The 56259-nt window shown below is 71.6% G+C and carries 52 protein-coding genes and 2 pseudogenes; 32 read left to right on the top strand and 22 right to left on the bottom strand.

The annotated features are described in order from the left end of the window. Positions 1 to 144: 144 nt before the first annotated feature. A complete protein-coding gene (locus AB0D85_RS48205; RefSeq protein ID WP_362336618.1) occupies positions 145 to 369 on the bottom strand; it encodes a hypothetical protein in 225 nt (74 codons plus the stop codon). A 198-nt stretch (positions 370 to 567) separates the two neighbouring features. Here AB0D85_RS48205 and AB0D85_RS48200 point away from each other — a divergent pair, with 198 nt between their 5' ends. Continuing rightward, the gene (locus tag AB0D85_RS48200; RefSeq protein ID WP_362336615.1) at positions 568 to 1245 is read left to right on the top strand and encodes a GAP family protein; all 678 of its coding nucleotides are present in this window, start codon (positions 568 to 570) and stop codon (positions 1243 to 1245) included. Between the two features lie 9 nt (positions 1246 to 1254). Here AB0D85_RS48200 and AB0D85_RS48195 read toward each other — a convergent pair whose 3' ends face one another. From AB0D85_RS48195 to AB0D85_RS48170, 6 genes are all read right to left on the bottom strand, one after another. Continuing rightward, positions 1255 to 2475 (bottom strand): cytochrome P450, encoded by a 1221-nt coding sequence (locus AB0D85_RS48195; protein ID WP_362336612.1) that lies wholly within the window; start codon positions 2473 to 2475, stop codon positions 1255 to 1257. 13 nt (positions 2476 to 2488) lie between these two features. Next, positions 2489 to 3883 (bottom strand): FAD/NAD(P)-binding oxidoreductase, encoded by a 1395-nt coding sequence (locus tag AB0D85_RS48190; RefSeq protein WP_362336609.1) that lies wholly within the window; start codon positions 3881 to 3883, stop codon positions 2489 to 2491. After that, on the bottom strand, positions 3880 to 4119 hold the full coding sequence (locus AB0D85_RS48185; RefSeq protein ID WP_362336606.1) for a ferredoxin: 240 nt from the start codon (positions 4117 to 4119) through the stop codon (positions 3880 to 3882). Before AB0D85_RS48185 ends, AB0D85_RS48190 begins: the two co-directional genes overlap by 4 nt. A 227-nt stretch (positions 4120 to 4346) precedes the next feature. Continuing rightward, on the bottom strand, positions 4347 to 5204 hold the full coding sequence (locus AB0D85_RS48180) for a sugar phosphate isomerase/epimerase (protein WP_362336603.1): 858 nt from the start codon (positions 5202 to 5204) through the stop codon (positions 4347 to 4349). A gap of 40 nt (positions 5205 to 5244) precedes the next feature. Beyond that, positions 5245 to 6258, bottom strand: coding sequence for a sugar phosphate isomerase/epimerase (locus AB0D85_RS48175; RefSeq protein ID WP_362336600.1), 1014 nt, complete (start codon positions 6256 to 6258; stop codon positions 5245 to 5247). 53 nt (positions 6259 to 6311) lie between these two features. Next, complete coding sequence (locus tag AB0D85_RS48170; RefSeq protein ID WP_362336596.1) at positions 6312 to 7493, bottom strand: Gfo/Idh/MocA family oxidoreductase; 1182 nt, start codon at positions 7491 to 7493, stop codon at positions 6312 to 6314. 214 nt (positions 7494 to 7707) lie between these two features. On the opposite strand from AB0D85_RS48170, the gene AB0D85_RS48165 reads away from it, so the two are divergent. The 4 genes from AB0D85_RS48165 (at position 7708) to AB0D85_RS48150 (ending at position 12201) form a co-directional block, all read left to right on the top strand. Next, the gene (locus tag AB0D85_RS48165) at positions 7708 to 8745 is read left to right on the top strand and encodes a LacI family DNA-binding transcriptional regulator (RefSeq protein ID WP_362336593.1); all 1038 of its coding nucleotides are present in this window, start codon (positions 7708 to 7710) and stop codon (positions 8743 to 8745) included. A gap of 398 nt (positions 8746 to 9143) precedes the next feature. After that, on the top strand, positions 9144 to 10232 hold the full coding sequence (locus tag AB0D85_RS48160) for a sugar ABC transporter substrate-binding protein (RefSeq protein WP_362336590.1): 1089 nt from the start codon (positions 9144 to 9146) through the stop codon (positions 10230 to 10232). A gap of 95 nt (positions 10233 to 10327) precedes the next feature. Next, entirely contained in the window at positions 10328 to 11395 is a 1068-nt protein-coding gene (locus AB0D85_RS48155) for an ABC transporter permease (RefSeq protein WP_362336587.1), read from the top strand. A gap of 2 nt (positions 11396 to 11397) precedes the next feature. Beyond that, on the top strand, positions 11398 to 12201 hold the full coding sequence (locus AB0D85_RS48150; RefSeq protein ID WP_362336585.1) for an ATP-binding cassette domain-containing protein: 804 nt from the start codon (positions 11398 to 11400) through the stop codon (positions 12199 to 12201). Between the two features lie 69 nt (positions 12202 to 12270). Here the strand turns inward: AB0D85_RS48150 and AB0D85_RS48145 are convergent, their stop codons facing one another. The 4 genes from AB0D85_RS48145 to AB0D85_RS48130 all read right to left on the bottom strand — a co-directional run bounded on the left by AB0D85_RS48145 (position 12271) and on the right by AB0D85_RS48130 (position 14939). Further along, positions 12271 to 12435, bottom strand: coding sequence for a hypothetical protein (locus AB0D85_RS48145; protein ID WP_362336582.1), 165 nt, complete (start codon positions 12433 to 12435; stop codon positions 12271 to 12273). Between the two features lie 43 nt (positions 12436 to 12478). Continuing rightward, complete coding sequence (locus AB0D85_RS48140) at positions 12479 to 12661, bottom strand: hypothetical protein (RefSeq protein WP_362336579.1); 183 nt, start codon at positions 12659 to 12661, stop codon at positions 12479 to 12481. An 85-nt stretch (positions 12662 to 12746) separates the two neighbouring features. Continuing rightward, the gene (locus tag AB0D85_RS48135) at positions 12747 to 13337 is read right to left on the bottom strand and encodes a hypothetical protein (protein ID WP_362336576.1); all 591 of its coding nucleotides are present in this window, start codon (positions 13335 to 13337) and stop codon (positions 12747 to 12749) included. 39 nt (positions 13338 to 13376) lie between these two features. Further along, complete coding sequence (locus AB0D85_RS48130) at positions 13377 to 14939, bottom strand: MFS transporter (protein ID WP_362336573.1); 1563 nt, start codon at positions 14937 to 14939, stop codon at positions 13377 to 13379. A 167-nt stretch (positions 14940 to 15106) separates the two neighbouring features. Between AB0D85_RS48130 and AB0D85_RS48125 the strand changes: the two genes are divergently transcribed. The 10 genes from AB0D85_RS48125 to AB0D85_RS48080 all read left to right on the top strand — a co-directional run bounded on the left by AB0D85_RS48125 (position 15107) and on the right by AB0D85_RS48080 (position 28482). Then, the gene (locus AB0D85_RS48125; protein WP_362336570.1) at positions 15107 to 15712 is read left to right on the top strand and encodes a helix-turn-helix domain-containing protein; all 606 of its coding nucleotides are present in this window, start codon (positions 15107 to 15109) and stop codon (positions 15710 to 15712) included. Positions 15713 to 15854: 142 nt separating this feature from the next. Next, positions 15855 to 16820: an FUSC family protein gene (locus tag AB0D85_RS48120; RefSeq protein ID WP_362336567.1), complete on the top strand. Its 966-nt coding sequence runs from the start codon at positions 15855 to 15857 to the stop codon at positions 16818 to 16820. A 259-nt stretch (positions 16821 to 17079) separates the two neighbouring features. Beyond that, a complete protein-coding gene (dacB, locus tag AB0D85_RS48115; protein WP_362336564.1) occupies positions 17080 to 18357 on the top strand; it encodes a D-alanyl-D-alanine carboxypeptidase/D-alanyl-D-alanine-endopeptidase in 1278 nt (425 codons plus the stop codon). A 225-nt stretch (positions 18358 to 18582) separates the two neighbouring features. Continuing rightward, a complete protein-coding gene (locus AB0D85_RS48110; protein ID WP_362336561.1) occupies positions 18583 to 19155 on the top strand; it encodes a DUF6230 family protein in 573 nt (190 codons plus the stop codon). Between the two features lie 36 nt (positions 19156 to 19191). Beyond that, positions 19192 to 19692, top strand: a complete 501-nt coding sequence (locus AB0D85_RS48105; RefSeq protein ID WP_362336658.1) for a DUF6114 domain-containing protein — start codon at positions 19192 to 19194, stop codon at positions 19690 to 19692. A gap of 404 nt (positions 19693 to 20096) precedes the next feature. Beyond that, complete coding sequence (locus AB0D85_RS48100; protein WP_362336558.1) at positions 20097 to 20234, top strand: hypothetical protein; 138 nt, start codon at positions 20097 to 20099, stop codon at positions 20232 to 20234. Continuing rightward, positions 20231 to 20485 carry a hypothetical protein gene (locus AB0D85_RS48095; RefSeq protein WP_362336555.1) on the top strand — a complete coding sequence of 85 codons (255 nt, stop codon included), beginning with the start codon at positions 20231 to 20233 and terminating at the stop codon, positions 20483 to 20485. Before AB0D85_RS48100 ends, AB0D85_RS48095 begins: the two co-directional genes overlap by 4 nt. Before the next feature lie 662 nt (positions 20486 to 21147). Continuing rightward, complete coding sequence (locus AB0D85_RS48090) at positions 21148 to 21597, top strand: hypothetical protein (protein ID WP_362336552.1); 450 nt, start codon at positions 21148 to 21150, stop codon at positions 21595 to 21597. A gap of 62 nt (positions 21598 to 21659) precedes the next feature. Continuing rightward, positions 21660 to 23660, top strand: coding sequence for an SPFH domain-containing protein (locus tag AB0D85_RS48085; RefSeq protein WP_362336549.1), 2001 nt, complete (start codon positions 21660 to 21662; stop codon positions 23658 to 23660). A gap of 109 nt (positions 23661 to 23769) precedes the next feature. Then, positions 23770 to 28482, top strand: a complete 4713-nt coding sequence (locus tag AB0D85_RS48080; protein WP_362336546.1) for a DNA repair ATPase — start codon at positions 23770 to 23772, stop codon at positions 28480 to 28482. On the opposite strand, the gene AB0D85_RS48075 is transcribed toward AB0D85_RS48080, so the two are convergent. Continuing rightward, on the bottom strand, positions 28458 to 29504 hold the full coding sequence (locus tag AB0D85_RS48075; protein ID WP_362336543.1) for a helix-turn-helix domain-containing protein: 1047 nt from the start codon (positions 29502 to 29504) through the stop codon (positions 28458 to 28460). The genes AB0D85_RS48080 and AB0D85_RS48075 overlap by 25 nt on opposite strands. Positions 29505 to 29818: 314 nt before the next feature. Between AB0D85_RS48075 and AB0D85_RS48070 the strand changes: the two genes are divergently transcribed. Further along, a complete protein-coding gene (locus AB0D85_RS48070) occupies positions 29819 to 30220 on the top strand; it encodes a hypothetical protein (protein ID WP_362336540.1) in 402 nt (133 codons plus the stop codon). Between the two features lie 61 nt (positions 30221 to 30281). Here the strand turns inward: AB0D85_RS48070 and AB0D85_RS48065 are convergent, their stop codons facing one another. Further along, the gene (locus tag AB0D85_RS48065; protein WP_362336537.1) at positions 30282 to 33038 is read right to left on the bottom strand and encodes a pectinesterase family protein; all 2757 of its coding nucleotides are present in this window, start codon (positions 33036 to 33038) and stop codon (positions 30282 to 30284) included. A gap of 179 nt (positions 33039 to 33217) precedes the next feature. Between AB0D85_RS48065 and AB0D85_RS48060 the strand changes: the two genes are divergently transcribed. Beyond that, positions 33218 to 35401 carry a sigma-70 family RNA polymerase sigma factor gene (locus AB0D85_RS48060; RefSeq protein ID WP_362336535.1) on the top strand — a complete coding sequence of 728 codons (2184 nt, stop codon included), beginning with the start codon at positions 33218 to 33220 and terminating at the stop codon, positions 35399 to 35401. 10 nt (positions 35402 to 35411) lie between these two features. On the opposite strand, the gene AB0D85_RS48055 is transcribed toward AB0D85_RS48060, so the two are convergent. Continuing rightward, a complete protein-coding gene (locus AB0D85_RS48055; RefSeq protein WP_362336532.1) occupies positions 35412 to 36470 on the bottom strand; it encodes a zinc-dependent alcohol dehydrogenase family protein in 1059 nt (352 codons plus the stop codon). Positions 36471 to 36507: 37 nt separating this feature from the next. Further along, the gene (locus AB0D85_RS48050) at positions 36508 to 37299 is read right to left on the bottom strand and encodes a DUF4239 domain-containing protein (RefSeq protein ID WP_362336529.1); all 792 of its coding nucleotides are present in this window, start codon (positions 37297 to 37299) and stop codon (positions 36508 to 36510) included. Between the two features lie 235 nt (positions 37300 to 37534). Between AB0D85_RS48050 and AB0D85_RS48045 the strand changes: the two genes are divergently transcribed. Further along, positions 37535 to 39106: a hypothetical protein gene (locus tag AB0D85_RS48045; RefSeq protein WP_362336526.1), complete on the top strand. Its 1572-nt coding sequence runs from the start codon at positions 37535 to 37537 to the stop codon at positions 39104 to 39106. 28 nt (positions 39107 to 39134) lie between these two features. Here AB0D85_RS48045 and AB0D85_RS48040 read toward each other — a convergent pair whose 3' ends face one another. Together AB0D85_RS48040 and AB0D85_RS48035 are read right to left on the bottom strand one after the other, a co-directional pair. Then, complete coding sequence (locus AB0D85_RS48040) at positions 39135 to 39647, bottom strand: class II aldolase/adducin family protein (protein WP_362336523.1); 513 nt, start codon at positions 39645 to 39647, stop codon at positions 39135 to 39137. Continuing rightward, positions 39538 to 40704 (bottom strand): annotated as a pseudogene (locus AB0D85_RS48035) (transposase); the annotation flags it as partial. The gene AB0D85_RS48040 and the pseudogene AB0D85_RS48035, both read right to left, overlap by 110 nt. Before the next feature lie 49 nt (positions 40705 to 40753). Between AB0D85_RS48035 and tnpA the strand changes: the two are divergent. After that, on the top strand, positions 40754 to 41182 hold the full coding sequence (gene tnpA / locus AB0D85_RS48030; protein ID WP_362336520.1) for an IS200/IS605 family transposase: 429 nt from the start codon (positions 40754 to 40756) through the stop codon (positions 41180 to 41182). A gap of 208 nt (positions 41183 to 41390) precedes the next feature. On the opposite strand, the gene AB0D85_RS48025 is transcribed toward tnpA, so the two are convergent. Continuing rightward, the gene (locus tag AB0D85_RS48025) at positions 41391 to 43616 is read right to left on the bottom strand and encodes a serine/threonine-protein kinase (RefSeq protein WP_362336517.1); all 2226 of its coding nucleotides are present in this window, start codon (positions 43614 to 43616) and stop codon (positions 41391 to 41393) included. 294 nt (positions 43617 to 43910) lie between these two features. Between AB0D85_RS48025 and AB0D85_RS48020 the strand changes: the two genes are divergently transcribed. The 3 genes from AB0D85_RS48020 (at position 43911) to AB0D85_RS48010 (ending at position 45909) form a co-directional block, all read left to right on the top strand. After that, entirely contained in the window at positions 43911 to 44465 is a 555-nt protein-coding gene (locus tag AB0D85_RS48020; protein WP_362336514.1) for a DUF4232 domain-containing protein, read from the top strand. 98 nt (positions 44466 to 44563) lie between these two features. Further along, positions 44564 to 44821, top strand: coding sequence for a Smr/MutS family protein (locus AB0D85_RS48015; RefSeq protein ID WP_362336511.1), 258 nt, complete (start codon positions 44564 to 44566; stop codon positions 44819 to 44821). 425 nt (positions 44822 to 45246) lie between these two features. Beyond that, positions 45247 to 45909: a hypothetical protein gene (locus tag AB0D85_RS48010; protein ID WP_362336508.1), complete on the top strand. Its 663-nt coding sequence runs from the start codon at positions 45247 to 45249 to the stop codon at positions 45907 to 45909. Positions 45910 to 45920: 11 nt separating this feature from the next. Here AB0D85_RS48010 and AB0D85_RS48005 read toward each other — a convergent pair whose 3' ends face one another. Beyond that, complete coding sequence (locus AB0D85_RS48005) at positions 45921 to 46241, bottom strand: GYD domain-containing protein (protein WP_362336505.1); 321 nt, start codon at positions 46239 to 46241, stop codon at positions 45921 to 45923. 502 nt (positions 46242 to 46743) lie between these two features. Between AB0D85_RS48005 and AB0D85_RS48000 the strand changes: the two genes are divergently transcribed. After that, positions 46744 to 47535 carry a CAP domain-containing protein gene (locus tag AB0D85_RS48000; RefSeq protein WP_362336502.1) on the top strand — a complete coding sequence of 264 codons (792 nt, stop codon included), beginning with the start codon at positions 46744 to 46746 and terminating at the stop codon, positions 47533 to 47535. 6 nt (positions 47536 to 47541) lie between these two features. Here AB0D85_RS48000 and AB0D85_RS47995 read toward each other — a convergent pair whose 3' ends face one another. Beyond that, positions 47542 to 48336: a polysaccharide deacetylase family protein gene (locus AB0D85_RS47995; protein WP_362336499.1), complete on the bottom strand. Its 795-nt coding sequence runs from the start codon at positions 48334 to 48336 to the stop codon at positions 47542 to 47544. A 313-nt stretch (positions 48337 to 48649) separates the two neighbouring features. On the opposite strand from AB0D85_RS47995, the gene AB0D85_RS47990 reads away from it, so the two are divergent. Next, positions 48650 to 49852: a hypothetical protein gene (locus AB0D85_RS47990; protein WP_362336496.1), complete on the top strand. Its 1203-nt coding sequence runs from the start codon at positions 48650 to 48652 to the stop codon at positions 49850 to 49852. On the opposite strand, the gene AB0D85_RS47985 is transcribed toward AB0D85_RS47990, so the two are convergent. Together AB0D85_RS47985 and AB0D85_RS47980 are read right to left on the bottom strand one after the other, a co-directional pair. Beyond that, positions 49849 to 50652 (bottom strand): SDR family oxidoreductase, encoded by an 804-nt coding sequence (locus AB0D85_RS47985; RefSeq protein ID WP_362336493.1) that lies wholly within the window; start codon positions 50650 to 50652, stop codon positions 49849 to 49851. The two genes, AB0D85_RS47990 and AB0D85_RS47985, sit on opposite strands and share 4 nt — an antisense overlap. Before the next feature lie 45 nt (positions 50653 to 50697). After that, complete coding sequence (locus tag AB0D85_RS47980) at positions 50698 to 50934, bottom strand: hypothetical protein (protein WP_362336661.1); 237 nt, start codon at positions 50932 to 50934, stop codon at positions 50698 to 50700. Here AB0D85_RS47980 and AB0D85_RS47975 point away from each other — a divergent pair. From AB0D85_RS47975 to AB0D85_RS47940, 8 genes and pseudogenes are all read left to right on the top strand, one after another. Further along, positions 50842 to 51522 (top strand): RNA polymerase sigma factor, encoded by a 681-nt coding sequence (locus AB0D85_RS47975; RefSeq protein WP_362336655.1) that lies wholly within the window; start codon positions 50842 to 50844, stop codon positions 51520 to 51522. The genes AB0D85_RS47980 and AB0D85_RS47975 overlap by 93 nt on opposite strands. Further along, complete coding sequence (locus tag AB0D85_RS47970) at positions 51519 to 52472, top strand: CU044_5270 family protein (RefSeq protein ID WP_362336490.1); 954 nt, start codon at positions 51519 to 51521, stop codon at positions 52470 to 52472. Before AB0D85_RS47975 ends, AB0D85_RS47970 begins: the two co-directional genes overlap by 4 nt. A 190-nt stretch (positions 52473 to 52662) precedes the next feature. Then, a complete protein-coding gene (locus tag AB0D85_RS47965) occupies positions 52663 to 53454 on the top strand; it encodes a DUF4232 domain-containing protein (RefSeq protein ID WP_362336487.1) in 792 nt (263 codons plus the stop codon). 20 nt (positions 53455 to 53474) lie between these two features. Further along, positions 53475 to 53639 carry a hypothetical protein gene (locus AB0D85_RS47960; RefSeq protein WP_362336484.1) on the top strand — a complete coding sequence of 55 codons (165 nt, stop codon included), beginning with the start codon at positions 53475 to 53477 and terminating at the stop codon, positions 53637 to 53639. Between the two features lie 80 nt (positions 53640 to 53719). Then, positions 53720 to 54658, top strand: a complete 939-nt coding sequence (locus tag AB0D85_RS47955; RefSeq protein ID WP_362336481.1) for an SGNH/GDSL hydrolase family protein — start codon at positions 53720 to 53722, stop codon at positions 54656 to 54658. Positions 54659 to 54739: 81 nt separating this feature from the next. Beyond that, positions 54740 to 55600, top strand: coding sequence for a DUF1963 domain-containing protein (locus AB0D85_RS47950; RefSeq protein ID WP_362336478.1), 861 nt, complete (start codon positions 54740 to 54742; stop codon positions 55598 to 55600). A 122-nt stretch (positions 55601 to 55722) separates the two neighbouring features. Beyond that, positions 55723 to 55947, top strand: coding sequence for a hypothetical protein (locus AB0D85_RS47945; RefSeq protein WP_362336475.1), 225 nt, complete (start codon positions 55723 to 55725; stop codon positions 55945 to 55947). A 133-nt stretch (positions 55948 to 56080) separates the two neighbouring features. Next, a pseudogene (locus tag AB0D85_RS47940) lies at positions 56081 to 56170 on the top strand (helix-turn-helix domain-containing protein); the annotation flags it as partial. Between the last annotated feature and the right edge of the window lie 89 nt (positions 56171 to 56259).

The following is a 56259-nucleotide window of genomic DNA, read 5'->3' as shown; positions in this document are numbered from 1 at the left end:
GAGGTGGCACGGGCGGGTCGCCCGGGCGGCGCAACGGAACACCTCGGACAGCCGAGCGGGGCCGCGCAGCCGTGCTGACCGATCGGGCTACAAGAAGACCGCGGGCGCCGGGGACCTCACCGGCGCCGGCAGGACGGACACCCCCTAGTCCGTCTGGTCCGTCTCCCCCTCCAGGACACGGCGGGCCGCCTCCTCCTCGGCTGCCGGCGGCGACAGTTCGTCGAGGGTGTCGAGTTCGTCGTCCGTCTCCAGTTCCCGTTCCCAGGCCGCCGCGAGGCGCTCCTGCTCCTGCCGGGGCCTGGCACCGACGGCCTCCCGGTGCTCCGGGTCCAGGGCTGCCAGGAATCGTCCGACCGGGTCCGTCGGCATACGGTGCTCCTCGTCGCGTGAAGGGGCTGCTTCTCGGCTGTCTCTCTGCCCAGCCTGACCGAATTCCCCCGGGGCCGGCGGGTCGGGCCACCCGTTCGCCAGCGGCCGGTGGCCGACGGACGAGGAGACCCCCACGATGGCGGAGAGGGGTGCGCCCGTACCGACAGGATCATCCGACTCTCTCCCCCGGAGGCCGCAGTGGGACACGCTGTCGGTGATGTGCTGGGGCTGGCCGCGGGCGTCGCGGTCAGCCCCCTCCCGATCGTGGCGATCATCCTGATCCTGGCCACCCCGCGAGGGCGCCTCAACGGACCGCTGTTCGCGCTCGGCTGGGTGCTGGGGCTCGCGGCGCTCGGCGCGATCATGCTGGCCGTGGGCGGTTCGGGCGGCGCCTCCGAGCACAAGCATCCGGCGACCTGGGTCGGGGCCCTGAAACTAGCCCTGGGCGCGCTCCTCGCCCTCTTCGGCGCCGTTCAGTGGCGGCGCCGCCCCAAGGACCCCGCCCAGGCACAGCTTCCGAAGTGGATGGCGGCGATCGACCGCTTCACCCCCGTCAAGATCCTCGGCCTGGGGCTGCTGCTCTCGGCGGGCAATCTCAAGAACGCGCCCCTGACCATCGCGGCGGCCGCCTCGATCAGCTCCGCCGGGATCTCCGTGCCCCGGCAGATCGGCACACTCGCGATCTTCGTGGTGATCGCGTCCCTCGGAGTGCTCGCGCCCCTCGCCGTCTACCTGCTCATGGGCGACCGCGCCAAGACCATCCTCGGCAGCTGGCGGGACTGGGCCGCGCAGCACAACGCCGCCGTCATGGCCGTCCTGTTCTTCGTGCTCGGCCTCAAACTCCTCGGCGACGGCATCAGCGTCCTCGCCGGCTGAGCGGCCCCGCTAACCGCCGTTCTGCTCGACCTGCAGATGGATCGGCCCGCGCAGCACGGGGCTGCGCCGGTACGGCGGCGGGTCGGCGACCAGGCTGGGGTGGTCGAGCCGACGGGCCAGCTCGGTCAGCGCGATCTGGGCCTCCCGCCGTGCCAGCGGGCCGCCGAAGCACAGGTGGATGCCGCTGCCGAAGCCGAGGTGCTGGTTGTCGGTCCGGTCGGGGTCGAAGCGGTCGGGGTCGTGGAAGCGGTCCGGATCGCGGCTGCCCGAGGCCAGCATCAGCATGATCTGCGAGCCCTGGGGGATGACCGTGTCGCCGACGGTGATCTCGCTGTACGCCGCCCGCCAGGGAATGATGTGCACGGGTGGCTCGTAGCGCAGCAGTTCCTCGACCAGCGGCACCGCCAGATCCGCGTCGTCGCGCAGCCGTTGCAGCACCTGCGGATAACGCAGCATCGTCAGCATGCCGTTGGTGATGAGGTTGACGGTGGTCTCATGACCGGCGATCAACAGCAGGTTGGCGGTGCTGATGATCTCCTCGTCGGTCATCCGCCCGTCCGGCCCGTCGTCGTTGGCCAGCCGTGACAACAGGTCGTCGCCCGGCCGGCCGTGCCGCTCGGCCACCAGCCCGCCGAGGTACTCGCGCAGGTCGGCGCGGGCCTGCACCCCCTTGTCGAGTTTCTCCTTCGGGTCGGTCCTGGCGTCGTAGTCGATCGAGTCGATGATGTCGTTCACCCACAGGCTGAACCTCGGCTCGTCCTCGCGCGGCACGCCGAGCAGCCGGCAGATCACCGTGACGGGGAACGGGTAGGCGAGGTCGTCGACGATGTCGATCCGCTCCTTGCCCGCGAAGTCGTCGATCAGACCGCCGACGGTGGCGGACAGGGCGGGTTCCATACCGGTCACCAGCCCCGGGGTGTGCGGGGGGCCGAAGTGGCGCATCGCCATGCGCCGCAGGCGGTCGTGTTCGGGCGGGTCGATGTTGATGAACGACGGGGTGGCCTCGCCCTCGTGCGAGGGCATCGGATGCGACAGATTGCGGACGTCGGAACTCAGGTGCGGGTTGTGCAGGATGTCCGCCAGCTCGCGATACGTGCTGATGACATAACTGCCGTCCTCCTGCCGGGCCACCGGTGTCCTGCGCAGCTCCGCGTAGAGGGGGTACGGGTCGGCCCGGGAGGAGTAGTCGAGGATCCGGTGCAGGGTGTCGGGCATCTCGGTCGTGGTCATCTGACGCTCCCTCCTACCGGTGGTGCTGGTACGCGGCCGTGACGCGTCGCTCGCTCGGGTTGTGTCCGGTGACGACCACGGTGGCGCCCTGCGCGAGCAGCACCGGGCCGGGGAAGTCGACGGGCACCGGTTTCGAGTCGACGGGCTGGTCGGGCGTGGGGCAGGACGGCGGGAAGTGCGCGGCCGTCTCGATGAGCCGCCGGTAGTGGTCCAGCCACTTGGCGTTGTTGAAGCTCACCGCGGCGGTGACCCGGCCCTGGTAGCCGTAGGCGGCGACGAAGCGGTGCTCGGACACCGACCCCTGGGTGACGACCACCTCGTCGGCGAAGGTCGGCACGCCGACGGACTTGATGTTGACGCCGAACTGGATCGACCAGAACGTCGGGACGGTCAGATGGGGCCAGCGGTCCGCCTGGCCGTGGAGCATGTTGTGGGCCGCGACCTCGGCCTGTTCCACGGCGTTGGCCCAGTGCTCCAGCGAGATGAGCCGGTACTCGTAGACCGGGTTCGGGCAGCGTGCCACGTCCCCGGCGACGAAGATGTCGTCGGTGATCGTGCCGTTGAGGTCCATGGCACGGCAGCCCGTGTCGCAGGCGATGCCCCAGACACCCGCCGCCAGTCCGGAGCCCTGCAGCCACTCGGTGTTGCGGATGCCGCCGAGCGCGACCACCGCCACGTCGACGTCGAGCGTGCTGCCGTCGTCGAAGTGGGCCCTGCGGAGCTTCCCCTGCCCGTCGCCCTCCAGCCGGGTGACCTTGACACCGCACCGCAGGTCGACGCCGTGCGCGCGCTGCAGGTCCGACGCCACCTCGCCGATCATGGCGCCGAGCGCCCCGACCAGCGGGGCCGGCGCGAGTTCGGCGACGGTCACCGGGATGTCCCGCTCACGGCAGATGGAGGCGATCTCGGAGCCGGTGAACCCCGCTCCGATGACCAGGACGCGGGAGGGTCCCGCGGTGAGGGCCCGCTGCAGGCCTTCGGCGTGCTCGCGGGTGCGGACGACGAACACGCCGTCCAGCGCCGCCTCGCTCTCCACGAACCAGGGCCGGGCCCGTACCCCGGTGGCGATCAGCAGCCGGTCGAAGGGGACCTCGCGTCCGTCGGCGAGCCGCACCTGGTTGGCGGCCAGGTCCAGCCCGCTCGCGGGCACGCCCAGCAGCCACTCCGCGTCGATCTCACGCCGTCGCGGCAGCGTGGTGCCGTCGGCGGGCACCCATCCGGTCAGGACCTGCTTGGACAAGGGGGGACGGTCGTAGGGCTCGCCCAGCTCGTCGCCGATCATCGTCAGCGAGCCGGTGAACCCCTCGTCGCGCAGGGACTCCGCGGCGCGCAGCCCCGCCAGTGACGCGCCGACGATCACGATTCGGCCGTCGCGCCGGAACGCCCGCAGGCTGTCGGCGCTGGTCATGACCCCGCCGCCGCCACCGGTACGTCCCGGCCCGCCGGCCGCTCCTCCAGCCGGTCGACGAGAATCGCCTGGACCGGGCAGGCCGCCGCCGCGCGCAGCACCCGGTCACGCTGGGCGTCGTCGGGCGTCGGGTCGTACATCAGCGCTTCCTCGCCGTGCATCCGGAACGCGTCCGGAGCCAGGAACGCGCACTGCGCGTACCCCTCGCATCGGGAAAGATCCACGACAACTCGCATCCCGGCCTCCACAGTGACTGGGGGACGGACTGCAGACCGCGAACCGCGAGGCGTCGCACCGCGCTTGGCTGGTGTCCGCGGCGGGAACCGGTCGTCGCCGGCGAGGCGACCGGGGTCCGTGAGACCGCCCGGGGAACCTGACATTCCTCCCGGTCAGCCTATGCCGCGCACCCATCGGCCGCACGCCGGGCGACCGCACGCTCCGACCACGCGGTCACTTCCGGTGGTCACTTCCAGGTGGCCAGGTACGCGTCGATCTTCTCCCGCATGAACACGGAGGACTCCTTCGCCTTCTCCTCCCAGGCGAACACGCAGGCGGTGAGGGTGCCGTCGAAGCCGCTCTCCCCCAGCTCGCGGAAGAGCTCGTCGAAGTCGACCTCGCCCTCCCCCATGTTCAGGTGCTGGTGGATACGGGCCTGGGTGCCGGGCGGGTTGAGGATGTAGCGGTTGCCGGAGGACGCGGTGTGGTCGAAGGCGTCGGCCAGGTGGACGTGGGTGAGGAGGTCGCCCGCGTACGTGATGATGCCGGGGGCGTCGTTGCCGATGTGGAAGGTGTGCGGGGCGCAGTAGAGGAAGGTGACGTTGGGGTGGTTGATGCCCCGGATGAGGTTGACCGCGTCGTAGCCGTTCTCGATGAAGTCGTCGGGGTGCGGCTCCAGGGTGAGCTTGATGCCCTCGCGTTCGAAGAGCGGCAGCAGTTCGTCCATCGACTTCCAGAACTGGGCCTCGCTGCGGTCGGATTCCTCCGGGCGCCCGTTGAACTCGGAGATCATGCTGGTGACTCCGAGGTCCGCGGCGATCTGGATGGCGCGCTTCCAGTACCGTACGGCGGCCTGCCGGGCGTCCTCGTCCGGGCCGGACCAGCGGAACAGGGGAAGCAGCGAGGAGATGCCCACACCCGCGCCGTCCAGCGCCTTGCGGAACCTGCGGACCGTCGCGTCGTCCACGCGCGGGTGGCGGAAGAACGGGATGAAGTCCTCGCGCGGCGACAGCTCGATCCACTCGTAGCCCAACTCGGCGACCACCGAGGGGAGTTCGAGGAGGGGGACATGGCGGATCATGTACGGGTCGAGGGCGATCCTCATGGTGGGGTTCCTTGCTGTTGTGGAGGACGAGGTGAGGCGGTCACGGCCGCAGGGAGTCCTGGAGTGCCGCGTCGGCGGCCTTGAGCACCCCGGCGGCGACGGCGACGCCCTCGACGCGGCCGAGTTCGGTGTCCTCGTGCTCGATGTTGACGAGCATGTCCGGGTCGACCTCGTGCAGGGCGCGCAGGAACTCGGTCCAGTAGGCGACGTCGTGGCCCTTGCCGAGGGCGACGAAGTCCCAGGCCGAGTTCCTGGGCCACTCGTTGGCCCACTCGTCGCCGCCGAGGTTGGTGCGCGGCTCGTCGGGAGAGAGGCGGCGGAAGCTGTTGTCGAGGACGCCGTTGAGGGCCGCGTGCTCGGGGTTGATGCGGACGTCCTTGGCGGCGGCGTGGAAGACGAGCTCACCGAGGTGGCGGACGACCGCGACCGGGTCCATCTGCTGCCAGAACAGGTGTGAGGCGTCCAGCTCGACGCCCACGTGGGTGGCGCCGGTGAGCTCGATGAGCCTGTGCACGTCGGCGGAGTTGAAGATCAGGTTCTGCGGGTGCAGTTCGAGTGCGACCTTGACGTCGTGGTCACGGGCGAGCCGGTCGGTCTCGCGCCAGAAGTCCGCGGCGATCTTCCACTGGTGGTCCAGGACGTCCAGGGCGGCGGAGTTCCAGGCGTTGACGATCCAGTTGGGGCGGGTGGCGCCGGGCTCGCCGCCGGGCAGGCCGGACATGGTCACCAGGCGGTACTGGCCGAGGCGTTCGGCGAGGCGGATGGAGCGGCGGACGTCCTCGGCGTGCTTCTCGCCGATGACCGGGTTGGGGTGCAGCGGGTTGCCGTTGGCGTTGAGGCCGGCGATGGACACGCCGGTGCCCTCGAAGAGACCGAGGAAGTCGTCCCGGGCGGTGTCGCTGACGAGGATGTCGTCGAAGGCCGGCACGTGCACCGGCGGCAGGAAGCCACCGGTGTTGATCTCGATGCCGGTCAGGCCGAGATCGGCGATCACCTTGATCGCCTCGGGCAGCGGCCGGTCGTGCAGGATCGCGTTGTAGAGGCCCAGCTTCATCGTGTTGTTCCTCGGTCCTTCTCAGGGGGTGGCGGTGGGGCGAGGGGCGCGGTTCACCGGACGCCGACCGCCGTGCCGCCGGCCTCGGCGGAGGCGACGACGGCGTCGATGACGCGCAGGTTGTGCAGTCCGTCGGCGAGCGTGGGGCAGGCAGGCAGCCGGTCGAGGCCCGCGATCTGCTCCAGGAAGGCCCGGGCCTGCCAGACGAAGAACTCGTGCTGGCCGTGGCCGACGCTGGGGAAGTCCATCGGCAGGCCGCCCGCGATGTAGGGGTGGCCGGGGCCGACCACCACCCGCCGGTAGCCGTCCACCGGGTCGGCGGCCGCCGAGTCGGCGATGGTGAACTCGGCGGCACGCGACAGCTCGAAGGTCGCCGCGCCGCCCTTCGTGAACACCTCGAAGCCCAGCGAGTTGGCGAGGCCCCGGGCGATGCGCGAGACGGAGAAGGTGCCGACGGCGCCGGAGGCGAAGGTCGCGGTGAACGTGGCGATGTCGTCGTTCTCGACCCGCTCGCGCTCCTGGCCCACCGCCACGTCGGCCGAGTGCCCGACCGCGGTGCCGAGCGGTACCGGGCGTTCGGGCACCTGGGTGGAGAGCACGGCGCCCTGCACGCTCCGCACCGGGCCGCAGAAGTACTCGCCGAGGTCGATGAGGTGGCTGCCGATGTCGGACAGCGCACCGGAGCCGAGCGGTCCGCGGTAGCGCCAGCTGATGGGGGCGTCCGGGTTGTGCCCGTAGTCGCACCAGTAGTGCCCGTTGAAGTGCTGGACCGGCCCGAGCGAGCCCTCCAGCACCTGCTGCCGTACGGCGTTGATCGCGGGCGAGCGGCGGAAGGTGAAGCCGGTCGCGGCCACCAGGCCGGTGCCCTCGGCGGCCTTCACCATGGCCTCGGCGTCGGCGACGGTCGGCGCCAGCGGCTTCTCGCACAGCACGTGCTTGCCGGCCGCCAGCAGGGCCTCGACGATCTCGCGGTGCAGATGGTTGGCGACCACCACGCTGACCGCGTCGATGTCGTCGGCCTCGACGACCGCCCGCCAGTCGGTCTCGGCCCGCTCGAAGCCGTAGCGGCGGGCGGCGTCCAGCGCGAAGGGCTCGTGGGCGTCGGCGACGGCGACCAGCCGCACCTCGGGCAGCCCGGCGCCGTACAGCGTCGCGGCCTGCCGGTAGCCGTTGAGGTGGGCCCGGCCCGCCATGCCGGCGCCGATGACGGCGACCCCGATCGGCCGTGTGCTCATCGTGATTCCTCTCGGGCGCGACGGTGCGCCATGACGGGGACGTGGGGATGTGGAAGCCGGGCGTCGTGGGGACCGGGCACCGTGGGATTCCGATTCCGTTCCGGGCCGGGCCGTCCAGGAGCTTGAGCTCATTTAAAGCGTTTTAAGTCCTGGTACTATCAGCGGCGTCACAGGCAGATGTCAAGGGTGTCGCCGGAAAACCGCGGGAGATCGCGTGGACGAGCTCGGCTCCGCAGCCCCCGAGGGCGGCAACGGCGCGGTCCAGCGCCCCCGGCTGGAGGACGTCGCCGCGCGTGTCGGCCTGTCCACGGCGTCGGTGTCCCTGGTGCTCCGCGGCGTGCCGGGGCCCAGCCGGAACACCCGGCAGCGGGTCCTGAAGGCGGCCGCCGAACTCGGCTACCGCCCGGACCGCACCGCCAGCGCCCTGGCCAGCAAGCGCAGCAGGCTGCTCGGGGTCATGATCGACATCCACAACGCCTTCCAGGGCGAGCTGGTCGAACACCTGCACACGGCGGCCGAGCAGGTCGGCTACGACCTCGTCCTGAGCACCCAGACCCGGACCCGCGACGAGAACACGGCGATCGACACGCTCCTGGCCTACCGCTGCGAGGCCCTGATCCTCATCGGCCCGGTGGCCCCCGTCCCGTTCCTGGCCGACCTCGACCGCAAGGCCCCCGTGATCTCGGTGGGCCGCCGTGTCGTCGGAGCCGGTCTCGACGTCGTACGCAGCGCCGACGACGACGGCGTCGGCCAGATCGTCGACCACCTGGCGGGCCTCGGCCACCGCGCGATCGTCTACGTCGACGGCGGCAAGGGCGCCATCGCCACGGACCGCCGCCGCGGGTACCGGAGCGCCATGCGCCAGCACGGTCTCGACGAGCGGATCAGGATCCTCCACGGGGACCTCACCGAGGAGGCGGGCGACAAGGCCGGCCGGCAGCTGCTCGACGGCGGCGAGCTGCCGACCGCCGTGGTGACGTTCAACGACCGCAGCGCCATCGGCATGCTCACCGCCCTCTGGCGGGCGGGGGTCGATGTCCCCGGCGAGGTCTCCGTCGTGGGCTACGACGACAGCCCGCTGTCCCGGCTGACCTGCTTCGATCTGACCACGGTCAGCCAGAACGCCGAGGAGCAGGCACGTCAGGCCGTCCTGGCCGCCGTCGAACGCCTCGACCACGGCCGCACCGAGCCCCGCGAGATCGTCCTCGCCCCCTCCCTGGTCGTCCGCGGGACCACGGCACAGCCGCGCTGACCCCGCCGAACCCCCCGCCGTCCCGCCCGGAAAACACGTGGCAAATACAGCCTTTCCCGGGCGGATAACGGGACGGTGTGCATTCCCGGGCAGAGCCTTGACACGTATCCGAAACACAAGCATGCTCTGGCCACCGCTTAAAGCGATTTAAAACATCGCGGATCCGTCACCCACCACCCCGTCCGGCGCTGCCGTGACCGGTGCCGGGACACCCCGCGACGAGCCGTTCCACTCATCGCCGACCTCCCTGTGCCCGACCAGGCGAAACCCCCGGTACCGCGAACGTGCCGGCCTCCCCCGGGCCTGCGTGCGACCCGTTTCGCACCCCCGCACATCCCGAGCCATGCCCGGCCCCGCTCACGCACCGCCCGGCATCACACGAAGGAGCACCCCAGCACATGGAACGCACGCAGACCCGGCGGCCCCTGGGCCGCCGTCTCTCCAGAAGTGGCCTGACCACGGTGAGCCTGCTCGCCCTGGCGACCACCGCGCTGACCGGGTGCGCCAGCGGCAAGGCCACCGGCGGCGACACGGGCACGGCGACGGCCTCGGCCGGCGGCGGCACGACCTCCACCGCGAAGACCGGCAAGGTGTCCCTCGTCGTCATCGGCGGCAAGTCCGACGACCCGTTCTGGTCCACGGTCAAGCGCGGTGTCGACGACGCGGCGAAGCTGGTCAAGGCCGGTGGCGGCACGGTCACCTACCTCGGCCCGGCCAACTACGACAACCTCGGCCCGGACGTCGCCAAGCTGACGCAGACCGCCATCTCGCAGAACCCGTCGGCGATCCTGGTGCCGGACTGGGTGCCCGAGAACCAGGACTCCGCCATCAAGGAGGCCATCGCCAAGGGCATCACGGTCTTCACCTACAACTCCGGCGGCATCACCGCGGCCGACAAGGTCGGCGCCCTCAAGTACATCGGCTCGGACGACTACCAGGCCGGCAAGGCGGGCGGTGTCGCGTTCGCCGAGGCGGGCGCCAAGAACGTGCTCTGCGTCAACACCGTTCCGGGCGCGGCCAATTCGGAGGCCCGCTGCAAGGGCATCAAGGACGGCGCCACCAGCAAGGGTTCCTCCTCCAAGCAACTCCCGCTTCCCTCCAGCAACTTCGGCAACCCCTCCGCGGTCAGCCAGGCGATCAAGGCCGCGCTGCTGAAGGACAGCAGCATCGACGCCGTCGTGACCATCGGCGTCGGTGACGCGGACAGCGCGGCCGCGGCCATCAAGCAGGCGGGCGTCGACAGCAAGGTCAAGCTGGGCACCTTCGACCTCTCGCAGAGCCAGCTCGACCGCATCAAGGCCGGCAACGAACTCTTCGCGATCGACCAGCAGCCGTACCTCCAGGGCTTCTACGTCGTCTCGATGGCCAGCCAGTACCTGTCCTACGGCGTGCTCCCGCCGCAGAACCCGATCCTGACCGGCCCGCTGCTGGTCACCAAGGACAACGTCGACAAGGCCATCGCGGGCACCAAGGCCGGCGTGCGCTGACCCACCCACCGGCGCCGGGCCTCTCCCCGGGCCCGGCGCCCCTCCCCCGTACCCGCCTCGCGGCACAACCGGATTCCCGAAGGTGACTTCTTCCGATGACAACCTCAGTTCCTGACACCACGGCCGAGAAAGAGACCTCCGCCGCCCCGCCGCAGCAGCAGGCCGAGAGCCGGCTGAGTCAGCTCCGGCACCGTCCCGAGGCGGGCGCGCTCATCGGAACGCTCACCGTCTTCGTGTTCTTCGCGATCTTCGGCGGGACCAAGTTCCTGGCCCCCGCGGGCGCGGCGAGCTGGCTGAACATCGCCGCCGAACTCGGCATCATCGCCATCCCCGTCGGCCTGCTGATGATCGCCGGCGAGCTGGACGTGTCGGTGGGCTCCGTCCTGGCGGGCAGCTCGATGACCCTGGCCATCGTCTCCGGCCACTGGGGCGCCCCGATGATCGTCGGGATCCTGCTGGCCCTCGGGCTGGGCCTGCTGGTCGGGCTGCTCAACGGCGTCCTCGTCACCCGCACCAACGTCCCCTCCCTGGTCATCACCCTGGCCACCCTCTCCGGCATGGCCGGCCTCACCCTGGGCCTGTCCCGGATCGCCACCGGCACCACCAGCGTCCCGGTCAGCCCCGACCCGCTGTCCAAGGCATTGTTCGGCACCCTCGTCGCCGGCCAGTTCGAGGTCGCGATCTTCTGGTGGCTGGGCCTGGCCGCCGTGGTCACCGTCCTGCTGCAGCTCATGAAGTACGGCAACTGGATCTTCGCGATCGGCGGCGACAAGGAGAGCGCGCGGGCCACCGGCATCCCCGTCGACAAGGTCAAGATCGCCCTCTACATGGCGTCCGGCTTCGGCGCCGCCCTGGTCGGCGTGATCCAGACCATCCTCTACAACGGCGCCCAGGTCGCCAACGGCCAGTCCTTCGTCTTCAACTCCATCATCGCCGTCGTCGTCGGCGGCGTCCTGCTCACCGGCGGCTACGGCTCCGTCTTCGGCGTCGTCCTGGGCACCCTGACCTTCGCGATCGTCAACCAGGGCATCTACTACACCGGCTGGAACTCCGACTGGGCCAGCCTCATCCTCGGCATCCTCATCCTCGCCGCGGTCCTGATGAACAACACCTTCCGCCGCCTGGCCCTGTCCTACACGCCCCGCACCGCGAAGAAGGCCTGACCATGACCCCACCCCTGCTGCGCCTCGACGGCATCGGCAAATCCTTCCTCGGCACCCACGCGCTCACCGACATCTCCCTCGAAGTCGACGCGGGCAAGGTGCTGTGCCTGCTCGGCGACAACGGCGCCGGCAAGTCCACCCTGATCAAGATCCTCTCCGGGTTCCACAAGCCGACCTCCGGCACCATCGAGGTCAACGGCCGGCCCGTCGAGTTCGACAGCCCGCGCGACGCGAGCGCCCAGGGCATCGCCACCGTCCACCAGTTCGGCGGCACGTTTCCCCTGATGGGGGTCGGCCGCTGCTTCTTCGTCGGCGCCGAACCCACCAAGGGCTTGGGCCCGTTCAGGCTGTTCGACAAGAAACTCGCCGGTGAGATCGCGGTCCGCGAGATGCAGTCCCTGGGCATCACCCGCGTCACCGACGGCAACCGGCTGGTCGGCAGCCTCTCCGGCGGCGAACGCCAGGCCCTGGCCATCGCCCGGGCCGTCTACTTCGGCGCGAACGTCCTCATCCTGGACGAGCCCACCGCCGCGCTCGGCGTCAAGGAAGCCGCACACGTCCTGCGGATCGTCATGCAGGCCCGGGCCAAGGGCGTCGCGGTCATCCTCGTCACGCACAACGTCCGCCACGCGATGATGGTCGGCGACCACTTCGCCGTCCTGATCCGCGGCCAGAAGGCGGACGACTTCCACAAGGGCGAACGCACCCGCGAGGAGATCACCGACCTCATGGCCGGCGGCGAGGCCATGGCCCACCTCGAAGCGGAACTGGCACAACTCCAGGCCGACGCGGGCACCGACGCCTGAGCGACGAAGGGGGCGGGGACGGGGGGCGGGTCCGTCGCCGCGAGGTTTCCCGGGTCGCCCGGGGCCGGTTCAGGGACGCTCGGGCTTCGCCGGGGCGAAGAGCAGGGCCAGGCCCTGCCAGAGGGGCATGACGGTCGCGGCGGTGCTCGGGCGGGGCCATGTCGGGGTGCCGGCGCCGGGTGCCGAACGGCCGGTGCGGGGCTTGGCGGTTGCCGAGGCGGTGGTGTGCGGCATGGGAACAGCTCCTGTTCGTTGTCGTGGGGTGGGGGAGACCGGCTCAGGCCCGCTGCGCGTGGCCCCGGAGGAGGCTGACGCCCGCGCCGAGCGAGACGGCGCCCATGCCGACGCTGGTCAGCAGGCCCTGCGTGCCGTCGACGGCGAACGGCGCGAGCGCCGCGACGACGAGGTTGAACAGGAACAGGAACCACAGGACGGGACGGGAGGAGAGCAGCGCGTTCATGGGGGTCTTCCGTTCGGGGGGGGAGCCGGAAGTCTCGGGCCTTCCCGGGCGGGGTGCCGTTGACCTTGCGCTATCAACGATCCCGTCATCGGCCCGCCGCCACGAGGGATCCCACCCCCCGACCGGAGGTGTAGCCCGCTCCACCAGAGGCCACGGGTCCGAGGCCCGCGACCCGTCCAGGGACCGCGACCCGTCCGAGGACCGCGACCCGTCCGAGGACCACCACCCGTCCGAGGACCACCACCCGTCCGAGAGCCGCCACCGATCCGAAGTCCGCCACCACTCCGAGGCCCGCGACCAGTCCGACGACCGCCACCGATCCGAGGCCCGCTACCAGTCCGACGACCGCAACCAGTCCGAAGGCCGCCACCGATCCGAGGCCCGCCACCGCTCCGAAGTCCGCCACCGATCCGAGGCCCGCCACCACTCCGACGACCGCCACCGATCCGAGGCCCGCCACCACTCCGACGACCGCAACCACTCCGACGACCGCCACCGATCCGAGGCCCGCCACCACTCCGACGACCGCAACCGATCCGAGGCCCGCCACCGATCCGAGGCCCGCCACCACTCCAACGACCGCCACCGATCCGAGGCCCGCCACCGATCCGAGGCCCGCCACCACTCCAACGACCGCCACCGATCCGAGGCCCGCCACCACTCCGACGACCGCCACCGATCCGACGACCGCCCTCGGCCCCCGTGCGCGGTCCCCCTACTTCCGGTCGCCGGCCGTGCCCCGTTCCGGCAGGTCGAGGCTGCTGCGCAGTCGGACCGACGGCAGCAGGACCGCCGCGACGACGGCGAGGACGGCCGCGCCGGCCGAGAGCAGGAAGACCTGCGCCGTCGCGTCTCCGTAGGCGATCCGTACGACCGCCCGCATCGCCGGGGACTGTGCGATGCCGTCCGCGGTGCCGCCGGCGGCACCGTCCTTACCGGCGGCGGCGAGCCCCTTGCTCACCTCGCTGTGGACATGGCGGGCCAGTACCGCACCGAGGACCGAGACGCCGATCGTGCCGCCGAGCGAGCGGAAGAAGGACACCGTGGAGCTGGCCGCGCCGACGTCCTTCAACTGGACGGTGTTCTGCACGACGAGCACCAGGTTCTGCAGGGTCATGCCGACGCCCATCCCGACGCACAGCATCGACACGCTCAGGAAGAGGATGGGCGTCCGGTAGTCGATGGTGCCCAGGCCCGCACAGCCCGCCGTGAGGAGGACGGCGCCGGTGACGACGTACGGCTTGATCCGTCCGGTCCGGCTGATCAGCCGGCCGGCGACCGTGGAGGCGATCAGGATGCCGGCCATCATCGGGATCGTCAGCAGGCCGGCCTCGGTCGGGGTGTGGCCGCGGCTGATCTGGAAGTACTGGCTGAGGAACACCGACGCGCCGAACATGGCCGTGCCGACGGCGAGACTGCCGACGATCGCCAGCGCGGTGGTGCGCTGCCTGACGATGGCGAGCGGGACCACGGGCTCGGCGGCCCGCGTCTCCACCCACAGGGCCAGCAGGATCAGGGCCAGTCCGCCGCCCACCATCGCGGCGGTCTGCCAGGAGCCCCAGGCGAAGGAGTTGTCCACGAACGACACCCAGATCAGCAGCACGCTGACGCCCGCGGCGATCAGGGTGGCCCCGAGGTAGTCGATCCGTACGTTCTCCCGGCGGACGACGGCGAGCTTCAGCGTCCGCTGCAGCAGCAGGAGGGCGACGACGGCGACCGGTATGCCGATGAAGAAGCACCACCGCCAGCCCAGCCACGAGGTGTCGACGATGACACCGCCGAGCAGCGGTCCGCCGATGGTGGAGGTCGCCGTGACACTGCTGAGGTAGCCGCTGTAGCGCCCGCGCTCCCGGGGCGGGATCATCGCCGCGAGCGCGATCTGGACGAGGGCCTGCACCCCGCCCACGCCGATGCCCTGCACGGCGCGCGCGGCTATGAGCTGACCGGCCGTCTGGCTCACACCGGAAGCCAGGGCGCCCAGCATGAACACGGCTATCGCCGCTTGCACGAGGGCCTTCTTGCTGACGAGGTCGGCCAGTTTGCCCCAGATCGGAGTGGTCGCCGTCGTGGTCAGCAGGGTCGCGGTGACCACCCATGTGTACTGGGTCTGCGAGCCGTGCACGGCTCCGATGATCTTCGGGAGCGCGCTCGACACCACCGTGCTGCTGAGCGTCGAGACGAACAGTGCGAGCATCAGCCCGCTGATCGCCTTCAGCACCTGCCGCCGCGAGGTGGCCGAAGTGTCCGTGGGACCCGGCTTGTTCAGTGCGGTGCTCATCAGAGGGGCTCCCGGCTGAATCGAATCGGCAGTCACGCGATCACACGGTCACGTAGTCACTGGACGCCGTGTATAGCGAGATCAACTCACCATACACGGCGTAAAGTGAAGCCATGCATCGCTCAACCGTGCGCCGGGCCGCTCCCGCACCCCCCAGGAACCTGCGCGTGGAGCAGAAGAGACTCACTCACCTGCGGCTTCTGGACGCCGCCGTCGAGGTGTTCGCCGAGAAGTCGTTCCTGGACGCGCGGATGGAGGACATCGCGCGGGCGGCGGGCGTCACCCGGGCCACCGTCTACGCCCACTTCCCGGGCAAGGCCGACATCATCGACGCCCTCGTCGAGCGCGTGTACGCCCTGATGGAGGAGGCGTACACCGAACTGTCCGCCCTGCCCCGGTGGACCCGGACCGGCGTACGCGCCTGGCTCGACGACGCGCAGGCCCGCTGGGAGGAGATGGCGCCCATCCGCCGCGTCGCCAACTCGGCGGCCCCGGACGCGCTGCGCAGCCGCGAGGCCGGCCGCGTCCAGTACGTCGAGGCGCACGAGCGCTACGTCCGCCTGCTCGTCGAACCGGCGGAGCGCTGGCGGGGCGTCGACCCCGCGGAAGCCCGGCAACGGGCCCTGATGGCGGTACTCCAGACCGAGTCCTTCTTCTCCGCCTGGATCGCCGTCGGCTGGCCTCTCGACACCCCCGACCCCCTCCACCTGGTGGCCGACTCGCTCTGCCACCTCCTGGCCCCCGCCCTGCGGAACGACGCCACCACCCCCTGACCCCACCCGCCACCGGGAGTCACCGGGCGTCACCGGAGGGCGGCCGGCCGCGCCGTGTGCCTATGGTGAGCACGTGACGGGCGTTTCCCCGTGGACTTCCCCGTGGGCGCGGGTGCGCCACAGGCTCCGGGTGCAGGGACCGATGGCGGCCCGGATTCTGGTGATCACGGTGCTCTGCTGGCAGACGGCCCTGTGGGCCGGTGCCGATCAGCCGCCGGTGTTCGCCGCCATCGTCCCGCTCCTGTCCCTCCGCGGTGATTCCGCCTCCTCCCTGGCTGCACTGCTGCTCAGGATCCTCGGCGTGATGGCCGGGGTGGCCCTGGGCGTCACCGTGGTCCACTTCTTCCGGCCGAGCACGGCCGTCCTCGCCCTGGTGATAGCGCTGGCCCTGCTGTGCGGGACCGTCATCAGTTCAGGGACGGCACTGAACGTGCAGGTCGCGGTGACCTCGCTGCTGGTCTTCGCCAACCCCTCCCCGGATTCGTACGGCTTCGCCCGGTTGTGGGAGAACGCGCTGGGCGGCGCGGTCACCGCCGTCCTCGCTCCGGTGCTCTGGCCGCGCAACCCCCGCCGGGAGGCGGCGGCGCTGGCACGGGAGAGTGCGGGCGATCTGGCGGAGGGTCTCGTGCGCAGCACGCGCGCGATCGGGTCGCCGGACGCGGCACGCGCGAACCGGACGGCCGTTCAGGCGGAGGCGGACAGGCTGCGCCGCTACGGCGTCCAGGCGCGGGAGGCGGAACGGGCCATGCGGTTCAACCCGCTGCGGCGGCACCACCGGACCGACGTGACCGACCTGGGCGACCGGATCGACCGCGCCGCGCAGGCGGCGACCCATCTGCTGACCCTGGCCGCCGAGGTCGAGTCCGTCACCGTGCGCCACGGTCCCACGCCGACCCTCTCCCGGGCCCGGACCTCGCTCCTCCCGGTCGCCGAGGCCACCGGGCGCGCCCTGGAGGCACTCCTCACGGGGCGCGATCCCGGCGAGGACACGGCCGTCGCCCGCGCCGGACTGGCCCGGTACGCCAAGAGCGACACGGCACCTGTGGCCGTGCTGCTCCGCACCCCGTTCGCCAAGATCCTCGATCTCTGTGACGGTTCCCACAGCTGAAAGTTCCCGGAGCGGCAACACCGCGCGTCAACGAGCCGAGGCCCCGCGTGCGCCGTTCCTGTGACGGAGCCGTGCACGGCAATCTTCACAGGAAACTGATCAGTTGCGGAACCTCCGCTGTTACTTTCGCCTTCCCAACCCCCGGGCGGCCTTCTCCGCCCCCAACTGCCCACGCCCCCACGAACATTGGTACGAGACCCCTGTGCTCACTTCTCCCTCTGCCTTCCGCGCGAGCGGCCGCCACCGCAAACCGAGGCCGGTGAACCCGGCCCTTCGCCGGGCGGCCGTACTGGCGGTCGCCGTTCCCGTCGCCGGTACGATCCTGTCCGCTCCGTCCGCCTTCGCCGCCGACAAGGCCGTCTCCAAGACCGCCGCCACCGTGCTCGACCCGGCCGAGCAGAAGATCGCGGACAACCTGAACACCCGCAGCCAGGACACCCGCCTCGGCAGCACGCTCAGCGGTGTCGTCATCGACGCCGCGTCCCGCAAGACCGTCTGGGGCCACGACGCGACGACCGCGCTGATGCCCGCCTCCAACACCAAACTCGGCACCGCGACGGCCGCGTTGACCGTCCTCGGCCCCGACCACCGCTTCACCACGAAGGTGGTCTACGGCGACGGCACGCTCACCCTCGTCGGCGGCGGCGACCGCACCCTGACCACCGCGGACCTCACCGAGCTGGCGAAGACGGCCGTAGCGGGCCTGAAGAACGCGGGGCTCACCTCGGTACAGGTCCATGTCGACGACAGCCTGTTCCCCGAGCCCACCCTCGCGACCGGCTGGAACGACGGCTACTACCCCGACTCCATCGCGCCGGTACGGGCGTTGGTGGTCGACGGCAACCACGTGACGGACACCGCGCTGGACGCGGGCCAGGTCTTCGCCAAGGCCCTCGCCGACCAGGGCGTCACGGTCACCGGGGACGTCGCCCACGGGGTGGCCGCTTCGAACGACGTCCCCGTGGCCTCGCACCAGTCGGGCAAGCTGTCCGCCATCGTGAAGCAGATGCTCAAGGTGAGTGACAACGATATCGCCGAGACGCTGCTGCGGATGACCGCGCTGGAGTCCGGCCGCCCGGCCACCTTCGAGGACGGCGCGGCGGTCGTGCGCGAGGTGCTCGGCACCTACGGCATCTCGCTGACCAACTACGAGATCCACGACGGCAGCGGGCTCTCCCGTGCCAACCGCATCCCGGCGCAGACCATCGCCGACATCCTCGACCTGGCCGCCGACCCGCGCCACGCCCAGACCCTGAAGTACATCATCGACGGTCTGCCCGTCGCGGGCGAGGCGGGCTCCACGCTGGGCCCCGAGTGGGGCCGGTTCGACACGGCGGACTCGCAGTGCGCCGTCGGCAAGGTCAAGGCCAAGACCGGCACCCTGACCGGTGCGATCGCCCTGAGCGGGCTGACGAAGGCCCAGGACGGACGGTGGAAGGTCTTCTCCTTCATCGAGAACAACTCCACCGCCGCCGGGGCCGACATCAAGGACGCCCTGGACGGCCTCGCGGCCACGGTCAACGGCTGCTGGGCCTGACACCTCCACCGGAGTACGGCGGCCCGCCCGGCAAGCAACGGGCGGGCAAGCCGGACCGGGAAGACCGGGAAGGTCGTATCACCCGTTCGGCGGCCACAGCGTGCAGCCGGTCGCCGGAGCAAGAAGCCTAGGATCCGGGACCAGGGGGTGTACTCCACGACCTAAGGAGCCGGGATGGCGTGCCGCTCCGGCCGAACCCGTTGGCGACGTTTCGCCCTGATCCTGGTGCCGAGTCTCGCTGTCTGCGCCACTCTCGGGATCGCCATGTCGCAGGGGGTGCTGGCCGCCTCGTTCCTCATCTCCGGACAGCGGTTCCAGATCGCCGCGGACCGCTTCACCATCAACGGATTCAGCCTCTACAGCATGGTGGACGTCTCCAAGAAGGGCGAACACGTGCCGGTGTTCGTCACCGGGGCCCGCCAGGCGAGGATCAGCGCTCTCTGCCAGTCCGTACGGGTCGACGTGCCCGTGCTGGGCACGCAGACCCTGCGACTCGACGGCGGAGACGACAGCCCGGCCGAGGCGTCGAACCTGTTCATCGACTCGGTCTCCGAATCGGCCGGCGGGTCGCTCTTCAGGAACCTCGACGCCGGTATCGCCCAGGGCGAGATCACCAAGGGCCCCATCGATCCGGGCGACAGGCACTCACGGTCCTTCGACCCCAGCGGCTTCGGGCAGCAGGCCGAAACGGTCACGCTGACCGACGTGCGCGTGACCGCGGTCGCGGTCTCCGCCGGCACGTTCAGCATTCCCGGGCTGCGGGTGCGGATCGAGCCGGGCCGCCACGACTGCTTCTGACCCCGCCGCACCGCCGATCAGGACGCCAGACACGTGATCACCTTCTTCCCCGGCAGCCGACCCCGACCGCGACCCCGGCCGCGCGCCGCGGCGGCCCACGCCCGGGCCCGCTTCCGCACCTGGCGGGGTGAACGGCCCTTCTGGGCCGGGCTCTTCACCATGACCGCGGGTCTGCCCATCCTGTACTGGCCCTACGCGCACCTGGACCTGGGCGGCCTGCCGCTGGCCCTGTCGACCACCTCCGGTGCCGGATCCCTGGTCATCGGGGTCCTCCTCGTCGTTCTGGGGCTCAGCCTCTGGTACCGCCCCCACCAGCGCGTGTTCGCCGGGATCGCCACCCTCCTGCTCGCCCTCGTCTCCTTCCCCGTAGCGAACCTCGGCGGCCTCTTCCTCGGCGTGCTCACCGGCCTGACCGGCGGCGCCCTGGCCTGCTCCTGGATGCCGCCCCCGCCACCCCCGCCCGCGGAGCCGCCGACGGCGGAGGCGATCCACACCTCCACGGCCACGCCGCCGGAAGACAGCCGACACGTCGACTGACCACACCCGCAGATATGACGCACGTCACGGAGTGCCCTGGCATCGGGAGGCCGGGGCCCGACGTCCTCTTCTCCATGGCTCCAGGACAGGGGGCTCCAGGACAGAGTTCGCCCTGGCGATGATGATCTATCCGGGCACGATGCGCATGATGCAGCCGAGTACGACCGCCGCCACCCTGGCCCACACCGAGAAGCTGGAGACGCGGCCCCACCGGGGTTTCCAGGACGGGAACGACTTCCTGATGGCCTGGATGGTGGACGGCCTGTCCAGCGCGGAGGGCCGCAGGACCGCACCTGCCCGGAAACCTCGACGCCGTCGACGACTTCGTCTATCCCCTGGTCCTGCTGGCCACGTTCGGCGACCGCCTGCAGACCTCACTGGGCCTGCCCGGCACGAGCGAGCCCATGAAGATCGCCTGGCACCGCTGGGCACAGACCCTGTTCCGCCTCCTGGAGCGTGAGTCCGGGCCCCTGGCCGACGAGGCGTTCTCCGAGGACTGGAACGCGATGACCGAGTTCGCCGGGCCTTCGGCAGGGACGTGACCCGCTGTCTCGCCGGCGAGCGGGTCTGCCGGCTGCACCGCATCGGCTGGATGAGCCCCGGGCGCGAGCGCACCGTCCGCTTCTTCCTGAAGTCGGCCCTCCGCGCCCAGCCCCTGCTGCCCGACCACCGCACACCACTCCCCGGACGGCACGCGTGGACACCGGCCCGGAGAAGACCCGGGTCACCCCCGGACCGACGGCTGACCGCCCTCCCCTCCGCGGCGTCCTCGACCGACGTCCGTGTGAGCTGATCCGGGACATGAAAGGGGCGCCGAGACTTCCGGGATCACGCACTGTGTGGCCGTTGCCGCGATGTCACCCTTGCGCCTGCGGCACACGAAGCGTGGCCGTCGGGGGATCCGGGGGGCGGGCGAGCACGGTGGGGGACTTTCTGGGGGCGGTCACGGCGTATCCGACCGTGGTCTTCACCTTCGCGCTCGTCGTGGTGGCGGGCTACTGGCTGCTGGTACTCCTGGGAGGCGCCCACTTTCACGGGGCGCGCGGGGGACATCACGGCCATGGAGTCGGCGGGGGACATCACGGCCACGGGCCGGGCGCGGGACATCAGGGCCATGCGCCCGGCGCGGGGCAGCACGTCCACGCATACGGCGCGGCGCAACACGGCCACGCATACGTCAGCGGGCAGCAGGCCCACGGGCCGGGCGCAGGGCAGCACGGCCATGGATCGGGCGCAGGGCAAAACGGCCACGGGCCGGGCGTGGGACAGCACGGCCAGGCATCCGGTACCGGGCAGCACGGCCATGGTCCGGGCGCAGGGCAAGACGGCCACGCATACGGCGCTGGACAGCACGCCCACGGGTCGACCGCAGGGCAGCGCGGCCACGCGTCCCGTACCGGGCGGCACGGCCACGGGCGCGGTGGGGGGCGTCGCGGGCTCGGGGGGCTGCGGCGGGTGGTGGGGCTGGGCGGGGTGCCGGTCACCGTGGCGGTGTCGCTCGTGGTCGCCTTCGCCTGGTTCAGCGCGCTGACCGGCCGGGTGCTGGTCGGCAGTGGGGATCACGGGGCCCTGCTGCCGGTCGCCCTGGCCGGCGGATGGGCGGGGGCGCGGGTGCTTGCCTGGCCGCTGCGGCGGCTGACGCCCGCCCCCGCCCCGCCGCCGTCACGCCGGGACTTCGTCGGCCTCGGCTGCGTCATCCGCACCGGACGGGTCGGCCCCGACTTCGGGCAGGCCGAGGTGCACGCCGTCGACGGCTCCGCCGCGACGATCCAGGTCCGCCAGAGCCACGACGACGTGGCCGGGCCGGGCGGCGAACTGCGCGCCGGGGCGTCGGCACTCATCTACGACTACGACGCCGAGGGCGAGTTCTTCTGGGTCATGCCCGCCCCGCCGGTCACGGGCTGACCCCGCCCGAGCAGTCCCGTTCCACTCACACATCCACGGCAAGGTCGTCCAAGGGAACCGCCATGTCTGTCGTCACCATCGGAATCGGTGTGCTCGTCGCCGTCCTGCTGCTCATCGGCCTGGGCACGCTGCTGCTCTTCGGCCGGCTGTTCCGCAAGGTGGTCCAGGGCGAGGCCCTGATCGTCTCCAGGCCCAAGAGCGTCGACGTCACCTTCACCGGGGCCCTGGTGCTGCCCATGCTGCACCGCGCGGAGGTCATGGACATCTCGGTGAAGACCATCGAGATCACCCGGACCGGCCGCGAGGGCATGATCTGCCGGGACAACATCCGCGCCGACATCCAGATCACGTTCTTCGTTCGGGTCAACAAGACCGTGGAGGACGTCATCAAGGTGGCCCAGGCCATCGGCACCGAGCGGGCCAGCCACCAGGAGACCCTGCAGAACCTGTTCAGCGCGAAGTTCGCCGAGGCCCTGCGGACGGTCGGCAAGCAGCTCGACTTCGCCGACCTCTACACCAAGCGCGAGGAGTTCAGGGACCGGATCGTCGCGGCCATCGGCACCGACCTGAACGGCTACCACCTCGAGGACGCGGCGATCGACCACCTCGAACAGACCCCGCTGGAGCAGCTCGACGCGTCCAACATCCTCGACGCCCAGGGCATCCGGAAGATCACCGAGCTCACCGCCCTCGAGCACATCCGCACCAACGACTTCCAGCGCAACGAGGAGATGGAGATCACCCGCCAGGACGTGGACGCGCGCGAGGCCGTACTGGAGCTGGAACGGCGGCGCGCGGAGGCGGAGATCCGGCAGCGCAAGGGCATCGAGACCCTGCGGGCCCAGGAGGAGGCGGCCACCGCGCAGGTCCAGGAGGAGGAGCGGCTCAAGGCGCACAGCGCGCTGCTGCGGACCGAGGAACTCCTCGGCGTGCAGCGGGAGAACCAGCAGCGGGAGATCGCGGTCGCCGAGAAGAACCGGGAGCGGGTCCTCGCGGTGGAGGGCGAGCGCATCGAGAAGGACCGGCTGCTGGAGGTCGTCAACCGGGAGCGGGAGGTGGAACTCGCCCGCGCCGAGAAGGAGAAGCAGGTCGAGGTCGAGCGCCGGGGCGTGGCCGACGTCGTACGCGAGCGGGTCGCCGTCGAGCGCACGGTCGCGGAGCAGGAGGAGGAGATCAAGCGGGTCCGGGTCGTCCAGGAGGCCGAGCGCGGCCGGCAGACGGTCATCATCGCCGCCGAGGCCAAGGCGCAGGAGCAGCTGGTCAAGGACATCAAGGCGGCCGAGGCCGCCGAACAGGCCGCGCATCTGCGGGCGAAGGAGCAGCTGGTGCTGGCCGAGGCCGGGCAGAAGAGCGCGGAGCTGGAGGCCGCCGCCCAGGTGCGCCGGGCGGAGGGCGAGCGTGCCATGGCCGGGGCGGCCGGTCTGGCCCAGGCCGAGGTCGCGGAGCGCCAGGCCCTGGCCGAGGCGGCCGGTGTGCGGGCCCGGTTGGAGGGCGAGGCGGCCGGTCTGAAGGAGAAGGCGGCCGCCGTCGAGAAGGTCGGCCTGGCCGAGGCCGCCGTCGCCGAGAGCAAGGCGAACGCGGAGGCGGCGGGCATCCGCGAGCGGCTCCTGGGCGAGGCCGCCGGCCTCAAGGAGAAGGCGGCGGCGATGGCCGCGCTGGACGAGGTGTCCCGGGCGCACGAGGAGTTCCGGCTGCGCCTGGCCGCCGACAAGGAGGTCAGGATGGCCGCGCTGGAGGTCCAGCGGACGGTGGCCGAGGCGCAGGCGGCGGTGCTGGCCGCCGGCCTGGAGAGCGCCGACATCGACATCGTCGGCGGCGACAGCGTCTTCCTGGAACGGCTGGTCGGCGCGGTGTCCTTCGGCAAGTCCGTCGACGGCGCGGTACAGGGCTCGGAGACGGTACAGGCACTGGCCGCGGAGTGGCTGAGCGGAGAGAAGAGCTTCAGCGAGGACGCGACGGAGGTGCTGCGCAGCTTGGCGGCGGGCGGCCCGTGGAACCTGGCCATGCTGCTGAAGCTACTGAGCGGCGATCCAGTACAGCTTGCCAACGGTACGGCGAAGTAGGCGCGAGGGTCAGCGCCCCGAAAGGGGCGCGGGGCTGTATTTGACATGCGGCTACCGCCGCGTGCGCGCGACCAGCCACGACGGCGCCGCAGACAACCGAGGAGCAACCATGGGCGTCGAGAACGGCACCTACCAGATCCTGCGAGCACGCCTCACCGACCGCGCCGCGGAACTCGCCTGCCGAACCGCCGAGTTGAACTCCCGACGACAGGCGGCCTTCGGCTCACGCCCACTGGAGCTCACCGGCTCGGTGAAGCCCCGCACCGCCGGCGACGGAACCGCCCGCGGCATCGTCGCCGTACGCCCCGACGTCCTCCTCCTGGGGACCTCCGCCCCCGACCTCGCCGCCAGTCTCCTGTCGCTGCACGCCCCGGACGGTTCGCCGCTGGCCCCGGACCACGTCCCCGGTCTGCTCGACGACGACCGTTTCCACCGCGACCTCGCCGAACTCCTGCGCTACTTCCGCGACGCCCGCCTCGCCGATCTGCTGCGCACGCCGTCGGGGCGGCTGCTCGCGGTGTTCCGCACCGGTGAGAACGACGGTGATCTACGGGTCCTGAGCTGGCGGTCGGGGCCGGACCGGGTCGAGTACCTGGGCAACCACGGCGAACGCGACCTCCCGCAGCCGTCCGCCTCCGAGCTGCCGTGGACGCCGACCGGCCGCGAGAACCACGCGGGCGGCCGGATCCTGATCGAGGGCGGCGAGGGCGCCGTGTCGGTCGCCACCACCGGCGGCAGCCTCACCGTCCACGCCGTCCCCGGCGACCGCCCGCTGTTCCGGGAGCCGGTCGACGAGCCGCTGCAGAGCCTCGCGGACGCCACGGTCGGCTACGCGATGACCGGACCGCTGCTGCTCCTGCGGATCCGCCCCTACAACGAACCGGCCGACCGCTACCTGGTCGTCAACACCCGTACCGGCTCGGTCAGCCGCCAGGACTCGCTCGCCCGCGGCGCCCGGCTGCTCCCCGCCGAGCAGGGCCTGATCTTCCCCGGCGGCTACGAGCTGGCGGACGGCACCCACCGCGCCTTCCGCATCGACGACGGCGGCGACACCGGTACCGCCGACGACGAGCTGCACTTCGACGCCGTACTCCCCGCCCCCAACGGCGAGGACCTGCTCTACGTCCTGCGCCGCCCCGGCCGCTCCCAGGTCCTGCTGCTGCCCTGGAACACCGTCCGCCGGGAGGCCGCGAGCGCCCTGCACGCGGCCGCGCACACCCTCCTTCCCGACGGCACCCTCGTGCTGCTCAGACCGGACCGCGAGCCGGTGCGCACGCACGAACTCCAGCTGTGGCAGACCCCGTTCCAGTCCGCCGAGTACGCCGCCGCCCAGCCGGTGGGCGACGGCCCGCTGGAGCGGATCGGCAACGCCGACCTGGTGCGCGGCATCGCCGAATGCCTGGACGTGGTCCGTACGGCGGCCTCCGCCGCCCCGGAGAACTCGGCCACGGCCGCCCCGGAGCTGATCCTCGACGTCTGCGCCAAGGCGGCGGACCGGCACTACTGGCTCGCCGACACCGGCCTGCTGGAACCGCTGGCCGAACTGCGGGAGGCCGCCGAGCAGTTGGCCGCCGAGCAGGGCAGGATCCGGCAGCTCGCCGCCCGCGCCGCCCAGGAGCTGGACCGGGCGCGCGAGGAGGCCGCCGGGCTGGTGCGCCGTTCCCGTGGCGAACCACCCTCCGACGCGGACGGCTGGACCGCGCTGCTCGCCGAACTCCGCCGGGCCCAGGGCCGTACCCGCACCCTGCGCGAGCTGCCGCAGCTCGACACGGCCGCGCTGGACCGCATCGAGGCCGACCTGGCCGAGGAGCTCACGGCGGCGACCGGGCGCGCCTTCGCGTTCTTCGCCGGTCCCGACGCCTTCGCCGCTCCCCTCGCCGCCGCCCTGCGCACCGCCGAGGACGCCGCCTCGGTGGGCACCGCCGCCGAGGCGGAGCGGCTCGCCGACGGCCTCGGCGAGCAGGCGGACGCCCTGGCCACCGTCACCGACCTGGTCACCGGCACGGTCACCGCCGATCCGAGCGCGACGACCGCCGTGCTGCTGGCCGTCGGCGAGGTCCTGGCGGCGGTCAACCGCGCCCGCGCGGTCCTCGCGAACCGCCGCCGGGTCCTGCTGGACGCCGAGCACCGCGCCGCCCACGCCGCCGAGTCGGCCCTGCTCGCCCAGGCGACGACCGCCGCCCTGGCCGCCGCCGGCTCCCCCGCCGCCTGTGACGACCAACTCGCCCGGCTGCTGCTGCGGTTGGACGCGCTGGAGGCCCGTTTCGCCGAGGCCGAGGACCTCGCCGCCGACCTGGCCCTGCGCCGCGAGGAGATCCGGCAGGCGTTCGCCGCCCGGCGCCAGACCCTGCTGGACGAGGCCGCCGCCCGCGCCGACCGGGTCGCCGCCTCCGCGCAGCGGGCCCTGGAGGCGCTGCGCCGCAGGCTCGCCGGGCTCGGCTCGGCGGCGGACATCCACGCCGCGCGCGCCGCCGACCCGATGGCGCTGCGCGTCCGGGCCGCCGCCGGGGAACTGCGCGGCCTCGACGACCAGGTGCGCGCCCAGGAGCTGGCGGACGGCCTGCTCGACGCCGTCCGCACCGCCCTGCGCGAGCTGCGCGACCGGGCCGATCTGACCGAGGACGGCGGGGCCGCCGTACGGCTGGGGCGGCACCGGTTCGCCGTCCGCCGTGAACCGGTGGAACTCACCCTGCAGCCGGACGGCGACGGGCTCGCCTTCGCCGTCACCGGGACGGGTTACCGCAGGTCGGCCGAGCTCCCCGAGCTGCTGTCCGGACGCGAGTTCTGGACGCAGCCCCTGGTCAGCGAGTCGCCGGCGCTCTACCGCGCCGAGTATCTGGCCGCCTCGCTGCTCCCCACGGCCACCGCCGAGGAGCCGCTGCTCGACCAGGTCCGCCGCGCGGCCGAGAGCGCCTACGACGAGGGCTACGAGCGCGGCGTCCACGACCACGACGCCGCCGCCGTCCTCGGCGCGCTGCTGCGGCTGCGGGCCGGTGCGGGTCTGCTGGAGCACCCCGCCGACGTGCGCGCCACCGCCCAGCTGTTCTGGGCACACGCCCCGACCGACGCCCAGCGGGCCGCCTGGCGGCGCCGTGCCCGCTCGCTGGCGCTGGCCCGTACCCGCTTCGGGCCCGCCGGCACCGCACCGGCGACCGCCTGGTCCGAGCTGGCGGCCGAACTCTCCGCCGCGGTGGCCGGGTTCACCGCCTCCGCCGGGCTGCCGCCTGCGGCAGGCGCGGGCGAGTACCTGGTGGCCGAACTCGCCGACCCGCACGAGGGATTCGCCACCGGCACCGCCGTACGCACCCTCCTCGACGGCTTCCTTCACACGGACGCCGCCCCCGCCCTCACCGCGGACCTGGCCGCCCTCGGCGCCGACCTGCCCGCGCGCCGCCAGCTCGCCGCCGCCTGGCTGGGGTCGTACGCCACCGCCCACGCGGAGGGCGAGGGCGTGCCGGAGGCGGTGGCCCAGCTGTGCGCTCCCGAGCTGCCGCGTTACGAGATCACCGGGTCCGTCGCGGAGACCGTCGACGGCCTCCTCGGCGTCCACCCGCGGGTCCACGAGGGCCGGCTGACCGTGCGCATCGACGAACTTCCGTACCGGGCCAGGGTGTTCCGGGAGGAGCGGGCCCCCGCCTTCCGCGCCTTCCAGCGGCGGCGCGCGGACGTCCTGGCCGCCGAGCGGGCCCGGCTGCGCCTGGACGACCACCGGCCCCGGCCGCTCGCCGGCTTCGTCCGCAACCAGCTCATCGACCGGGTCTACCTGCCCCTCGTCGGCGACAACCTGGCCAGGCAGCTCGGCACCCTCGATCCCACGGGACCGGCCGACCGCAGTGGCCTGCTGCTGCTCCTGTCCCCGCCCGGCTACGGCAAGACGACCCTGCTGGAGTACGTCGCCGACCGGCTCGGCCTGCTCATGGTCCGCGTCGACGGCCCCGCGCTCGGCACCGGCACCACCTCGCTCGACCCCGGCCGCGCCCCCGACGCGGCCGCCCGGCGCGAGGTCGAGAAGATCGTGTTCGCGCTGGAGGCGGGCAGCAACGTGCTGCTGTACCTGGACGACATCCAGCACGTCTGTGCCGAACTCCTCCAGAAGTTCGTCCCGTTGTGCGACGCGCAGCGCCGGATCGAGGCCGTCGGCGACGGTGTCGCCCGCAGCTTCGACCTGCGCGGGCGCCGCTTCGCGGTCTGCCTCGCGGGCAACCCGTACACCGCGAACGGGCACCGCTTCCAGATCCCCGACATGCTCGCCAACCGTGCCGACGTCTGGAACCTCGGCGAGGTGCTCGGCGGGCACGAGGACCTGTTCGCCCTCTCCTTCCTGGAGAACGCCCTCGCCGCCAACCCCGTGCTCGCCCCGCTCGCCGGGGCCGACCCGGCCGACCTGCGCCTGCTGGTCGCCCTCGCCGACAGTGACCCGGGTGCCCAGGCCGACCAACTCAGCCACCCCGTAGAGGACTTGGACCGGGTGCTGGCCACCCTCACCCGGCTGCGCGCCGTCCAGCGGACGGTCCTGGCCGTCAACCGCGCCTACATCGCCTCCGCCGCCCAGGAGGTCGCCGACCGCCGCGAACCGCCGTTCCTGCTCCAGGGCTCGTACCGCACCATGGCGCAGCTCGCCGCCCGGATCGACCCCGTGCAGAGCGACGCCGAGGTGGAGACCCTGCTCGACGACCACTACCTCGCCGAGGCACGGACCCTGGGCAGCGCGGCCGAGGCCAACCTGCTGAAACTCGCCCTGCTCCGGGGGCGGGCCACCCCCGGACAGAGCGCCCGCTGGCAGGCGTTGTGCGCGGCCTACCCCTCCTCCGGCCCATCCTGATCCGGCCACCCCAGCAGCCGTGCGCCGAACACCGCCGTCTCCAGGGTGTAGCGCTGCAGCGCGTCGTCCGGATCGAGACCCGTGAGCCGTACGACGTGGGCGATGCGGTACGCCAGCGCGCGGACGCTCAGCCCGAGGTGCCGGGCCGCCTCCGCCGCGACATAGCGCGAATCGGCGTACGCGGCCAGCGTCTCCAGCAGTGGCCGGGCCCCGCCGCGCGCCGTCCGCAGCGGGCCCAGCACCCCGTGCACCAGCTCCGCCAGTGCCTCCCGGTCGCGCAGCAGCACCGGCAGGACCAGCAGGTCGGCCGCGTGCAACAACGGTCCGGGCAGCCCCAGTTGGGCCGCGTGCTCCAACGCGTTCCGGGCCTCCTCGTAGGAGCGCACGACCCCGCCGGGCCCGCTGTGCGGACGGCCCACGACGACCCGCCGACCCTGGGTCAGCTCCGCGAACGCCCTGACCGCCGCGGCCTCGCCGGGGCCGGACGGCACGATGCACACCAGCCGCCCGTGCTTCACGGCCAGCAGGATCTCCTGCTCGCCGAAGCGGCCGAGCAGCCGCCGCTCCAGCGTCCGTACCAGCGGGTCCTCCAGGTCGTAGCCGTCGCCCTCGGCGACCGCGACGACATGCGCGCAGGCGAGGTTGAGCCCGAAGCGCTCGGCGTGCTCGGCCAGCCGGCCCAGGTCGCTGCGGCTGCTCAGCAGGTCCGCGACGAACTCCCGCCGCCCGGCCTCCTCCCGGTGCAGCCGCTCCCGGTACGCCCGCCCGTGCCCCGCGGCGAGCGCGGCCACCGCCGCCCGCAGCGCCGTCATCGACGCGGCGTCGACCGGCTGCCCCTCCCAGACCCTGCCGGTCACGGACAGCCGCTCGTCGACCAGTTCGGCGAGCCCCCGCCCCTCCTCGGCGGCCCGGTCGCCGTACTCGCGCAGCGACTCCAGCTCCGCGCGCCGTAGCCGCCGGCCGCTCCGCGCCACGTCCTCCAGCAGCAGCGCCCAGGCATCGTCGTCGGACGAAGCAGACATACCCGTGGCCGCTCCGACAGTAGCCAACTCCCTTTTCCTCCCCCACCCCACGTCAGCGACGCGTCAGCGTACGCCGAGTGGCGTGCACCCGACATAGGGAGGGCCCGTTCCACCTGCGGAGAGGGCAAGATCGTGCTTCTGGCCGCCCAGGGTGGGAAGCCCGATGGGTGTAGTGCGCTACACCATGGGTCCGGGTGGCGGCTCCCTCGTGGCGGAGGGCGCCGGACGGAATCGTGGACAGCGGATCGAAGAGATCCGGAAATCCCGCTCCGTCCCGCCTGCGTCTCCCCTGGAAGGCCGTTTCCGTGAACCCCGTGAAGCCCGTCACCTCCCCCGTCGCCGCCGTCAAGAAGTTCGTCGCCGACGTCCTCCTGTGGAGCACCTTCGCCGTCGGTCTCGCCGCGAGCGCGGGCGCGGGTGCCGTCGTCGACGGCGACCAGAAGAACATCGTCGCCGGTGTCGGAGGCGTCGTCGCGCTGCTCGCCGGCTCGCGGATCGCGAAGAAGCCGAAGATCAAGGCGTTCCTGGGCCGCCCGGGCACGCTCTGGTTCCTGTTCCTCTTCAACGGCGCCGCCGCCGTGGGCATGTACTTCGCCATGGACGGGGTGAAGGGCATCATCGGCGCGGCCTGCATGGGTCTGGTCTCCCTGGGCGCGGCGGGCGGTCTGGTCACGAGCCGCCGCCAGCAGGGTGAAGCGGTCTCGCAGACGCGCTGACTCCACCGCACGAAGGGGCCGGGACCGCAGCGCGGTCCCGGCCCCTTGTGGTGTCACGGGGTCACTGGACGGTGGCCTTGCTCTGCACGAGGTACGCCTGGCCCGAGGCGGGCTTGATCGTGGTGGAGCTGGTCTTCACGGTGGCGTTGCGGACCGTGAGGCCGGTCTTGGAGCTGATCGAGACCGAGCTCAGGGTCAGTCCGGTGATGGGCCGCTCGGGGACGCCGACGATCCGGCCCGCATCGGTGGCGCCGGTCGCGGTGATGCCGGAGATCGTGATGTCGTGGTAGTTCGGAGTGGTGCTGGTGATCGCCTGGGCGGCTTCGCCGTCGGCGGGGATCGTCGGGTAGTAGCCGACGATCTGGATGGGCTCCGTCACGTCCGTCATCTTGAGGTTCTTGTACGTGATGTCGTGGACCTCACCGCCACGCCCGCGCGCGGTCTTGATCCGGACGCCCGTGCCGGTGCCGTTGAGGGTGTTGTCGTGGATGTCGATGTTGTAGACGCCGCCCCCGGTGTAGCTGCCGATGGACAGCCCGTGGCCGTGCAGGATCATGCAGTTGCTCAGGGAGATGTCGTGGGCCGGTCCGCCCTGCGGCGAGGAGTCGATGGCGATGTCGTCGTCACCCGCGTCGATGGTGCTGTTGGTCACCGCGACCTTGGACGACGACCAGACGTCGATCCCGTCGGTGTTGGGCGAGTCCGCCGGCGACGAGATCGTGATCTTGTCGATGGCGGCGCCGGTGACCTTCTTCAGGGTGATGTGGACGTTGGGGGCGTTCTTCAGCGTGATCCCGGTGATCTTCAGGTTGGAGGCGTCACCGATGTCGATCAGGCCGGGCCGGGGCGACAGCGTCGCCTTGCCCGCCGCCTTCTCGGACTTGATCAGGGACCACCAGGGAGCGCCCTGGCCGTCGATGGTGCCCGCGCCGGAGACGGTGAGGTTCTTCGCGCCGGACACCGCGGACAGCAGCGGGGTGAGCTTCGTTCCCGAGTTGGCGTAGTCCGCGGCGTTCTGCGAGGCGAGCAGGGTCGCTCCGGAGTCGAGGGCGAAGGTCATGTCGCTGCGCAGGGTCAGCGGGCCCGAGAGGTACTTTCCGCTGGTCAGCTCCACGGTGCCCTTGCCCGCGCAGGCGTCGATCGCCTTCTGCAGGGCGGCGGTGTCCTTCGTCGTGCCGTCGGCCTTCGCCCCGTAGGCGGTGGGCTTGCAGACGGTGCCGGACGTCGTGCCCGCCGTGGTGGCGGAAGCGGTGGCGGCGGCCGTGGCCGTGGCGATCGGGTTCCAGCCGTCCGAGCCGGCCAGGTACTTCTCCGGGGTGTAGGCCGCCGCCTGGGAGTCGCTCAGCTGCGGCCGGTTGGAGTTGGCCGTGGCGCCGGCACCGGTGTTCCTGTACTCGCTGAAGCGGGCGTTCTTCCAGGTCGCGCCGGACATGTCCGTCCAGGGCTGGGCGGTGTTGATGAACGACCCGATGGCGGACTCGCGGTAGGTCACCTGCGCGCCCTGCCGCCACGGGCGGCCGAGGTTGGTCGTGCCCGCCTTTCCGGCGCCCGTGATGTCCGACTTGTAGAACAGGTATCCGTACGTGCGGGTCGTCGGCGTGCTGGCGGCGGTGAGGAACCCGCCGCTGCCCAGCTGGTGGATCTCGGACCGGTCGAAGACCGCGGTCCCGCCGCCGAAGATGAAGTCGACGGTCCCGGCCACGTAGGACTTCTGGAAGTAGGCCCGTGCGGAGTCGTTGACCAGCAGGGTGTCCTGGAGGCCGAGGATCCGCACGTTCGTGAGGACCGCCCGGTCGGCGGACAGGTTCAGCGCCACCGCCTGGCTGACGGCGGTGGTCCCCCCGGCGCCGAGGTCGTTGGAGATGGTCAGGTTCGACGCCGTGAAGTCGTGGCCGTCGACGAACGCGGTCGCGCTGCCGAAGGTCCCGTACGTCGTCCCGTCCGCCTTCTTGGTGGAGGCCCCGTGGTTCTCCACCAGCACGACGTCGGAGGCGGTGGCGCCCAGACCCTTGAGCGTGACGTAGGGCTTGTTGCCCGGGACCGTGAAGACGCCCCGGTAGGTGCCCTTCTTGACGGCGATGGTCACCGGCTTGGTGTTGTTCGCCGGGACCTTGTCGATCGCGGCCTGGACGGTGCGGACGTCACCGCTGCCGTCGGCCGCCACCGTGATGGTCGTACCCGAGGCCGCCGCCGCGGGCGACGCCGAGGGCGCGCTGCTCGCCGTGCCGGAGGCGCCGCCGACCGCGGTCAGCGTCCAGCGCTTGTTGCTGTTGGCGGTGCAGGTCTCCTGGACGACGGCGGCACCGGCCGCGGTGCTCGCCCCCGCGTCGCTGACGCACAGGCCGTTGCCCGCGTTGACGATCTGGTACGTGTCGTCCCGGGCCTGCTTCAGCGTCCACAGCTGGTTGTCCTGGCCGCTCGCGCAGCCCCACTGCTGGAGGCGCGTCCCGGAGGCGGTGGAGGCACTGGGCACGTCCAGGCACAGCCCGCTGGCCACGGACTTGACGGCGAACCTGCCCGAGCCCCGGTCGACCAGGGTCCACTGCTGGTTGCTCTGCCCCGCGCCACAGCCCCACTGCTGGACCAGCGTGCCGGGGGACTTGCCGCTCCCGACGAGGTCCATGCACTGGCCGCTCCTGGCGACCTTCAGGGTGTACGTGCCCGCCTTGACGCCGGCCGCCTGGTCGCCCGAGCTCGTTGCGACGGTGGCCGCCGTGGCGACACCGCCCAGGACTAGGAGGACCGCCACTCCGGCCGGCGCCGCGATACGCCACCGGGGCGCCTTGCTCCGGGCCCGTCTGCCGCGACTTTGGTACATGCCGTTCGGTTTCCTTTCTCCGCTGTCATGACGGAGACGGCCCACCTCAGGAGTCCATAACAAGTCTTCGCGCACCGATTTCGCGCGGGCAGCCCGCCCTTGGCGCGTCCGGCACCGCGTGCCATCATGACCGCCTCCGCCGAGCGGTGACTTTTTCGCGATGACTCTGTGAGGATGCTTTGCGCAAGGCTTCGGCGCCGCCCCCGGCGGCCGGCACGGCTGCGCGGCTGACGGGAACCGACCTGGTCAACGCCGCCCGAGCCGGTGACCCCCACGCCCAGGCGGCCCTGTTCGACGCGTATCTGCCCCTGGTCTACAACGTGATCGGGCGTGGCCTGCAGGGCCACCCGGACGTCGACGACGTCGTCCAGGAGACCATGCTGCGCGCGCTGCGGGCGCTCCCCCGGCTGCGGGAACCCGAGCGGTTCCGGTCCTGGATCGTGGCCATCGCGGTCCGGCAGATGCACGACCACGGACGGCGGCAGAAGGCCGCCCTGCACCGCCAGCAGGCGCTGCCCGACGCGGACGACGTCCCCGACGCCTCCGCCGACTTCACCGAACTCGCCGTCGACCGGCAGACGTTGGCGCGCGCGGGCAGCGATCTGCTGGAGGCCGGCCGCTGGCTCAACGACGACCAGCGCCGGACGATGGCCCTGTGGTGGCAGGAGGCCGCGGGCCAGCTGAGCCGCCAGGAGGTCGCCGACGCCCTGGACCTGAGCGTCGCGCACACCGCGGTCCGCATCCAGCGGATGAAGGCCAAGCTCCAGCTCGCCATGGGCGTGCTCACCGCGTGGCGGGCCCGGCCGCGCTGCCCGGAACTGGCCGGTCTGGCGGACGCGCCCGGAGCGCGGGTGCTGGCCAGGCTCGGCCGCCATGTGACGGACTGCCCGCGCTGCCGGGCGGCGGTCAGCTCCTGGAACTCCGTCGACGACCTGCCCATCCGGCTCGGCGGACTGGCGGTCCCCATCGGGCTCACGGCGGGCATCCCGGCCCTGGTCGCCCGGCACGGCACCGCCCACGGCCTGCTGTCCTCGCTGTGGCACGGCCTCCACCACGGTGTGGGCCGGCTGGTCCCGGCCAAGTCCGCCGCGGTCGTCGGCGCCACGGTGACCCTGACCGCCGTCGCCACCCTCGCGATCCACTCCTACCTCCCCCACCCGCACGCCACTCCGGGGGCGCGCGGCCCGGCCCCGGCCCCGGCCGCGAGCGCCACCCACCCCTCGGCGTCCCGGCCGGCGCCGTCCGCCACCCCGACGGCGGCCGCCCGCACCTACTCCGGCGTCGCGACCGCCGACTACTACGTCGCCCCCGACGGGAACGACGGCAACCCCGGCACCCTGGCCCGCCCGTTCGCCACGGTGACCCGGGCCGCCGCCGAGGCCCGCCCCGGTCAGACGGTCGCCCTCCGCGGCGGCACCTACCGCCCGGCCGGCCCGGTCACCCTCAAGACGTCCGGTACGGCGGCCCGTCGTATCACCGTCAGCAACTACCGTGACGAACGGCCCGTGTTCGACGGCTCCCGGCTCCCGTCCGGCAGCTGGTTCCTCACCCAGAGCGGCGCGTACACGACGGTCCGGGGCCTGGAGATCGTCAACGCCCCCGATGTCGCCTACGCGTGCGGCTCCTGCCACGACAACGTCTTCGCCCGCCTGAGCGTCCACGCCAACGGCCGGATCGGACTGCTGCTCAACGGCACCGGAACACAGGACAACCAGGTGCTCGACAGCGACTTCTTCGACAACCACGAGTCCGGGTCCAAGGGCGGATACGCCGACGGTCTGCTCTTCCAGGACGGCTCCGGCACGGGCAACCGGATCCAGGGATGCCGCAGTTACGACAACTCCGGTGACGGCATCGACATCAGCAGCTTCACCGGTGCCGTCACCGTCGACCACACCTGGTCGTTCGGCAACGGCGTCAACCGCTGGGGCATCGCGGACTTCTCCGGCGGGGGCAGCGGATTCAAACTCGGCGGCGCCGCGACGGCCGGGACCGCCCAGACCGCCACGGACAGCGCCGCCTGGGACAACGCCGGCTTCGGCTTCACCGAGGTGGGCAGCGCGGGAGCGCCACGGCTGACCCGTGACACGGCCTACCGCAACGGCGCGGCGGGCTTCGCCTTCGTGAACTCCGCCGCGACGCTCCAGTACGACCTCGCCCTGGCGAACCACCCCGACTCGTGGCTCGGCACCCGGGCCCGGCACACCGGCAACTCCTGGGACCAGCAGGGCTGGACGACGACGGACCTGCGCCTCACCGGCGCCTCGAAGACGACCGCCCCACGCGGCCAGGACGGAAGCCTGCCGTCCACGCCGTTCCTGAGCAACACCCGTGACTCCGCGATCGGGGCCGGGATGTCCTGACCGGCGCCTCCTACCCGTCGTCCGTGTCGCGGTCGTCCTCGAAGACGAAGAGCGGTTTGGTGCCATGAGCGGGCGCTTCGGCGAGCGAGATTGCTTCCGTGAAGCGTTCGAGCGGGAACGGGCGGCCCCGGGGGATGCCCAGTACGCCGTCGGCGACGAGACCGCGCACCCGGGCCAGCGCGCGCTGCGCGTCCTCGGGTGCGGCGGTACCGAACCAGCGGTTCAGCCAGAAGCCGCGGACCGCCTTGGTCCCGTAGATGACCGAGCGTGCCTGCAGCGGGATCGTCAGCGCCGCCGGATCGGTCTGCCGGTGGGTGGAGAGCGCGCCGTAGACCACGAGCTCTCCTCCCGGGGCCATGGACTGGGACACCTGGGCGCCCACGGGGCCCGCGACGCAGTCGACGGCCTTGCGCACGCCGGCCGGTCCCGCGATCTCGGCCACCCGCCGCACCAGATCCTCGTCCTCGGTGCAGATGACCTCGTCACCGCCGAACGCCCTGATCTCCTCGACGGCGGCGCGTCGCCGTACGACATTGATCGTGCGGATGCCCAGATGCCCGCACAGCTGGATGACGAGCCGGCCGACGGTGGAGCCCGCGGCCGTCTGCAGCAGCCATTCACCGGGCCGGACATCGAGTTCGCGCGTCACGAGGAGCAGCGCGGTCAACGGGTTGACGGCGAGCTGACAGGCGCTGGAGTCGCTCAGCCGGTCGGGGACCGGCAGCAGCCGTCGGGCATCGGCGACCAGGTATTCCTGCCAGGTGCCGGCCACGGGCGGCCCGGGCACCGCCGGGACGGCGGCGACCACCACGCGGTCGCCGATCTTCAGCCCCCCGGTGTCCGGCCCCAGGGCCTGGACAGTCCCCACGCATTCCATGTGACCCCCGACAGCGGGGAACTCGGGGGAGAATCCGTAGCGGCCGCGCAGCACATGCAGATCACTGGCGTGAATCGGAGTCGCCCGCACCCGGATCAGCGCCTGACCGGCGTCCGGTGTGGGCACGGGCCGGGTTTCCAGCCGCAGCACATCGGCGGGTTCGCCGACGCCCGCGGCCACGAGCGCGCGCATGGATCGAGGCATGAGCAGCCTTTCGTCTGACAGCGGTTCAGCGGTTCCAGTACTGGGCGAGGGCCCCTTCCCGGTACGGGGCGGGGCTGACGCTGAGGTCGCCGGCGAAGGGCCGGTCCAGGACGAAGACCAGGAGCAGGCTGAAGCCGACGAGTCCGGCGACCGAGGCGACGAACAGGATCTGGACCCGCAGTTTGCGCATGCCGTAGAGGAACGTGAGCGGCACGAGGACGAGGGCCCCGCCGAAGGCCAGGGCCTGGAGCAGCACGGGAAGTTCCTGGCGTGCCATGGTGATGCGGGCGCGGCGCTGGGAGGCGACGTCGTCGAGATGGCCGACGGCCTGCTGGTAGAAGACCTGCTCCTGCTGGCTTTTCGGGTCGTACGTCTGGAGCACCTGGAAGGCGTCCTGGAGGTGGGTCTCCGTGGCCCCGTAACTCGGGTGCCCGGCGCGCATCCGGGGCCACTGGTCCTCGACCACGGCGTGGACGTAGCCGTTGACGGTGGCGTCGAGGCGGGCCCGCACCGCCGCCGGGAACGCGGCGGCGTCACGGGTGATGAGCGCCGCGTCGGTGGCCTCGGAGGAGACGATGGTCTGGGTGTCCTCCAGCTGCGTCCACAGGGTGACGATCACGAACGCGAGGATGATGCCGTAGATGGCGCCGAACATCCCCAGCGTCACGCCGACCATGTCGTTGTGCTCCCCGCGGGCCAGCGACGGGTACCTGCGGCGCATCAGCACACTGCCGGCGACGGCCAGGAGGACGGTCCCGCCGACGGTGACGACGGCAAGCGTGAAGGTGCTGAAGTGGTTGAGCAGCCAGAGCGACATGTGCGCGGAGTCTAGGCCGGACAGAGCACCCCAAAACCACCGCTTCGCAGGCCATCGCGGGGGTACGGGAGCAAGTTCACACCACCGGGTGAAAGCCGGGGCGAGAACTCGGGCGGGAACCCTGGCGTGAACTTCTTTGTCACAGCTTGATCGGGCGCACCTCCTCCCCCGGATCTGCCATGCCCGCGTCATGACTACGATGGGCCGACTCGGGGGTTCCAAGGGGGAGTTGATGATGGTGCGACGAAGATCGCTGGCCTTCGCCGGTGTGGCCGCGCTGGTCCCGCTGGTCGCTTCGGCCGTTTCCGCGCAGGCGGCGTCGGCCTCACTGACCGTCACCACGCTGGGGCGGCACGGCGCCAAGGTCTCGACGACGGTCACCGTCGTCAACGCGTCGTCCGGCCAGACGTACAGCGTGAAGTCGGGCAAGCGGCTCAGCCTGCCGTCGGGGCGCTACATCGCGATGACCGACATCTACGAGAGCGCCACGGACGGTCTGGGCACCGACACCATCGGCGCGCAGGTCGTGCAGGTGTCGGGGAACAAGTCCGTGACGATCGACGCGCGCAAGGGCAAGGCCGTCAAGGTGTCGCTCGACACCCCCGCCGACGTGACCGGCCCGCCGCGGATCAGCGCGCAGGTGTGCGCCGCCAACATGGACATGCCCTCCGCCTACAGCGCGGGCGGCTGGAACGACGAGGGGGCCCTCTACGCCATCCCGAACTCCTCCAAGCTGCTCCAGTTCGGGTACCTGGCGCAGTGGTCGGGCAACGACAACTACGTCGCCGTGAAGAAGACCACGGGCATCCCGGCGGCACCCGGCGGGTCGTACAAGCGGTCCGGCCTCGCGACGATGCGCTTCTCGGTGCGCAGCGGAACGGAGATGGGCAGCCAGGTCGACACCGCGCTCCAGGCGGCGCCGAAGACCGACGACTGCACGACCGACCTGATGGCCGGGGTGCGCGACGAGAACGCCCCGTACAGCGCCACCGTCCATCTGACTCCCGGGACCTGGCAGCCGCGCGACGACATCTTCGGCAGCAACGGCGACGACGTCAGCGGCGGCTTCCCGAAGCTGAGGACGCTGACGGCGGGGCAGAGCTTCACCCAGTCCTTCGGCCGGGCCGCGTGGGGACCGATGAGCTACCTGCCGACGCTCGGGCAGAAGAGCGTCGGCTTCCTTCCGGACGCCCTGATCGGCGACCTCGACATCGGCGGCGGCTGGGGGGACGTGACGAAGGAGACGGTGGTCCTGTCCAAGGGCGGCACCACCGTCAAGAAGCAGACCCTGACCAACTGGCGCACCGGCGACGCCCAGTTCTCCGCCGGCATCCGCTCGGCCGGCTGGTACCGCCTGACCGTCGACGCCCACCGCTACCGTCCGGGCATCACCTTCCCCGCCGGCATGCTGTCGCCCCGCGTCACCCTCGACTGGCACTTCAAGGTGGCCGACCCGGCCCGGGCGATGGTCGCGCCCGTCTTCCTGACCCGCTTCCTGCCCACCGGGCTGAACAGCCACAACCAGGCCGCGCCGAGCAGCACCACGACGGTCGACGTGACCGCCGGGCGCAGCTCCCAGGGCCCCGACGCGAAGCTCACCAAGGTGACCGCCAAGTCCGTCAAGGTCTGGTCGTCCGCCGACGGCGGCAAGACCTGGAAGGCTGCGACCGTCAAGCGCTCCGGCTCGGCCTGGCAGGCATCCGTCCACAACCCGGCCTCAGGCGCCGTCGCCCTGCGCTCCGAGGTGACCGACGCCGCCGGGGACCGCTCGGTGGAGACGGTGTACCGGGCGTACGCCATCGGCTGAGGCCGCTGTCACCGTCGCGGCGGAGGCGTCAGTCCTTGTGGTCGGGGGCGATGCGGTCGACGAGCCGGAGCAGCGCCGACCAGGCGAGGTCGTAGGCCCTGTCGTCCTGGAGGTCGGAGTCGTGGGACTCACCGCCCAGCTGGCGGGCGGTGAGCTCACAGGTCTCGGGGTCCGGGAGGACCAGCTTCGCGCCCCCGGCCGCGGCGGCGGTCTGGATCTCGCAGGCCTTGTCCAGGTAGTACATGCGCAGGAACGCCTGGGCGGGGGTCTCGCCGACGGTCAGCAGGCCGTGGTTGCGCAGGATCATCGCCGGGTGGCCGCCGAGGTCGCGCCTGCCGTAGAACTCCGTGACTCCTCCACCCCGTAAACGGGGTGGCTTCTCGTTACGCCGCCTCGGCGTAACGATGGACCAGCCCGGCCCGTAGAACGTTGAGTGCTCCCACTGTGTCGGCGTGCGCCGTGTGGCCGCAGCTGACGCACTGGAACTTCTCCTGTGTGGGCCGATTCTCCATGGCGGTGTGCCCGCATTCGGGGCACTCACGAGAGGTGTTGCGGGGGTCCACGGCGATCACTTCCCGTCCGGCACTCTCAGCCTTGGCGCGCAGGATCGTCAGGAACACCCCCCAACCGGCATCGTTGATCGACCTGTTGAGCCCGGCCTTGGCAGCGGACCCGTTGGGCAGGAAGCCGCCCGGCTTGTCGGGGTCGGGCTTCGACGTGGGGGCCTTGCTCATGTTGCGGATCTTCAGGTCTTCGTGCGCGATGAAGTCATGCTCACGGACCAGACCGAGCGCGGTCTTGTGTGCGTGGTCGAGCCGCTGACGGCGGACTTTGCCGTGCAGCGTGGCAACCTTCTCCACAGCCCGCCGGTGGTTGGCGGTGCGGTCCTTGGCCTTGCAGCGCGGGAACCGGGACAGGGCTTGCTGTGCGGCTTCGAGCTTCGCGGCGGCCTTGCGCCCGTGTCGCGGGTTGGGGACGAAGCCGCCGTCGGAGTCGGCGAGGAAGCTGGCGATGCCCAGGTCGATCCCGGCCACGGATCCGGTCGCGGGCAGCGGCTCGGGCCGTGCCTGCTCGGCGGTCAGCACGACGAACCACTTACGGCCCTCGCGCCTGACGCTGACGGTCTTGACCTTGCCGGGCACCGGCCGGTGCTGGTTGACCTTGACATGCCCGACGCCTTGCAGGCGGACCCGGGTGACCGGGTCGTGCGGGGTGGAGTCCCAGCGGCAGCCGTCGCCGTCCTTGGGGAAGTCGACCGTGTCGAACCAGTTCACTCCGCGAAAGCGCGGGTAGCCGGGTGTGTCACCGGACTTGATGCGGCGGAAGAACGCGGCGAACGCCTTGTCCAGGCGCCGGAGCGTCGCCTGCTGGCTGGAGAAGGACCAGCGGCCCTGGCGTTCCGGGTCGAACGCCCGGATCTCCTTGAGCTGCGCTGACTGCGTGCCGTACGTGACGCTCGTCTTCGACACGTGGCGGTAGGCGTCGCGGCGTTCCTGCAACGCGCCGTTGTAGAGCGAGCAGTGATCGGCCAGCATCTCGCGAAGAACCTGGTCCTGACGGACGGTGGGCCGCAGAAGGAACTTGTACGCACGGATCATCCAGCCCACCCCCTCCAGTTCGAACCAGCCTCGATTTTATCATTGGTTCATGTCACCACGCTGGGAACCAGATCCCGATGTACGGCGCGGCCGTCACGTCGTCCACCACCTGCATGTGCACTTGGTGTTCGTCACTAAGCACCGGAGGAATGTCTTCAACGACGCCATGCTGACGCGCTGCGAAGAGATCATGCGGAAGGTGTGCGAGGACTTCGAGGCCGACCTGATCGAGTTCAACGGCGAGGAGGACCACGTGCACCTACTGGTGCACTACCCGCCGAAGATCGCCTTGTCGAACCTCGTCAACAGCCTCAAGGGAGTGTCATCGCGCCGGTTGCGGCAGGAGTTCACCGGCCGGGTGAACCGGGCGATCATGCACGGCCGGTTCTGGTCCGGTTCCTACTTCGCCGGCTCATGCGGTGGAGCGCCGCTCCAGGTGGTCAAGGACTACATCGAGAACCAGAAGCGGCCGGGCTGAGCGCGGGCCGCTGGCGAAGCATTCCGGAGCGATGGAGATCTGGTCAAGCGGGAGCAGGCCCTCCTCCTGGGCGGCGACCGCGCAGCCCGCCCTGGTGTGGATCGCGCCGTGGATGACGAAACCGGCATCTTGTTCGCCCTGCAGTGGCTGCCGGGCGAGGCACCGCCGGAGTGACCTCGCGACGAGGACCTCGGCCGGTCCGGGCGGGTCAGGTGGTGGGGCCGTTCGGGCTCCGGGAGAAGGCCGTGTCGCCGGCCGTCGCCACGATCGCGTCCCTGACGAGCAGCACGCACGGCGGATAGTCCTGCGTCTTGTCCCCCGGGGCGTCCAGTGCGGAGGTGCGCCAGACCTCCGCCCCGGTGCGGCTGTCCAGGGCCAGCAGACGGCCGAAGCGGTTGGCGAAATAGACCCGCCCGTACGTCGTCGACACCACGGGCGCGGACAGGCTCTCCATGTCCGTCGTCCGCTGCCAGAGCTGTCTGCCGCTGTCCGCCGACACCGCGGTGACCGTCCCGTCGGACCGCACGAAGTAGACGACGCCGTCCACGAGCGTGGCCGTGCCGGTCAGCGGCTGCGCCAGCGGTACCCGTCTGACCTGCCCGGTTCCCGGGTCCACCCGCAGCAGCGCGTTGTACGGCCGCTCGTACCCGGAGTCGTACACGTCCTTCTCGGTCTGGGGCGCGAGGAACAGGGGTTGTCCGCCGACCGTGCCGAGTGCCTGCGCCTTCCTGGGCAGGGTGGCGGTCTCGGTCAGGCTGCCGGGGCCGAGCTTCATCAGCTCGACCGGGGCCTGGCCGGGCTCGGTGTCCGCCTCGCACAGGCCGTAGGGGACACCGCCCAGCACCGCCGTGGTGCAGTACTCGTCCAGCGCGGGCGCCCGCCACAGTTCCTTGCCGGTGGGCCCGTACGCCACGTACGACGAGGCGTCGGAGGACAGGGTCAGCAGCCCGCCGTCGTACAGGACCGCCGGCTCGGACAGGCTGATGTCGCGCTGCCACCGCCGGTGCCCGGTGCCGGCGTCGAGGGCCACCACACGCCTGGTCCTGTCGTCCGGCTCCTCGTACATGTAGACCAGCCCGTCGCGGGCGCCGATCGGCCGCACCCCTTGGGGGCGGGTGCCGGCCCGCCACAGGGTGCGGCCGGAGGCCGCGTCGATCCTGGCGACCGTGACACCCGTACCGCCGCAGAACAGGGCGGTTCCGTCCGCCACGCATCCGGCGCTGTTGTAGTCGAGGGGGATGCCCTTCACGTCGTACCGCAGCGCCGACTGCCAGGGCCGCCAGCCGTCGGGCAGTGACGCGGCACGGGCGGTGGCGGCGGCCTCGGCGGTGGCGGTCCCGGAGGCGCCGGTGTCCGGATCGGACACGAAGGCGCTCACCCCGGCCAGCAGCCCCGCACCGGCCAGCGCCGCGCCGAGGCCGGCGAGCAGCATCCGGGTCCGGCGCCGCTTGCCGGTGTCGGCGTGAGTGCCGGTGCTGGTGCTGGTGCCGGTGTCAGTGCCGGTGTCGATGCCGGTCGCGGCGCCCGCGGAGGCGACGCCTGCGGAGGCCGTGGCCGCGCCCCGGTCAGTGGGACGGCGCCGGGGTTGTGCGGACTGCCCGGTCGGCGGAGACGCGGTGGCGTCGGAATCCGGCAGCGCCTGGAGCATGCGGTGGATGTCCGTCAGCTCCGGCCGTGCGGCCGGGTCCTTGTCCAGGCACCGCTCGACGATCCCCAGGAGCGGCTCGGGCACCCCGCCGAGGTCCGGGCTCCCGTGCACCACCTGATAGCCGGTTATGTACGGACTGTCGGCGTCGAACGGCCCCGTGCCGACGGCCGCGAACACCAGCAGCGACCCCAGCGAGAACACGTCCGAGGCCGGGGTGACCTCCCGGGGAGAGGCCAGTTGTTCCGGCGACATGAAGGGCGGGGTGCCGATCATCCGCCCGGTCGTGGTGAGGCTCTGGTTGTCGGCAGCGCGCGATATGCCGAAGTCGATGACGCGCGGTCCGTCCTCGGTCATCAGGACGTTGCCCGGTTTGAGGTCCCGGTGCACCAGGCCCACCCGGTGGATGTCACGCAGCGCCTCGGTGAGCCCCAGCCCCAGCGCGCGCAGTTCCCGCCGGCTCAACGGGCCGTCCTTCTCGACGACTTCGGCGAGGCTGCGCCCCGGCACGTAGAGCGTCGCCATCCACGGCCGTTCGGCGTCCGGGTCGGCGTCCAGGACGGGCGCGGTGAACGCGCCGCTCACCCTGCGGGCCGCCGCGATCTCCTGCCGGAAGCGCGTCCGGAACTCCTCCTCCTGGGCATACGGCCCGCGCACGAGCTTGACCGCGACCTGCCGTCCCGAGGCGGAGACCCCCAGATAGACGATCCCCATGCCGCCCGCCCCGAGCCGGCCGAGAAGGGTGTACCCGCCTATGGACTCCGGATCCCCGGCGTTCAGGGGCGTCATCGCCGAACATCCTTCCCAACGCCTGCCTGCCTGACGGGGATCAGCGTAGGGCCTGCCGCCCCGGAGACAGAGCCGCGCAAGGGGCGATCATTCCATCCGGCGTCCCGGGAAAGCCACGTTTCCGCAGTTCAGGGCCGGTGCGAGCGTTCCAGCGTCCCGAAACTCCCGGCGAGTATGGCGGTTGGGACGACGGCGGGAACAGGCTTGGGCCATCCGAACGGGACGCCTCACCGGACACGGCGATCGGCCCCGTTCGACTCAGCCTTCAGGCACATCAGAGAAAGCAGCCGACTCATGCGTATCGCCACTCGCCTCGTCTCCCGCGCCGCCGCCTCCTCCATGGTCGTCGCCGCCCTCGCGCTCGTCGGCTTCCAGGCCACCGCGGCCAGCGCGCAGACCGCCTCCGCCGCCACCGGCAAGGCGTCCTCGGTCGTCACCTGCACCACGGCGAACACCAAGCTGACCGTCACCAAGGTGTCCCGCCCGGTCAACCACCTGCTGCTCAAGGCCACCAACACCGGCACCAAGCCCTGCTACGCCTACATCGCCCCCTTCCTGAGGGCCGGCGCCGACGCCCAGGCCCCGGTGGCGTGGAACGAGGACAGCACCCCGCAGTCCGTGGTGACGCTCAAGCCCGGCAAGTCCGCCTACGCGGGCATCACCACGTCCACCCCCGAGGGCGAGGGCGGGGCCAAGGAGAAGACCCTGGGCGTGTTCTTCGCCGACAGGAAGGGCAACGCGGTCAACAAGGAGAAGACCCTGAAGCTGCCGAAGGGCGGCATCTTCTTCAACAGCGCCGCCACCGTCACCTACTGGCAGGACAACGCGAAGGACGCCCTCTCCTGGTAGCCGCCCTGTCGTCCGCAGCCGGATCGGGGGCACGACAGGGAGTCGGGTGGCACACTCGGACCAGTTCGTCACAGGTGACGGCAACGGGAGGTAGCACCTTGCTGACATTGGACCTGCACCCGATCTTCCGGAACAACCGCGACATCGAACTCGCGCTGCGGCAGGTCGTCTTCCAGGCGAAGCACACCGGAGAGCCCGTCGTGGAGATCATTCACGGCAAGGGCACCGGGCAGCTCAAGGCGCGCGTCCTCGCGTTCCTCGACCAGAAGCACATCAGGAAGCTGTACGACCACGTGGAGATCGACACGGTCAACACGGGCCGCATCCTGCTCCACTTCGCACCCCGCCCGACATGAAACACGCCCTCGCCCGGTCCGGGCCGAGGGCGTGATCCGCGGCAATGCGCCCCTTCCCATGAGGGCGCCCGCCGATGTCTCAGAGAATCCTGATCCAGGACGCGCTGACCCCGCCGGGGTTATTCGGCCAGGTCATGACGGTCCGCTGCCGTGGCCGGCCTGGTGGGACGTGACCTGCACGAAGTCGCTCCGGCCGCAGTCGACCTGATTGATCGCGAACGCGTCCGTCGCCGTGACGGCGGTCAGTGACGGCGACCGCGAGGAGCATCGAGACCGGGACGGCGCCGCCGGCAGGGGGCTCGCGCGGCCCTGTGGTGCCTCGTCCCGCACGACATGTGCGTCTTTCACGCTGTGCCCCGCACGGTAGGGCCGCACCCGGGTAGGGGAGTATCTGGTCAGTCGCCGCCTGCCTGTGAGGGATCGTCATGCGCTCTGCCCGCCGTCTCATACCGCCCGTCGTGTGCGCCTGTCTGCTGCTGGCGGGCTGCAAGTCCACTTCGCTCGGCACCTCGACCCCCTCCGAGAGCGGCGGTCCGGGGGCGACCGCATCGGGCGCGGCCGGTGCGGGACGGGCGATCGCGACGGGGGAAGGCCCCCAGAAGCACTACGCCGTTCAGCAGCAGCCGGCGGCCGGCTCGTGCCACTACCGCTACGAGAACGGGGAGCCGCTGGAAGACCCGAAGTGCACGCCCGGCGCGATCTCCCCGGCCGTCACCCAGGCCAACCTGACGTCGACGATATGCCGCAAGGGCGGTTACACCTCGGGGGTGCGCCCCTCCGCGTACGTCACCGGCAAGGAGAAGAAGCTCAACGCGGCCTCCTACGACTACACCGGCAGCATGTCGGAGGCCGAGTACGACCACCTCATAAGCCTCCAGCTCGGAGGCGATCCCAACGACTACCGGAACCTGTGGGTCGAACCGGCCGACCCCGGCCACAAGAGCAGCCAGGGCGTCAACAACAAGAAGGACCCGGTGGAGACCAAGCTGCACACCGCGGTCTGCGCCGGCCGGGTCACTCTCGCCGCCGCACAGCAGGCGATCGTCACCGACTGGACCACCGCACTCAGCCGCCTCCACCTCCAGTGAGCCGGCACCGCTCAGGCGCCGGGCGAGCGGAAGTCGACCTGTCGCTGCGTGGCCGCGTCGATCTCGTCGACGGTGAGGAGGGGGGTGGCCCGGGTGCGGATCGCGCCGCTGGCCTTGACGCTGAGGCTGGCGGCGGCCATGGAGACCGGGTCGGGGAAGTCGAGAATGCACACGAGGTCGTCTTCCCCGAAGGCGAAGTACATGGCCTCGACGGTGCCGCCGAGGCCGGCCACGACGCGGTCGACGGCGGCACGGCGGCCGCTCCCGCCCTCCTTGAGCAAGCCCTTCGAGCCTTCGGGCGTGTAGGTGGCCTGGATGAGGAACTTCGGCATGGGGGGCGCTCCTGCCCGTGACGTGTCCGGTACGCACAACGGCCTTCCCGCTGTCCTGCCGGCCATAAATCAACGGACGGCCGGATTCACTCGTAAGGGCACATCGGCGCCCGGACCTGGGGTGTCGTCATGAATACCCCCTCACAGTCGCCACCGGGCGCCGCGAGGTTGCCGCCGGAAGGCCGGGTTTTTTCTCACACACACCGAATGACGGTGGGACGCATCACGCCACAGACGGCAATTCGGCCGGCCGTCCGGCTCGGCGAACACGAGCGTGAGGGATCCCCTTCCTCCTGGTCACAGGGGTGTACGACGGCCGCCTCCTCGGGTCCCATGTGTTCCGGAGCAACCCCGCGCCCAACGTCCCAGGACCGCCCGGGTGTTCGTTGCCCGGCGCGCTCGGCGATCCCCATAATGGCCGCTCTCGCCGGGGCAGAGCGCTCTCGCAGAGGGGGCGCCGATTTTCTCTGCCGAATGCCGGAACCACTGAATGAGGCCAGCCATGACCAAGCATCGCCAGAAATCGAAACGCCGGAAGATGGTCACCGCCGCGGCCGTCGTCGTGGCCGTGGGTGCCGTGGCCGTACCGTCGGCCGCCCAGGCGAGCGGTGACGGATCGGGCGGATGGTCCGTCGTCTCGTTCTCGTGGTGGGGATGGGGCAGGTCGCACCCGGTGACCACCGCGACAGCCTCCCCGTCGCCGGTGGAGTCCATATCCGCGTCCGTCTCCGCATCCGCGTCCGCCTCGGACGCCCCCGCCACCGCCACTCCGTCGGGCGTCGCGAGCGCCTCCCCCTCCAGCGCCGCCCCGAGCGCGTCTCCGTCGGCGTCCGGCGGTCCGACCGCCACGCCCACCGTCGAGCCCACCCCGGCCTCGGCCTCTCCGACGGCCACGAGCTCCGCCGCTACGACGGACTCCGGTCCCACGGACCGCGTCCTGGCCCTGGTCAACGCCGAACGGGAAAAGGCGGGTTGCTCGGCGCTGACCGAGAACGCCAAGCTCACCAAGGCCGCACAGGATCACAGCCAGGACATGGCCGACCACCAGAACATGTCCCACACCGGCTCCGACGGCTCCTCCCTGAGCGACCGTCTCTCCCGGGTCGGCTACCGGTTCAGCACGGCGGGCGAGAACGTGGCCGCCGGCTACACCACCCCCGACAGCGTCATGGACGGCTGGATGAACAGCGCCGGCCACCGGGCCAACATCCTGAACTGCGGCTTCAAGGAGATCGGCATCGGCCTGGCCCAGCCGGGCAACTACTGGACCCAGGACTTCGGTTCGGCCCTGTAGCAGCGGTCAGCGCACAGGGAACCCGAAGGAGTACCCCTGTTCCTTCAGCCACGGCAGAACCTCGCGCAGGGCGGCCACGGTCTCGGAGCGGTCTCCCCCCGCGTCATGGAAGAGCAGGGTCGGACCGTTGGAGATCTCGTCCTTCACGGTGGCGACGATGGTGTCCGTGCCGGGGCGTTCGAAGTCCTTGGAGTCGACGTTCCAGCCGAGCGGCCGCATTCCACGGGACGCGGCGAGGTGACGGCTGTAAGGGGTGAAGGCACCGCCCGGGGCCCGGTAGTACAGCGGGCGGACGCCCCCGGACGCCTCGGTGATCATGCGTTCGGCGTCCAGGATCTGCTGTGCCTGATACGCCTCGGACTTGTGGTCCATGGTGATGTCGTGCGACACCGTGTGGTCGCAGAGCCGGTGCCCGGCCGCCACCACCTCCCTGACCAGGCCGGGGTACGCGCGAGCCTGCGTGCCGATCATGCAGAAGGTGGCCTTCACACCGTTGTCCCGCAGGACCTGCAGCACCTGGGGGGTCCAGACCGGGTCGGGTCCGTCGTCGATGGTGATGTTGACGCTGTGCGCGCCGCCGTCCGAGGCATGCGCGATCTCCGCCGACACGGCAGCCGCCTTCCGGTCCAGCGACCGGGCGTGCGGCGTGACGGGAGACGCGGAGACCCCCGCCCGCGCGGGCTGCCTGCCGGTGGAACCGGGTTGCGCGCTCCACAACGAGGTCATCGCGGCCACCGCGGTCACCCCGAGCACCGCCGCGAGCGCTGTGCCGTACCAGCCCCGTCCGCCGCTTCGCACCATGACGTCTGTTCCCTGCCTTCGCCGTAAGCCTTTGCACACCTCTAGAGGCGCGAAAACGGCCGATGGATCCGCCTGTTACCGATCACGGACGATTCCGCGAGGGATTCCGCAAGGACACGACGACACGCCCGTATCCGCCACGAGACGACGACCCGTCACGAGACGACGGCCGCCGTCTCCTCCACTTCTTCACATACCGCACGCCCGGACCGGGGCCGCGGAAAGAACCTGCCGGGCTTTCCGGCCATCTCAAGGAGGGGTGCCATGCCCCGGGGGAACCGTGCGGGACGACAAGACCCCAAAGGGAGAGAACGTGTCGGCCATCAGCCAGCGGACGCACCTGGTGCTGCTGTCCGCCTGGACCGTCCTGTGGTTCGCCGTGGTCCAGCCGCACGGGGGTTTCTCCTGGCACTATCTGCGCACCGGCGGGGAACTGCTCTACGCGGGCCCGGGCAGGACCGACGGCGGTCTGAACCTGTACGCCCACCACCCCGAACTGCAGATGGGTCCGGTCAGCTTCCTGGCGGCGGGCCTGTTCAACCCCTTTCCCGAATCCGTCGGCCAGCTCCTGGGCGCCGCCGTGATGTCCCTGCTCGGCCTGATCATCCTGGTGGTGGCCGGCCGCAGCGCCGCCTGGTACTTCCTGGGCACCGGCACCAACCACCAGCGGCTGCGGCAGCGGGTGCTGATCGCGGGCCTGGCCTTCATCCCGATGTGGATCGAGGTCTCGGTCCGCTTCGGCCACCTCGACGACGTCCTGGCACTCTTCTTCACGGCCCTGGCGGTCCGCTCCCTGACCCGCGGCAACGCCGCCGCGACGGGCATCTTCCTGGCCCTGGCCATGGACTCCAAACCGACCGCACTGGCCTTCCTGCCGCTGCTGCTCGCCCTGCCGAGGAGGCAGTGGCTGCGCGCGGGACTGTGGTGCGCGGGTCTGGTCGCGCTCGTCTGGCTGCCGTTCCTCCTGGATTCCCCGCACTCGCTGGCCGCGGCCAGGTTCACCATCCCCAACCAGCCCGCGTCCGCGCTGCGCTGGCTCGGCGTCGACGATCCGCGGACCCCTCCCTGGGACCGGCCCGCGCAGGCCGCGGTGGGGCTGGCGCTGGGCTGCGCGGCGGTCTGGCGGGGCCGCTGGCCCGCCGTCGTGCTGCTCGGCGCCAACGCCCGGATCGCCCTGGACCCCAGCGTCTACACGTACTACACCGCCTCCGTCCTGCTGGGCACCCTGCTGTGGGACGTGATCGGGCAGCGCCGCCTGGTGCCCTGGTGGAGCTGGATCGGACTGATCACCCTGTACGGAACGGTCTTCGTCGTCCCCGACGACGCGGCCCGCGGTCTGATCCGCCTGGGCTTCGCCGCGGTCTCCACCGCATACGTCCTGTTCTGGCCGGTACGGGACCGGCGCCGCCGACGCCCGCCGCCCCGCGCCGGGCGGACGACAGCCGATCAGCCCCCGGGCACGGAGGAACGGACCGCGCTCGGCACACCCCGGGATCGGTCGTGGGGCGTCCCCTAGGCGAACCCGCCGTTGCTCAGCAGGAGCTGGCCGTTGACCCACTGGCCCTGTGGTGAGCAGAGGAAGTCGACGAGGTGGGCGGTGTCCTGCGGGGTGCCGAGACGGCCGAGCGGTGTCCGGCGCACCGCGTGCTCCCGCCCTTCCGCGGTCATCCATCCGGTGTCCACCGGGCCGGGGTTGATGACGTTCGCGGTGATGCCGAGGTCGGCGAGTTCGTGTGCGGCGGCCAGGGTGATCCGGTCCAGCGCGCCCTTGCTCGCGCCGTAGGGAAGGTTGCCTACGGTGTGGTCGCTGGTGAGGGCGATGATCCGGCCGCTGCCCGGGGCGGCGGTGAACCGCCGGCCGAACTCGCGGATCAGCAGCCAGGTGGCACGGGCGTTGACCGCGAAGTGCCGGTCGAAGCTCTCCACGGTGGTGTCGAGCAGGCCCGAGTCCACCGACTCGCAGTGGCACATCACCAGGGCGGTGACGGCCCCCAGCTCGCGCTCGACCTCGTCGAAGAGACGGGCCGGGGTGCCGGGGTCGGCGAGGTCGGCCTCGACGGCCCTGGCCGTGGCGCCGTGTCCGGTGAGGGAGTCGGTGATCGCGCTGGTCGCCCCGGGCTCGCTGCCCCAGGTCATCCGCTCGTCGTAGGGGGTCCAGCAGCTGAAGGCGATGTCCCAGCCGGAGGCCGCGAGCCGCTGCGCGATGCCGGCGCCGATGCCGACGGTGCGTCCCACTCCGGTGACCAGGGCGAGCGGACGGGTGGCGGGCCGGGACCGATCCGGAGCGGGCTGTCCGTGGGCGCTGTTGGTCGTCACGGGAGGAGATCGTCCACGGCCGGGGCCGACTGGGCAAACCCCTTTTCACAGACCGGAGTTGCGGGCCGCGCCGAACGCGCCGCCCACCACGGCTGAGGCGTCGCCCACTCCATGGCCCCCGGGGAAGCGACCGCGCGTGGTGTGATCGTCGCCACAGAGATGGCCGGTGCCGAGCGGACAGGGCTGGTTGTGGAACTTTCCCTGCGTGACCGGATACGCGCCGGCGATCCGGAAGCCTTCGCCGAACTGTTCGGAGCGCATGCCCGGGCCGTCTACGGTCATGCCGCCCGGCTGTCGGGGGACCGGAGCACGGCGGAGGACGTGGTGTCCCTGACCTTCCTGGAGGCCTGGCGGCTCAGGCAGAAGCTCAGACCCGGGGCCGCGACCCCGGGCGAAGAAGCCGACGTGCCCGAAGGCGACGGGCTGCGCCCCTGGCTGTACGGCATCGCCACCAACGTGCTGCGCAACACGCGCCGCGCCGCCCGTCGGCACGGTGCCGCACTCGCCCGGCTCCCCGACCGCCCGGCGGACCTCGACACCCTGCCGGACTTCGCCGACGATCTCGTCGGCCGCATGGAGGACGCCGAACGGCTCGCCGCCGCGCGCACCGCCCTCGGCCGGCTGCGCAGGGCCGAGCGCGAGGTGTTCGCGCTGTGCGTCTGGTCGGGGCTGAGCTACGCGGCCGCGGGCGAGGCCCTCGGCGTGCCGACGAGCACCGTACGGTCGCGGCTCGCCCGGGCGAGGCAGCGGCTGCGCACGTTGGCGGAGGCCGAGTTGGCCGGGCGCACGCCGGGACTCGGCCGGCGCACCGGACAGGTACCGGGTGGCCGTCCCGAAACGGCCCGGTCGACACAGGAGAAGCACGGATGAACCCCGAAGAGCGCGAAGTGCGCGAGGAACTGGCCAGGCTGCTGCCGAGCCCGGGTGACCCGGTCCTGACGGGCGACCGCCACGACCTGCTGAAGGACCATCTGATGAAAGAGCTCACCGAGAGAGCCGCGGAACTCCCCGGGATCCGGCTGGCACCCGGCCGGCCGGCGCGTGCCCCCCGCCGCCGGTTCGCCGTCGTCGCCGTACCCCTCGCCACGGCGGCAGCGGTCGTCGCCACGGTCGTCGTCGGCATCGTCGAGTCCACGACGGCCACGCCCGATGCGCAGGCGGTCGGCCTCCTCAACCGCATCGCCGAGGTCGCCGCCGCGAAGCGGACCGTGCCCGTCAGGGACGACCAGTACATCTACGTCAGCACTCAGGGCGCCATGACGTTCTCGAAGGACGACGTCCGGATCATGCGCGTGACGGAGTGGACCGCCGTCGACGGCAGGCGCGCGGGACTGCGCCGGTTCAACGTGCTGGTGGGTCCCCCCTTCCGCCCCCGGGACCCGCTGTCCGCCTACTCCAAGGGCACTCACGACATGAAGCTGTACCCCGACCCGAACGTCACCGCGTTCCGCGCGCTTCAGTCGCTGCCCACCGACCCCGACGCACTGCTGGCGAAGATCTACGCCGGCACGAAGGGAGAGGGGCAGACCAGGGAGAGCGCGGCGCTGGAGAAGATCGGCGACTTGCTGCCCGACGCCAAGCTCCTGCCCGAACTGGACGCCGCGCTCTACCGGGCGGCCGCGAAGATCCCGGGCGTCTCGGTCGTGTCCCACGCCAAGGACTACACCGGCCGCTCCGGCATCGGCCTGAGCTTCAAGGAGCGCGACGGCCGCACGGTCTGGGTCTTCGACACCAAGTCCCTCGACTTCCTGGGCACACCCGACGAGGCGCTGCTGGACGTCGGGGTCGCGGACAGGACGGGCGGGACACCGGCCGCGTGAATGCCCCTTCCCGGAGCCCCCGCGTCCCATCCGCCCGTTCCAGGGTGACTGTGTTCTAGCTGGCCAGAGCCCCTTTCGGCGTTCCAGCGTCCCCAACACCCCGCTGAGTGTGGCGGTTGGGACGGATCACCTCACAAGCTTCGGTCATCCGATCACCACCGCCACCCGAACACCGAAGGGGCACAGCGCCATGTCCGCTCTCCGTACCTCCCGCACCCGTCTCGCAGCCGCCGCCGCGACCGCCGTTCTCGCCGCCCTCTCCCTGACCGCGTGCAGCGACGGAACGGGCACCCACGACGAGGGCGCGGCGGCGACCACCTCCACGAGCCCTTCGTCCGGCGCGGTCTCGTCGGGCGCGGACTCCGGCTCGACGGGCTCGACGGGCGCCACGGGTTCGACGGGCTCGACCGGCTCGACCGGCTCGGCGGGTTCCTCCGGCGGCAAGTCCGCCGCCGGGTCCACCGGCGGGTCCGGCACCGGGTCCACCACCGCCGGTTCGCAGTCCGCCGGCGCCGCCGGCGTCTCCGCGTCGAAGGTGTCCGGCTCCTCGGGCGGGCCGGTCACCTGTGAGGGGTCCACCACCAGGACGGTCGCGGCCCCGCTGAACCGCCCCGTGAACCACATGCTGCTCACGGTCACCAACACCGGCAGCAGGACCTGCTTCCTCTACGGCTACCCGAGCGTCCAGTTCACCGACGCCCAGTCGGAGCCGCCGGTCATCAGGGACTCGCAGCCGCAGGCGGTCGTCACGCTCCAGCCGGGCCAGTCCGGGTACGCGGCCATCAGCCTGTCCGCCACCGACGGCAGCGGCAGCAACGGCCACACCGCGAAGTCCCTGACCGTCTACTTCCAGGGCCGCTCCCTGAGCGGGAGCGTCGGCTCCCCCGCCCACCCGTCGCTGCCCGCCAAGGGCGCCTACATCGACGACTCGATCAAGGTCACGTACTGGCAGCAGTCGATGAGCGACGCCGTCAACTGGTGACCCGAGGAAGGCGACCCACCATGCACAGCAGCACCCGCAGGTTCTCCCGCTTCGTGGCCGCCTATCTCGGCGCGGCCTTCCAGGTCGTCGTCATGGGCGGCACGGACCGCCTGGCGGAGGAGACGGGGGTGCTCCGGATGTCCCGGTTCCGTCACGCGACGGCCATCACGTGGTCTCACCGGTAACCACATGCGGCACTGCGTGCTCTCCTCGGACAGCACCGGAGCGGACCAGACCTCATGATCCATGAAGACAGGAGTACCTCGTGGCAGCGAACGCACCCCGACGAAACGCCCTGATGGCCTGCGCGGCCCTGGTCGTCGGCGCCCTCGCCCTCACGGCCTGTGGCGGCAGCACCACCGGGGACGCCTCCGGCCGGCAGTCGAAGGCCCAGCTGGACCTGACCGCCGACTCGGTCACCACGAAGACGGCCGGGGCGGGGTCCACCTCGATCACGGCGGCCGGTCTCGACTACGTCGCGATGGGCAGTTCGTTCGCCGCGGGCCCGAGCATCCCGCCGGTGCAGTCGAGCAGCGGAGCGGCGGCGTGCTCGCGGTCCAGCAACAACTACGCGAGCATCGTGGCCCGCGGCATCGGCGCGAAACTGACGGACGTCACCTGCAGCGGCGCCACGACGGCGAACATCCTCACCACCAAGCAGGGCTCGCAGCCGCCGCAGATCAACGCCGTGAACAGCGGGACCGACCTGGTCACGCTCACCATCGGCGGCAACGACGTCAACTACCTGGGCAGCATGGTCACGTACTCCTGCCAGAACAGCGGCGGCACGAACTGCGGCACCGTGAACCGGGCCGCGATCAACACCGCCCTCGGCACGGTGGGCCGCCGGATCGAGAGCGTGGTGAACGCCGTCCACGCCAGGGCCCCGCACGCACGCGTCCTCCTGGTGAGCTACTCCACCCTCCTGCCCGACACCGGTGGCTGCACCGGTGTCCCGCTCACCGCCGACCAGCGGGTGTTCGAGCGCACCGTCGCCACCCGCCTGGCGCAGGCGTACATCACCGCGGCGAACGACACCGGGGCGACCCTGGTCCGCTTCGCCACCGCCAGCCACGGCCACGACGCCTGCGCGGCGGCCCCGTGGGTGGAGAAGTACAAGCCCGCCTCGGGACGGACCTCGTACCACCCGAACGAGGCCGGCATGAAGGCCGCGGCCTCCCTGGTGAAGTCCGCGCTGCGATGAAGCCCGCGCCGGGTACCGGCTTCGGCGACCGGACACGGCGGCTGCCGCCGCTGTGTCAGCCCCTTCCTCTACGGTTCGCCCATGACTCCTGAACTGTGGGACCGGTTAAGTCCCTTCCGTGACAAGGCGATCGCGCAGGGCGTGCCGGCCGAGGACGTGGAGCGCTGGCTGGCCACCGCCCGCCCCTGCGCGACGCTGACGCGGGGCGGGGACGGGCCGGTCGTGGGCCGGTTCGGCGGTCCGCTGCTGCTTCCGGCCGGCACCCCCGACCCCGCCCACCCCTTCGTCGCCTCCCTCGACCTCGCGGCCCTGCCCGCCGACGCCACCGGCCTGCCCCTGCCTCCCGACGGCCGCCTGCTGCTGTTCGCCTTCCCCGAGACTGCCGACGACTACGAATCCATGGGCAGCGTGGTGTACGTCCCCGCCGGCGCGGACGTGACGGAACGGGACAGAAACGCCTGGAACTCCTCCGACTGGGACGAGTACGAGGCGATGTTCGCGGAGTTCCCGCAGGGTCCGCTGCACGCGACGGCCGATGTGTCGCTGCCCTGCCACAAGTCGGTCGAGGTGCCCGGCGAGCAGTGGGGCGGGCCGCATCCCGGGCATCCCCGCTGCGAGGAACTCGTCGCGGTCTGGGAGAGCACCCGTGCCGACATCGCCCCCGTGGGGCCGCTGCAGATCGGGGGATACGCCGATGAGGAGGCCATCGACATCGACCCCGTCGCCAACGCCGTGTGGTGGGCCGTGAAGGCCGCGGAAACGGGCGGGTGGGACGGACCCGTTTCGGACGACGTCTCGGACTGGGTGCTGCTGGCCGACTGGCATGCCGGCATGGACGTGCAGGGCTGGGAGAGCGCCACCGTCCACTGGGTGATCCAGCGTGCGGACCTGGCCGCGCGGCGCTTCGACCGCGCGTTCACCCACGTCTTCTGGAATCCCTGACCTGTTCCCGCGACACCGGTGGGGCGCGGGAAAGTACCGGCACCCCGGCAACCTCATCGGCTCGGCCGGCGACCTTCGGGTGAACGTCCCGGAATCCGTCTCTCCGAGCGAAGGGGCCACCCATGACCGACAGCGAACCGACCGAGGGCTTAGGCATACGGCGGCGCAGCGTGCTCCTCGGCGCGGCGGCCGGCGCCGGCGGGCTCGTCCTGGGCGCGGCCCCGCCGGCGACGCCGGCGCAGGCGGCGACGTTCACCAAGGGCGCGGACGTCAGCTGGCTGCCGCAGCTGGAGGCGCAGGGCTACCGGGATTCATTCGCAGTGCCCCGGCGTTCACGCCGGGGGTGAAGCGAATCAGGTGGGTGCGACGCGGAGCGTCGCGGTGTCGTTCCGGCGGAGCCGGACCCTGCTCGGCGAGAGTGACGCTTCGCTCGTATGTTCTCGGTGACGGCGTTTGTTCGGTATGCCTAGTGTGATCGTCATGCAGCTCCGGTACGCCTTCAGGTTGTACCCGGACGCCGGTCAGCGGATCGCGCTGGCGAGGGCGTTCGGGTGCGCCCGCGTCGTGTTCGTGCGACGTGAAGTCGCACTACCTGAGTAGAAGAACCGCCCGTCAGAGAGGAGAACACCGGGCGCTTCTCCGACCAGTGTCCAAGGGTC

Source organism: Streptomyces sp. NPDC048277 (genome assembly GCF_040652235.1).
Classification (GTDB): Bacteria; Actinomycetota; Actinomycetes; order Streptomycetales; family Streptomycetaceae; genus Streptomyces.
This window is presented reverse-complemented; position numbering and strand designations above follow the sequence as displayed.

Coding starts and splice junctions, on each gene's coding strand:
- AB0D85_RS47995 (WP_362336499.1), bottom strand. CDS start 48,336: ATGGTGCGAAGCGGCGGACGGGGCTGGTACGGCACAGCGCTCGCGGCG.
- AB0D85_RS48175 (WP_362336600.1), bottom strand. CDS start 6,258: ATGAAGCTGGGCCTCTACAACGCGATCCTGCACGACCGGCCGCTGCCC.
- AB0D85_RS48160 (WP_362336590.1), top strand. CDS start 9,144: ATGGAACGCACGCAGACCCGGCGGCCCCTGGGCCGCCGTCTCTCCAGA.
- AB0D85_RS48050 (WP_362336529.1), bottom strand. CDS start 37,299: ATGTCGCTCTGGCTGCTCAACCACTTCAGCACCTTCACGCTTGCCGTC.
- AB0D85_RS47950 (WP_362336478.1), top strand. CDS start 54,740: ATGACTCCTGAACTGTGGGACCGGTTAAGTCCCTTCCGTGACAAGGCG.
- AB0D85_RS48190 (WP_362336609.1), bottom strand. CDS start 3,883: ATGACCAGCGCCGACAGCCTGCGGGCGTTCCGGCGCGACGGCCGAATC.
- AB0D85_RS48065 (WP_362336537.1), bottom strand. CDS start 33,038: ATGTACCAAAGTCGCGGCAGACGGGCCCGGAGCAAGGCGCCCCGGTGG.
- AB0D85_RS48180 (WP_362336603.1), bottom strand. CDS start 5,204: ATGAGGATCGCCCTCGACCCGTACATGATCCGCCATGTCCCCCTCCTC.
- AB0D85_RS48185 (WP_362336606.1), bottom strand. CDS start 4,119: ATGCGAGTTGTCGTGGATCTTTCCCGATGCGAGGGGTACGCGCAGTGC.
- AB0D85_RS48205 (WP_362336618.1), bottom strand. CDS start 369: ATGCCGACGGACCCGGTCGGACGATTCCTGGCAGCCCTGGACCCGGAG.
- AB0D85_RS48020 (WP_362336514.1), top strand. CDS start 43,911: ATGCGTATCGCCACTCGCCTCGTCTCCCGCGCCGCCGCCTCCTCCATG.
- AB0D85_RS48140 (WP_362336579.1), bottom strand. CDS start 12,661: ATGAACGCGCTGCTCTCCTCCCGTCCCGTCCTGTGGTTCCTGTTCCTG.
- AB0D85_RS48025 (WP_362336517.1), bottom strand. CDS start 43,616: ATGACGCCCCTGAACGCCGGGGATCCGGAGTCCATAGGCGGGTACACC.
- AB0D85_RS47980 (WP_362336661.1), bottom strand. CDS start 50,934: ATGACCGTAGACGGCCCGGGCATGCGCTCCGAACAGTTCGGCGAAGGC.
- AB0D85_RS48155 (WP_362336587.1), top strand. CDS start 10,328: ATGACAACCTCAGTTCCTGACACCACGGCCGAGAAAGAGACCTCCGCC.
- AB0D85_RS48120 (WP_362336567.1), top strand. CDS start 15,855: ATGGCGGCCCGGATTCTGGTGATCACGGTGCTCTGCTGGCAGACGGCC.
- AB0D85_RS48010 (WP_362336508.1), top strand. CDS start 45,247: ATGCGCTCTGCCCGCCGTCTCATACCGCCCGTCGTGTGCGCCTGTCTG.
- AB0D85_RS48075 (WP_362336543.1), bottom strand. CDS start 29,504: ATGTCTGCTTCGTCCGACGACGATGCCTGGGCGCTGCTGCTGGAGGAC.
- AB0D85_RS48150 (WP_362336585.1), top strand. CDS start 11,398: ATGACCCCACCCCTGCTGCGCCTCGACGGCATCGGCAAATCCTTCCTC.
- AB0D85_RS48005 (WP_362336505.1), bottom strand. CDS start 46,241: ATGCCGAAGTTCCTCATCCAGGCCACCTACACGCCCGAAGGCTCGAAG.
- AB0D85_RS47965 (WP_362336487.1), top strand. CDS start 52,663: ATGTCCGCTCTCCGTACCTCCCGCACCCGTCTCGCAGCCGCCGCCGCG.
- AB0D85_RS47960 (WP_362336484.1), top strand. CDS start 53,475: ATGCACAGCAGCACCCGCAGGTTCTCCCGCTTCGTGGCCGCCTATCTC.
- AB0D85_RS48085 (WP_362336549.1), top strand. CDS start 21,660: ATGTCTGTCGTCACCATCGGAATCGGTGTGCTCGTCGCCGTCCTGCTG.
- AB0D85_RS48080 (WP_362336546.1), top strand. CDS start 23,770: ATGGGCGTCGAGAACGGCACCTACCAGATCCTGCGAGCACGCCTCACC.
- AB0D85_RS48100 (WP_362336558.1), top strand. CDS start 20,097: ATGAAGATCGCCTGGCACCGCTGGGCACAGACCCTGTTCCGCCTCCTG.
- AB0D85_RS48045 (WP_362336526.1), top strand. CDS start 37,535: ATGGTGCGACGAAGATCGCTGGCCTTCGCCGGTGTGGCCGCGCTGGTC.
- AB0D85_RS48145 (WP_362336582.1), bottom strand. CDS start 12,435: ATGCCGCACACCACCGCCTCGGCAACCGCCAAGCCCCGCACCGGCCGT.
- AB0D85_RS48055 (WP_362336532.1), bottom strand. CDS start 36,470: ATGCGCGCGCTCGTGGCCGCGGGCGTCGGCGAACCCGCCGATGTGCTG.
- AB0D85_RS48170 (WP_362336596.1), bottom strand. CDS start 7,493: ATGAGCACACGGCCGATCGGGGTCGCCGTCATCGGCGCCGGCATGGCG.
- AB0D85_RS48130 (WP_362336573.1), bottom strand. CDS start 14,939: ATGAGCACCGCACTGAACAAGCCGGGTCCCACGGACACTTCGGCCACC.
- AB0D85_RS48000 (WP_362336502.1), top strand. CDS start 46,744: ATGACCAAGCATCGCCAGAAATCGAAACGCCGGAAGATGGTCACCGCC.
- AB0D85_RS47945 (WP_362336475.1), top strand. CDS start 55,723: ATGACCGACAGCGAACCGACCGAGGGCTTAGGCATACGGCGGCGCAGC.
- AB0D85_RS47970 (WP_362336490.1), top strand. CDS start 51,519: ATGAACCCCGAAGAGCGCGAAGTGCGCGAGGAACTGGCCAGGCTGCTG.
- AB0D85_RS48195 (WP_362336612.1), bottom strand. CDS start 2,475: ATGACCACGACCGAGATGCCCGACACCCTGCACCGGATCCTCGACTAC.
- tnpA (WP_362336520.1), top strand. CDS start 40,754: ATGTCACCACGCTGGGAACCAGATCCCGATGTACGGCGCGGCCGTCAC.